The organism is Caldimonas thermodepolymerans, from assembly GCF_015476235.1.
In the GTDB taxonomy this organism is placed as follows: domain Bacteria; phylum Pseudomonadota; class Gammaproteobacteria; order Burkholderiales; family Burkholderiaceae_C; genus Caldimonas; species Caldimonas thermodepolymerans.
Window position 1 is genome coordinate 3695090 of sequence record NZ_CP064338.1, and the last position, 55341, is coordinate 3750430.

54 protein-coding genes (2 of these 54 only partly in view) are annotated in these 55341 nt (G+C 70.4%); 27 read left to right on the plus strand and 27 right to left on the minus strand.

The genetic code is table 11. The features are described from left to right. Positions 1-51: the 5' portion of an aminotransferase-like domain-containing protein gene (locus tag IS481_RS17445; RefSeq protein ID WP_104358852.1), read on the minus strand. The gene continues 1356 nt to the left of window position 1, outside the view; only the first 51 of its 1407 coding nucleotides appear in the window; its start codon is at positions 49-51; the stop codon falls past the left edge of the window. Between the two features lie 172 nt (positions 52-223). Between IS481_RS17445 and dctP the strand changes: the two genes are divergently transcribed. The 4 genes from dctP to IS481_RS17465 all read left to right on the plus strand — a co-directional run bounded on the left by dctP (position 224) and on the right by IS481_RS17465 (position 4498). Continuing rightward, positions 224-1270: a TRAP transporter substrate-binding protein DctP gene (gene dctP / locus IS481_RS17450; RefSeq protein WP_104358853.1), complete on the plus strand. Its 1047-nt coding sequence runs from the start codon at positions 224-226 to the stop codon at positions 1268-1270. A 63-nt stretch (positions 1271-1333) separates the two neighbouring features. Beyond that, positions 1334-1882: a TRAP transporter small permease subunit gene (locus IS481_RS17455; RefSeq protein WP_232529355.1), complete on the plus strand. Its 549-nt coding sequence runs from the start codon at positions 1334-1336 to the stop codon at positions 1880-1882. Next, positions 1879-3195, plus strand: coding sequence for a TRAP transporter large permease (locus tag IS481_RS17460; protein WP_104358854.1), 1317 nt, complete (start codon positions 1879-1881; stop codon positions 3193-3195). The genes IS481_RS17455 and IS481_RS17460 overlap by 4 nt, the downstream gene beginning before the upstream one ends. A 19-nt stretch (positions 3196-3214) precedes the next feature. Beyond that, entirely contained in the window at positions 3215-4498 is a 1284-nt protein-coding gene (locus tag IS481_RS17465; protein ID WP_104358855.1) for a hydroxymethylglutaryl-CoA reductase, degradative, read from the plus strand. A gap of 24 nt (positions 4499-4522) precedes the next feature. Here IS481_RS17465 and IS481_RS17470 read toward each other — a convergent pair whose 3' ends face one another. Continuing rightward, on the minus strand, positions 4523-4738 hold the full coding sequence (locus IS481_RS17470; RefSeq protein ID WP_104358856.1) for a hypothetical protein: 216 nt from the start codon (positions 4736-4738) through the stop codon (positions 4523-4525). Between the two features lie 150 nt (positions 4739-4888). Here IS481_RS17470 and IS481_RS17475 point away from each other — a divergent pair, with 150 nt between their 5' ends. Beyond that, positions 4889-5539, plus strand: coding sequence for a dihydrofolate reductase family protein (locus tag IS481_RS17475; RefSeq protein WP_104358857.1), 651 nt, complete (start codon positions 4889-4891; stop codon positions 5537-5539). A gap of 9 nt (positions 5540-5548) precedes the next feature. On the opposite strand, the gene IS481_RS17480 is transcribed toward IS481_RS17475, so the two are convergent. After that, positions 5549-6139 (minus strand): peroxidase-related enzyme, encoded by a 591-nt coding sequence (locus tag IS481_RS17480; RefSeq protein ID WP_419186843.1) that lies wholly within the window; start codon positions 6137-6139, stop codon positions 5549-5551. A 134-nt stretch (positions 6140-6273) separates the two neighbouring features. Continuing rightward, entirely contained in the window at positions 6274-7047 is a 774-nt protein-coding gene (locus IS481_RS17485) for a ferredoxin--NADP reductase (RefSeq protein ID WP_104358859.1), read from the minus strand. Between the two features lie 345 nt (positions 7048-7392). Here IS481_RS17485 and IS481_RS17490 point away from each other — a divergent pair, with 345 nt between their 5' ends. Further along, positions 7393-8424 carry an AbrB family transcriptional regulator gene (locus IS481_RS17490; RefSeq protein ID WP_232529357.1) on the plus strand — a complete coding sequence of 344 codons (1032 nt, stop codon included), beginning with the start codon at positions 7393-7395 and terminating at the stop codon, positions 8422-8424. 18 nt (positions 8425-8442) lie between these two features. Here IS481_RS17490 and IS481_RS17495 read toward each other — a convergent pair whose 3' ends face one another. Then, on the minus strand, positions 8443-9030 hold the full coding sequence (locus IS481_RS17495) for an MOSC domain-containing protein (RefSeq protein ID WP_104358860.1): 588 nt from the start codon (positions 9028-9030) through the stop codon (positions 8443-8445). Then, entirely contained in the window at positions 9027-9857 is an 831-nt protein-coding gene (locus tag IS481_RS17500) for a substrate-binding domain-containing protein (RefSeq protein WP_165908679.1), read from the minus strand. Before IS481_RS17500 ends, IS481_RS17495 begins: the two co-directional genes overlap by 4 nt. A gap of 398 nt (positions 9858-10255) precedes the next feature. Between IS481_RS17500 and IS481_RS17505 the strand changes: the two genes are divergently transcribed. Beyond that, on the plus strand, positions 10256-12115 hold the full coding sequence (locus tag IS481_RS17505; RefSeq protein WP_104358862.1) for a phosphoenolpyruvate carboxykinase (GTP): 1860 nt from the start codon (positions 10256-10258) through the stop codon (positions 12113-12115). An 81-nt stretch (positions 12116-12196) separates the two neighbouring features. Here IS481_RS17505 and IS481_RS17510 read toward each other — a convergent pair whose 3' ends face one another. Next, the gene (locus IS481_RS17510) at positions 12197-12511 is read right to left on the minus strand and encodes a hypothetical protein (RefSeq protein ID WP_132764947.1); all 315 of its coding nucleotides are present in this window, start codon (positions 12509-12511) and stop codon (positions 12197-12199) included. A gap of 19 nt (positions 12512-12530) precedes the next feature. Continuing rightward, positions 12531-12785, minus strand: coding sequence for a hypothetical protein (locus IS481_RS17515; RefSeq protein WP_104358864.1), 255 nt, complete (start codon positions 12783-12785; stop codon positions 12531-12533). 110 nt (positions 12786-12895) lie between these two features. Between IS481_RS17515 and IS481_RS17520 the strand changes: the two genes are divergently transcribed. Further along, on the plus strand, positions 12896-13843 hold the full coding sequence (locus tag IS481_RS17520) for a LysR family transcriptional regulator (RefSeq protein WP_104358865.1): 948 nt from the start codon (positions 12896-12898) through the stop codon (positions 13841-13843). A gap of 139 nt (positions 13844-13982) precedes the next feature. Further along, entirely contained in the window at positions 13983-15986 is a 2004-nt protein-coding gene (locus tag IS481_RS17525; RefSeq protein WP_104358866.1) for a methyl-accepting chemotaxis protein, read from the plus strand. Here IS481_RS17525 and IS481_RS17530 read toward each other — a convergent pair. Beyond that, complete coding sequence (locus tag IS481_RS17530; protein ID WP_232529359.1) at positions 15934-16584, minus strand: LysE/ArgO family amino acid transporter; 651 nt, start codon at positions 16582-16584, stop codon at positions 15934-15936. The two genes, IS481_RS17525 and IS481_RS17530, sit on opposite strands and share 53 nt — an antisense overlap. 73 nt (positions 16585-16657) lie before the next feature. Here IS481_RS17530 and IS481_RS17535 point away from each other — a divergent pair, with 73 nt between their 5' ends. The 4 genes from IS481_RS17535 (at position 16658) to IS481_RS17550 (ending at position 20444) form a co-directional block, all read left to right on the plus strand. Next, positions 16658-17587, plus strand: a complete 930-nt coding sequence (locus tag IS481_RS17535; RefSeq protein WP_104358868.1) for a LysR family transcriptional regulator ArgP — start codon at positions 16658-16660, stop codon at positions 17585-17587. Then, complete coding sequence (locus IS481_RS17540) at positions 17584-18546, plus strand: DMT family transporter (protein WP_232529361.1); 963 nt, start codon at positions 17584-17586, stop codon at positions 18544-18546. Before IS481_RS17535 ends, IS481_RS17540 begins: the two co-directional genes overlap by 4 nt. Next, positions 18516-20093 carry an alkaline phosphatase D family protein gene (locus IS481_RS17545; protein WP_104358869.1) on the plus strand — a complete coding sequence of 526 codons (1578 nt, stop codon included), beginning with the start codon at positions 18516-18518 and terminating at the stop codon, positions 20091-20093. Before IS481_RS17540 ends, IS481_RS17545 begins: the two co-directional genes overlap by 31 nt. Positions 20094-20246: 153 nt before the next feature. Further along, the gene (locus IS481_RS17550; RefSeq protein ID WP_104358870.1) at positions 20247-20444 is read left to right on the plus strand and encodes a hypothetical protein; all 198 of its coding nucleotides are present in this window, start codon (positions 20247-20249) and stop codon (positions 20442-20444) included. A gap of 78 nt (positions 20445-20522) precedes the next feature. Here the strand turns inward: IS481_RS17550 and IS481_RS17555 are convergent, their stop codons facing one another. Further along, positions 20523-20945, minus strand: a complete 423-nt coding sequence (locus tag IS481_RS17555; RefSeq protein ID WP_104358871.1) for a universal stress protein — start codon at positions 20943-20945, stop codon at positions 20523-20525. 598 nt (positions 20946-21543) lie between these two features. Here IS481_RS17555 and IS481_RS17560 point away from each other — a divergent pair. Next, positions 21544-23079 (plus strand): MmgE/PrpD family protein, encoded by a 1536-nt coding sequence (locus IS481_RS17560; protein WP_232529363.1) that lies wholly within the window; start codon positions 21544-21546, stop codon positions 23077-23079. A 160-nt stretch (positions 23080-23239) separates the two neighbouring features. On the opposite strand, the gene IS481_RS17565 is transcribed toward IS481_RS17560, so the two are convergent. The 10 genes from IS481_RS17565 to IS481_RS17610 all read right to left on the minus strand — a co-directional run bounded on the left by IS481_RS17565 (position 23240) and on the right by IS481_RS17610 (position 33440). Then, a complete protein-coding gene (locus IS481_RS17565) occupies positions 23240-24091 on the minus strand; it encodes a fumarylacetoacetate hydrolase family protein (protein WP_104358872.1) in 852 nt (283 codons plus the stop codon). 66 nt (positions 24092-24157) lie between these two features. Beyond that, positions 24158-25009 carry a fumarylacetoacetate hydrolase family protein gene (locus tag IS481_RS17570; RefSeq protein WP_104358873.1) on the minus strand — a complete coding sequence of 284 codons (852 nt, stop codon included), beginning with the start codon at positions 25007-25009 and terminating at the stop codon, positions 24158-24160. Positions 25010-25049: 40 nt separating this feature from the next. Beyond that, the gene (locus IS481_RS17575; RefSeq protein ID WP_104358874.1) at positions 25050-26012 is read right to left on the minus strand and encodes a PDR/VanB family oxidoreductase; all 963 of its coding nucleotides are present in this window, start codon (positions 26010-26012) and stop codon (positions 25050-25052) included. Between the two features lie 4 nt (positions 26013-26016). After that, positions 26017-26889, minus strand: coding sequence for a fumarylacetoacetate hydrolase family protein (locus IS481_RS17580; RefSeq protein ID WP_104358875.1), 873 nt, complete (start codon positions 26887-26889; stop codon positions 26017-26019). After that, on the minus strand, positions 26886-27899 hold the full coding sequence (locus IS481_RS17585; protein ID WP_104358876.1) for a cupin domain-containing protein: 1014 nt from the start codon (positions 27897-27899) through the stop codon (positions 26886-26888). Before IS481_RS17585 ends, IS481_RS17580 begins: the two co-directional genes overlap by 4 nt. Before the next feature lie 31 nt (positions 27900-27930). Then, the gene (locus tag IS481_RS17590; RefSeq protein ID WP_194963314.1) at positions 27931-28917 is read right to left on the minus strand and encodes an ABC transporter substrate-binding protein; all 987 of its coding nucleotides are present in this window, start codon (positions 28915-28917) and stop codon (positions 27931-27933) included. Continuing rightward, positions 28914-30083 (minus strand): CaiB/BaiF CoA transferase family protein, encoded by a 1170-nt coding sequence (locus IS481_RS17595; protein ID WP_104358662.1) that lies wholly within the window; start codon positions 30081-30083, stop codon positions 28914-28916. The genes IS481_RS17590 and IS481_RS17595 overlap by 4 nt, the downstream gene beginning before the upstream one ends. A 17-nt stretch (positions 30084-30100) precedes the next feature. Beyond that, positions 30101-31270 carry an acyl-CoA dehydrogenase family protein gene (locus IS481_RS17600; protein ID WP_104358663.1) on the minus strand — a complete coding sequence of 390 codons (1170 nt, stop codon included), beginning with the start codon at positions 31268-31270 and terminating at the stop codon, positions 30101-30103. A gap of 18 nt (positions 31271-31288) precedes the next feature. Next, positions 31289-32488: a Rieske 2Fe-2S domain-containing protein gene (locus IS481_RS17605; RefSeq protein ID WP_114699342.1), complete on the minus strand. Its 1200-nt coding sequence runs from the start codon at positions 32486-32488 to the stop codon at positions 31289-31291. Between the two features lie 25 nt (positions 32489-32513). Continuing rightward, positions 32514-33440 carry an SDR family NAD(P)-dependent oxidoreductase gene (locus IS481_RS17610; RefSeq protein WP_104358665.1) on the minus strand — a complete coding sequence of 309 codons (927 nt, stop codon included), beginning with the start codon at positions 33438-33440 and terminating at the stop codon, positions 32514-32516. A gap of 253 nt (positions 33441-33693) precedes the next feature. Between IS481_RS17610 and IS481_RS17615 the strand changes: the two genes are divergently transcribed. From IS481_RS17615 to IS481_RS17625, 3 genes are read left to right on the plus strand one after another with little or no spacing between them, the layout of a single operon-like run. Then, the gene (locus tag IS481_RS17615) at positions 33694-34512 is read left to right on the plus strand and encodes a VOC family protein (protein WP_104358666.1); all 819 of its coding nucleotides are present in this window, start codon (positions 33694-33696) and stop codon (positions 34510-34512) included. A gap of 10 nt (positions 34513-34522) precedes the next feature. After that, positions 34523-35287 (plus strand): IclR family transcriptional regulator, encoded by a 765-nt coding sequence (locus tag IS481_RS17620; RefSeq protein ID WP_104358667.1) that lies wholly within the window; start codon positions 34523-34525, stop codon positions 35285-35287. 17 nt (positions 35288-35304) lie between these two features. Further along, complete coding sequence (locus IS481_RS17625) at positions 35305-36903, plus strand: bifunctional 3-(3-hydroxy-phenyl)propionate/3-hydroxycinnamic acid hydroxylase (protein WP_104358668.1); 1599 nt, start codon at positions 35305-35307, stop codon at positions 36901-36903. A 69-nt stretch (positions 36904-36972) separates the two neighbouring features. On the opposite strand, the gene IS481_RS17630 is transcribed toward IS481_RS17625, so the two are convergent. From IS481_RS17630 to IS481_RS17650, 5 genes are read right to left on the minus strand one after another with little or no spacing between them, the layout of a single operon-like run. Further along, positions 36973-37869 (minus strand): LysR family transcriptional regulator, encoded by an 897-nt coding sequence (locus tag IS481_RS17630; protein WP_104358669.1) that lies wholly within the window; start codon positions 37867-37869, stop codon positions 36973-36975. Between the two features lie 8 nt (positions 37870-37877). Next, positions 37878-39080 carry a flavin reductase gene (locus tag IS481_RS17635; protein ID WP_104358670.1) on the minus strand — a complete coding sequence of 401 codons (1203 nt, stop codon included), beginning with the start codon at positions 39078-39080 and terminating at the stop codon, positions 37878-37880. A gap of 33 nt (positions 39081-39113) precedes the next feature. After that, a complete protein-coding gene (locus IS481_RS17640; RefSeq protein ID WP_104358671.1) occupies positions 39114-40283 on the minus strand; it encodes an acyl-CoA dehydrogenase family protein in 1170 nt (389 codons plus the stop codon). Positions 40284-40312: 29 nt separating this feature from the next. Beyond that, positions 40313-41230: a VOC family protein gene (locus IS481_RS17645; RefSeq protein ID WP_104358672.1), complete on the minus strand. Its 918-nt coding sequence runs from the start codon at positions 41228-41230 to the stop codon at positions 40313-40315. 11 nt (positions 41231-41241) lie between these two features. Further along, positions 41242-42081, minus strand: a complete 840-nt coding sequence (locus tag IS481_RS17650; RefSeq protein WP_104358673.1) for an alpha/beta fold hydrolase — start codon at positions 42079-42081, stop codon at positions 41242-41244. Positions 42082-42670: 589 nt separating this feature from the next. On the opposite strand from IS481_RS17650, the gene IS481_RS17655 reads away from it, so the two are divergent. The 5 genes from IS481_RS17655 (at position 42671) to IS481_RS17675 (ending at position 47512) form a co-directional block, all read left to right on the plus strand. Further along, a complete protein-coding gene (locus tag IS481_RS17655; RefSeq protein ID WP_132766220.1) occupies positions 42671-43075 on the plus strand; it encodes a hypothetical protein in 405 nt (134 codons plus the stop codon). 56 nt (positions 43076-43131) lie between these two features. Next, positions 43132-43677, plus strand: coding sequence for a DoxX family protein (locus IS481_RS17660; RefSeq protein WP_104358675.1), 546 nt, complete (start codon positions 43132-43134; stop codon positions 43675-43677). Between the two features lie 93 nt (positions 43678-43770). Then, entirely contained in the window at positions 43771-45159 is a 1389-nt protein-coding gene (locus tag IS481_RS17665; RefSeq protein ID WP_104358676.1) for an MFS transporter, read from the plus strand. A gap of 145 nt (positions 45160-45304) precedes the next feature. After that, complete coding sequence (locus IS481_RS17670; protein WP_232529365.1) at positions 45305-45958, plus strand: TetR/AcrR family transcriptional regulator; 654 nt, start codon at positions 45305-45307, stop codon at positions 45956-45958. 381 nt (positions 45959-46339) lie between these two features. After that, the gene (locus IS481_RS17675; RefSeq protein ID WP_165908747.1) at positions 46340-47512 is read left to right on the plus strand and encodes a porin; all 1173 of its coding nucleotides are present in this window, start codon (positions 46340-46342) and stop codon (positions 47510-47512) included. 100 nt (positions 47513-47612) lie between these two features. Here the strand turns inward: IS481_RS17675 and IS481_RS17680 are convergent, their stop codons facing one another. Next, entirely contained in the window at positions 47613-48647 is a 1035-nt protein-coding gene (locus tag IS481_RS17680; protein WP_170067487.1) for a DctP family TRAP transporter solute-binding subunit, read from the minus strand. Positions 48648-48849: 202 nt separating this feature from the next. On the opposite strand from IS481_RS17680, the gene IS481_RS17685 reads away from it, so the two are divergent. The 4 genes from IS481_RS17685 to dmpG are packed head-to-tail and all read left to right on the plus strand — an operon-like array spanning position 48850 to position 53239. Continuing rightward, positions 48850-50385 carry an MmgE/PrpD family protein gene (locus IS481_RS17685; protein ID WP_104358679.1) on the plus strand — a complete coding sequence of 512 codons (1536 nt, stop codon included), beginning with the start codon at positions 48850-48852 and terminating at the stop codon, positions 50383-50385. Between the two features lie 50 nt (positions 50386-50435). After that, the gene (mhpD, locus tag IS481_RS17690; RefSeq protein ID WP_194963315.1) at positions 50436-51227 is read left to right on the plus strand and encodes a 2-keto-4-pentenoate hydratase; all 792 of its coding nucleotides are present in this window, start codon (positions 50436-50438) and stop codon (positions 51225-51227) included. Between the two features lie 15 nt (positions 51228-51242). Next, the gene (locus IS481_RS17695) at positions 51243-52187 is read left to right on the plus strand and encodes an acetaldehyde dehydrogenase (acetylating) (RefSeq protein ID WP_104358680.1); all 945 of its coding nucleotides are present in this window, start codon (positions 51243-51245) and stop codon (positions 52185-52187) included. A 17-nt stretch (positions 52188-52204) separates the two neighbouring features. Further along, positions 52205-53239 carry a 4-hydroxy-2-oxovalerate aldolase gene (gene dmpG, locus IS481_RS17700; protein ID WP_104358681.1) on the plus strand — a complete coding sequence of 345 codons (1035 nt, stop codon included), beginning with the start codon at positions 52205-52207 and terminating at the stop codon, positions 53237-53239. Positions 53240-53368: 129 nt separating this feature from the next. On the opposite strand, the gene IS481_RS17705 is transcribed toward dmpG, so the two are convergent. After that, positions 53369-54310 carry a LysR family transcriptional regulator gene (locus IS481_RS17705; RefSeq protein WP_104358682.1) on the minus strand — a complete coding sequence of 314 codons (942 nt, stop codon included), beginning with the start codon at positions 54308-54310 and terminating at the stop codon, positions 53369-53371. A gap of 135 nt (positions 54311-54445) precedes the next feature. Here IS481_RS17705 and IS481_RS17710 point away from each other — a divergent pair, with 135 nt between their 5' ends. Next, on the plus strand, positions 54446-55341 hold the 5' portion of the coding sequence (locus tag IS481_RS17710; protein WP_104358683.1) for a CoA-acylating methylmalonate-semialdehyde dehydrogenase. The gene runs 622 nt beyond the window's last position; the window shows 896 of its 1518 coding nt (coding positions 1-896); its start codon is at positions 54446-54448; its stop codon lies beyond the right edge, outside the window.

Below are 55341 nucleotides of genomic sequence, written 5' to 3' on the forward strand. Positions count from 1 at the left end.
CGACCGGGCCAGCGTCGCGGCGAGCGTGGGTCGGGTTCGGGGAGCGCTCATGCGTGCAGGATGGGTGGTGCGGCCCGGAAATGCTAGGGCAGGATGGCACTGTCGCAGTCACTGGACCCCCGCTGTCCCGCAAAACTGTACCCATCATGACTGGTACAGCGACCTACAGTGGGACGTGCAGCGGTCCGTCCACTGCCTCGACAAGAACGGAAGGAGACAAACCATGAGCGACATGAACCTCCGGCGTCGCCGCCTGATCCAGTCCGCCGTGGCCGGCGCGGCTGCGGCCGCCGCGGCCGCCCCCCGCGTGGCCTCGGCCCAGTCCACCGTGACCTGGCGCATGCAGGCACTGTGGGACGGCGGCACCACCCCGCAGAAGTTCGAAGAGCTGTTCGTCAAGCGCGTGTCCGACCTCACCGGCGGGCGCTTCCGCATCAACCTGTTCGCGGCCGGCCAGATCGTGCCCGCGGCGCAGGCCTTCGACGCAGTGCGCGGCGGCGCCTTCGAGATGATGAAGACCTTCGACGGCTACGAGGCCGGCAAGATCCCGGCGCTGGCCTTCACCAGCACGGTGCCGTTCGGCTTCAACGAAAGCGACGAGTACGAGGCCTGGTTCTACGAGAAGGGCGGCCTGGAGATGGCCCGCCAGGCGTACGCACCGGCCGGGCTGCACTACATCGCGCCCACCGTGTACGGCCAGGAGCCGCTGCACTCCAAGGTGCCGATCCGCCGCATCGCCGACCTGGCCGGCAAGAAGGGCCGCTTCGTCGGGCTGGCCTCGACCGTGATGGGCGCCTTCGGCGTCGCGGTCACGCCGCTGCCCACCGGCGAGGTGTACTCCGCGCTCGACAAGGGCGTGGTCGACATGGCCGACCGCGGCGACCTGACCGCCAACTACGAGGCCGGCCTCGCGGAAGTGGCCAAATACGTGATCCTGCCCGGCTTCCACCAGCCCACCACCGCGACCTGCTACGTCGCCAACCGCGGCGCCTGGGACAAGCTGCCGGCCGAGTTCAAGGCCGCGCTGGAGGTCGCCGCGCGCGAGGTCTCCTCGGCGCTGCGCCAGCGCATCCTGGTCAACGACGCGGCCGTGCTCGCCAAGTACCAGGCCAAGGGCTGCGAGATCATCCGCTTCTCCGCCGCCGACCTGGCCGCCGCCCGGCCCAAGGCCATCGAGGCCTGGCGTGCCGCGACCAAGGGCGATGCGCTGGCGACCAGGATGCTCGACAGCCAGATCGCCTTCATGAAGGAACTGGGCCTGATGAGCTGACGGCCCTGCCGCCGCACCGCGCCCGGCGCGCGGTGCGACGCCCTGCCCTGGAGGAGCTTGCCCGTGCCTGCCTGGCTGCGCGTGCCGGTGGCCGCCATCACCGGCCTGAACCGCACGCTGTTTCGCATCACCGTGTGGCTGATGGCCGTCGTGGTGCCGGTGATGGTGTACGAAGTGGTGTGCCGCTACCTGTTCAACGCGCCCACCGTATGGGGGATGGAACTGGCGGTGCTGCTGTTCGGCCCCTACTTCCTGCTCGGGGGCCCCTACCTGCTGCACCTGCGCGGCCATGTCGCGCTGGACCTCGTCCACGCGCGGCTCAGCCCCAGGTGGCGGCGCCGCGTGGACCTGCTCAACTACCCGGTGATCGTCGCCTTCTGCGCCATCCTGCTGTACTACAGCGTGCCGCCGGCGCTCAACGCCTTCGCCTACCGCGAGACCAGCTTCTCGGCCTGGAACCCGCCGATCTGGCCGTTCAAGGCCGCGGTGCCGGTGGCCCTGCTGCTGATGCTGCTGCAGGCGCTCGCGGAGTTCGTGCGCACCTGCTTCGAGGCGCCTGAAGCCGCAAGGCAGGCCCAGCCCGTGGCCGACGCGCAGGAGGTGCGGCCATGACGCCCAACACCATCCTGCTGCTGATGTTCGGCGGCCTGACGCTGTTCATGCTCACCGGCCTGCCGATCGCCTTCGTGCTGGGCGGGCTGTCGCTGCTGTTCACCGTCACGCTGTGGGAGCCCAACGCGGTCGTCGTGCTGGTGCTGCAGATCTTCGACACGATGCGCTCGGAGGCGCTGCTGGCCATCCCGCTGTTCATCCTGATGGCCTGCATCCTGCAGCGCTCCGGCGTGATCGAGTCGCTGTACCGCGCGATGGAGCTGTGGTTCGGCCGCCTGCGCGGCGGGCTCGCGATCGGCACCGTGGTGATCTGCGTCGTGATGGCGGCGATGACCGGCGTGGTCGGCGCGGCGGTGACCGCGATGGGCATCCTCGCGCTGCCCGAGATGCTGCGCCGCGGCTACGAGCCGAAGCTGGCGCTGGGCACGATCTGCGCGTCGGGGACGCTGGGCATCCTGATCCCGCCCTCGGTGCTGACCATCGTGTACGCGGTGACGGCGCAGATCTCGATCGGCCAGATGCTGATCGCCGGCATCGTGCCGGGCCTGCTGCTCGCGTCGCTGTACGTCCTCTACATCCTGGTCGCCGGCTGGCTCAAGCCCGAGTGGGTGCCGCTCGACCCGCATGCGCAGCGCGTGCCGCTGCGCGACAAGCTGGTCGCGCTCAAGGCGCTGGTCGCGCCGGCCTTCCTGATCGTGCTGATCCTTGGCTCGATCTTCTTCGGCGTGGCCACGCCCACCGAGTCGGCCGCGGTCGGCGTGGTCGGCGCGATGGTGCCGGCGCTGCTCGCGCGCAAACTGGACCTGGCAATGCTGCGCGAGGCCGGCACCGACGCGCTGAAGGCCACCGCGATGATCCTGTGGATCACCATCGGCGCGAAGGCCTACGTGGCGATCTTCACCGGCCTGGGCGGCGCCGACACGCTGCTGGAGTTCATCCGCACGCTGGACGTCGACCGCTGGCTGATCCTGGCCGCGATGATGCTGCTGCTGGTGTTCCTCGGCACGGTGCTCGACGAGCTCGGGATCATCCTGCTGACCGTGCCGGTGTTCCTGCCGATCGTGCGCGCGCTGGGCTTCGACGAGCTGTGGTTCGGCGTGCTGTTCGCCGTGACGATCCAGATGGGCTACATCAGCCCGCCCTTCGGCTACACGCTGTTCTACGTCAAGGCGACCCTGCCGAAGCACATCGGCATGGGCGCCGTCTACCGCGGCATCGTGCCCTTCTTCGTGCTGCAGGCGGCGGGCCTGCTGATCTGCGCCGCCTTCCCCGACCTGGTCACCTTCCTGCCGCGCCTGATGATCAACCGTTGACGCCTTCGGAGCCTGCCCCATGAACCACCCCGGGACCACCAGCCGCATCGCCGGCTTCCACAAGCTCGACCGCACCGGCCGCATCGACGCCGTCGCGCGCTTTGCCGGGCTCGACGTGCAGGAGCGCTCGCACCTGGAGAACACCGGCAACCTGCCCGCCGACGTGGCCGACCACATGATCGAGAACGTGATCGGCACGATGAACATCCCGATCGGCATCGCGACCAACATGCGCATCGACGGCCGCGACCGGCTGATCCCGATGGCCACCGAGGAGTCCTCGGTGGTGGCGGCGGTCTGCAACGCCGCGCGCCAGTGCTACGACAACGGCGGCTTCACGACCTCGATGTCGGGCACCGAGATGATCGCGCAGGTGCAGCTGACCGACCTGCCCGACCCGCACCACGCGCGGCTGCGCATCCTCGAGCGCGAGGCCGAGGTCCGCGACCTGTGCAACGCCTGCGATCCCGTGCTGGTGCGCCTGGGCGGGGGCTTCCGCGAGCTGCAGGCGCGCGTGCTCGACACCCCGGGCGGGGCGATGGTGATCGTGCACCTGATCGTCGACACGCGCGACGCGATGGGCGCCAACGCGGTCAACACGATGGCCGAGACGCTGGCGCCGCACCTCGCGCAGTGGACCGGCGCGACGAGCCGGCTGCGCATCCTGTCCAACCTGGCCGACCGGCGCGTGGCACGCGCGCGCTGCGTCTGGAAGGTGGATGCGATCGGCGGCCCCGAGGTGCGCGACGGCATCCTCGCGGCCTACCACTTCGCCGCGGCCGACCCGTACCGCGCCGCCACGCACAACAAGGGCATCATGAACGGCGTGAGCGCGGTGGTGCTGGCCACCGGCAACGACACCCGCGCGGTGGAGGCGGGCGCGCACGCCTACGCGGCGCGCCACGGCCACTACGGCAGCCTCAGCATGTGGGAGGCCACGCCCGAAGGCGACCTGGCCGGCTCGCTGGAGCTGCCGCTCGCGGTGGGCCTGGTCGGCGGGGCCACGCGCGTGCACCCGACCGCTCAGCTGGCGCTGAAGATCCTCGGCGTCGGCACGGCCGAGGAGCTGGCGCGCGTGATCGCCGCGGTGGGACTGGCGCAGAACTTCTCGGCGCTCAAGGCACTCGCGACCACCGGCATCCAGAAGGGCCACATGGCACTGCACGCGCGCAACATCGCGATCATGGCCGGGGCGACCGGCGAGGAGGTCGAGGCGGTGGCGCGCGCGCTGGTGGCGCAGGGCCGCGTGCGCATGGACGTGGCCGAGGCGGAGCTGCAGGCGCTCAGGCGCGGCCGCGGCTGAAGCCGACTGCGCCGCGGCGGCCCGTCAGCCGAACCAGAGGGTCCACAAGGCGGCCAGCACGTGGCCCCAGATCAGCACGTTGACGCCGAGCAGCGCGAAGGTGCGCGTGAATCCCCACAGCCGGCTCGCGCGCCGCGCGTGGTCATCGTCGCCCGTGACGGCATACATCACCAGCGACAGCGCCGACGGCACGAAGGTGCCGACGATCAGCACTCCCATCACCCAGTAGAAGATCCGCATCGCGCGATTATTGCCAGCCGCCGCCCGGCCCGGAAGGGGCTACGCCCGCTCGGGGGAGCGCCCGGTCGTGTCGAAACGCCGCCCGCTGCTTCGTCGTGTCGGTGACGGGCCCCTGCCCGTCATGGCGAAGACTTCCCGAGGAGCACCGACATGACCCGACTGCGCGTTGCCTGTTTCGCGATCTCCCTGGACGGCTACGGCGCCGGCCCCCGGCAGAGCCTGGCGCATCCGCTCGGCGAGCACGGCGAGGAACTGCACCGCTGGGCGTTCGCCACGCGCAGCTTCGCGCTGCGGCTCGGGCTCGGCACGGAGGGCACGACCGGCATCGACGACACCTTCATGCAGCGCGGCTTCGAGGGCGTGGGCGCCTGGATCCTCGGGCGCAACATGTTCGGCCCGGTGCGCGGGCCCTGGCCGGACGAGCGCTGGCGCGGCTGGTGGGGCGAGGAGCCGCCCTACCACACCCCCGTGTTCGTGCTGACCCACCACCCCCGGCCACCGCTGGAGATGGCCGGCGGCACCACGTTCCACTTCGTCACCGACGGGATCGAGGCGGCGCTGGCGCGGGCGCGCGCCGCCGCCGGCGGGCTGGACGTGCGCCTGGGCGGCGGGGTCGCGACACTGCGCCAGTACCTGGCCGCGCGCCTGGTCGACGAGATGCACCTGGTGCTCTCCCCGGTGCTGCTGGGCGAGGGCGAGTCGCTGTTCGCCGGGCTGAACCTGCGCGCGCTGGGCTACGCCTGCACCGAGCAGGTGGTGGGCGAACAGGCCACGCACCTGGTGTTCACGCGGCGCGACTGAGGCCGGGGCTCAGGCCGGCTTCTTCTCGCGCGGCACGCGGCCGAGCAGGTAGAACTCGTCGTTGGGCCGCAGGCTGATCAGGTTGGCCATGCGGTTGCTCAGGCCGAACAGCGCCGTGATCGCGCCGATGTCCCAGATGTCCTCGTCGCTGAAGCCGTGCGCGCGCAGCGCCTCGAAGTCGGCGTCGGTGATGCTGGCCGAGTCCTTGCAGACCTTGAGCGCGAACGCGAGCATGGCCTTCTGGCGCGGGGTGATGTCGGCCTTGAGGTAGTTGGTCGCGATCTGGTCGGCCAGCAGCGGCTGCTTCTCGTACACGCGCAGGATGGCCCCGTGCGCGACCACGCAGTACAGGCACTGGTTGGCCGCCGAGGTCGCGACGATGATCATCTCGCGCTCGCCCTTGGTCAGCCCGCCTTCCTTGAGCAGCAGCGCGTCGTGGTAGGCGAAGAAGGCACGCGCCTCGTCCGGCCGGTGCGCCAGCGCGAGGAACACGTTGGGCACGAAGCCGGCCTTGGCCTGCACTTCCAGGATGCGCTCGCGCAGGTCGTCCGGCAGGTCGGCGAGCTCGGGCACGGGGTAACGGCTGATGGGCGGGGACACGCGGGGCACTCCTTGCGGGCAGCCGACAATGGCTGCGGACACGAACGACGACGGGCTCCCGTGGGAGCCCGTCGATCTTAGGAGGCCGTGCCCGCCCCGCGTCCCGGGGCCAACCCGGTTGACGCCGCCGCGCCTTACTGGTCGGCGAAGGCGCGCTCGATCACGTAGTCGCCCGGCGTCGTGGTGTTGCCCTCGTTGAAGCCGCGGTCGTCCAGCATCTTCTTGAGGTCGCGCAGCATCTGCGGGCTGCCGCAGATCATCACGCGGTCGTGCTCGCGGTCCAGCTCGGGCAGGTGCAGGTCCTTGAACAGCTTGCCGTCCTCGATCAGCGTCGTGATGCGGCCCTGGTGGTGGTAGGGCTCGCGCGTGACGGTCGGGTAGTACATCAGCTTGCCGGCGGCCAGCTCGCCCAGGAACTCGTGTTCGGGCAGTTCCTTGGTGATCAGGTCCTGGTAGGCCAGCTCGGCGACCTGGCGGGTGCCGTGCACCAGGACCACCTTCTCGAAGCGCTCGTAGGTTTCCGGGTCGCGGATGATGGACAGGAACGGCGCCAGGCCGGTGCCGGTGGCCAGCAGGTACAGGCGCTTGCCGGGCAGCAGGTAGTCCAGCAGCAGCGTGCCGGTGGGCTTGCGGCCGACCAGGATGGTGTCCCCCACCTTCAGGTGCTGCAGGCGCGAGGTCAGCGGGCCGTCAGGCACCTTGATGCTGAAGAACTCGAGGTGCTCCTCGTAGTTGGGGCTGGCCACGCTGTAGGCCCGCAGCAACGGCTTGCCATCCACCTTCAGGCCGATCATGGTGAAGTGCCCGTTCTTGAAGCGGAAAGCCTGGTCCCGGGTGGTGGTGAAGCTGAACAGGCGATCGGTCCAGTGACGCACGCTCAGCACGCGTTCTTCATTGAAGGCACTCATGACGGATGACTAGGGTGGTTGGAACGACGAGGCCGGCAGCCCACGCCCGAGGAAGCTCCGGGAAAACCCGGGGACAAGGACTCGATCATACAGACAGCCTGGGAATGAATCACCCCTATTCAAATAGCCCAGACGCATAACGAGTGGATTTCTTGACGCAGCTCAGCGCCCGGCCGGCCCCGCCGTGGCAACCGCGCAGGTACGCAGGGCGCGCGGATCGCCGGTGACAGGGCAGGGACAGCCGGGGGCTGCTAGCATCGGGCCCCCTCCGGGATCTCCCCGGGGGCTGCGCCCTCTCCCCGCTGTCCCGTGCTGGTTTCCATTTCCTGGCCGCGCCTGCGTCGCGTGGCCCTCACCCTCGTCGTCGCGGCGCTGGCCGCCTTGCTGTGCCAGGCGGCGGGCGCCCCGCTGCCATGGATGATCGGCCCGCTGCTGGCCACCGCCGTCGGCTGCATGGCCGGTGCCCCGCTGGCCGGCTCCACCGCGCTGCGCAACGCCGGGCAATGGGCCATCGGCACCGCGCTGGGCCTGTACTTCACGCCGCAGGTGGTGGGCACGGTGGCCAGCCACTGGGCCGCGATCCTGGCCGGCATCGCCTGGGCGCTGGCCAGCGGCACGGCGTTCGGCGCCTTCCTGGCGCGCGCCAACCGCGACATCCCGGGGCTCGACAGAGCAACCACTTACTTCGCCAGCGCGATCGGCGGTGCCTCCGAGATGGCCGTGCTGGCCGAGCGCCACGGCGGGCGCATCGACCTGGTCGCCTCGGCCCACAGCGTGCGCGTGCTGATGGTGGTGGTGCTGATCCCGCTCGCGTTCCAGTTCGCCGGCATCCATGGCGCCGACCCGTTCGTGCCCGGCCCGCGCGAGGTGCGGCCCGCGGGCCTGTTGCTGCTGATCGTGCTGACCTCGGCCGCCTCGCTGCTGCTGCGCCGGCTGAACAAGCCCAACCCCTGGGTGCTGGGTTCGCTGGCGGTCGCCGCCGGGCTGACCGCCAGCGGCATCGAGCTGTCGGCGCTGCCGCAGTGGATGACCAACCTCGGCCAGCTGTTCATCGGCGTGGCGCTGGGCAGCCGCTTCACGCCGGACTTCCTGCACACCGCGCCGCGCTGGCTGTTCAGCGTCGCCGCCGGCACCCTGGTGATGATCGTCGCCAGCGCCGGCTTCGCGCTGCTGCTGTCGCGATGGAGCGACGTGCACGCCGCGACGCTGATGCTGGGCACCTCGCCCGGCGGCATCGCCGAGATGTGCATCACCGCCAAGGTGCTGCAGCTGGGCGTGCCGATCGTGACCGCCTTCCACGTCACGCGCATGGCGGCGGTGGTGCTGCTGGCCGGGCCGCTGTTCCGCCTCGGTGAGCGGCGCCGCGCCGGCGCCTGAATCGGCCCGTCGCGTCCTTCAGCGGCGCGCGCGGGCCTCGAACAGCTCGCGGATCGACACCTCGCGCGGCCCGGGCACCACCTCGAAGGGCTCGCCGGCGGCGATCCAGCCCGGCTCGCGCACCGAGAGGTAGAAGCCGCAGTAGCCGGACTGCACCATCAGCCGGCTGGCCTGTCGGAAGCCCATCGCCGCCTCGAACTTGAAGCAGGGCAGGCGCGGCGCGCTGACCGCCAGCACGCAGCGCGGGAATCGCAGCAGGTCGCCGACCCAGGCCTGCGCCTCCAGCAGGCCCTGCAGCACGAGGTTCTCGCCCAGGCTGCCCGGCGGCAGCGCGCCGGCGTCCCCGGGGCCCGGCCAGGGCTGCAGCCCGGCCTGCGCGCGCACCGTGGCCCAGAAGGCGTAGTGCTCCGACGGGTAGGCATAGACCGCCTTGTCCAGCCCGCCGTGCACCTCGAGGTCGGCCTGCTCGTCGCCGGCCAGGCCCAGCGGCCGGACCGCCACCGGCCCGTCCACCGTCTGCTTGCCGTAGGCGGTCGCGACCGGACGCCCCTGGATCTCGCGCGCCTGCACCGTGCCGACGCAGACCGCGCGCACGCTGCCGTTCATGCGCCGCGGCTCGCGCTGTAGCCGCCCGGGGCGCGCGCCACGACGCGCCGGCCGGTCGGGCCGGTGAGCCAGTCGACGAACATGCGGGCGGCCGGATGGTGGCTGCGGAACGAGCGCATCGCATGGAAGCGGTCCGCCAGGCGCGGGTCGTCCTGCACCAGCACGCCCAGGCCGGCGCGCTGCTTCGAGGCCAGCCAGGTGCCGCGGTCGACCAGCACGTAGGCGCCCTGCGCCGCGGCCTGCGCCAGCGTCTCGCCGGCGCCACCGGCGGACTTCAGCAGCCAGGGGCCCTGCGGCACGACGCCGGCGGTGCGGAACAGCGCGGCTTCCTTCAGCTGCGCGCCCGAGCCGTCCACCGCCGAGACGAAGCGGGCCTGCCCCTGCGCCCCGGCTTCGGCGATGCGCGCCAGCGCCGCGGCGGCGTCGGTGCCGCCGGCCAGGCCCAGCGGGTCCTTGCCGCGTTCCTTGCCTTGCGTCGCCACCGGCCCGGCCAGCACGAAGCGGTTGGCCGCGATGAAGCGCCGGTCGTGGATCAGTCCTTCCTTTTCCAGCCCCGCCTCGATCTCGGGCGCGTGGGTGATCGCCACGTCCAGCTCGCCACGCTCGAGCAGGTCCAGCAACTTGCCGCTGGCCCCCGGGGTCATCGTCACGGCCAGCCCCGTGTCGCGCGCCAGCGCGGCGCGCACGTGCCGGGCAAAGCCGCTGTCGGACAGCGCGGTCGCGACACCCACCAGCAGCGGCACCGTCTGGGGCCGGCGCTGCTGGGCTTGGGCAGGCAGGACGGCCGCGAGCGAGGCGGCCAGCAACAGTCGGCGGTGCACGGTCATCGGTGACGACGGGAATCTGGACGGACGGGACAAGGCGAGCGCCATCTTACTGAAGCCCGGCCGCCCGGCGGCACCCGCGGGACGGGCTTGCCTGCGTCGCATGGCGCCATTCGTGATCTGCATAACAGCCTGGCGCAGCCCGGGTACAACGCGATTACACTGGCCCCCTGCCCCGGCGCCAGCCCGTGCCCATCCGCACGCGGAGCGCCCGGCCGCGCGACGCTGCGCACGACGCTTGCTCGCCCGGTTCACCGGCCCGGCGCCCCGACTCCGGGGGCTGCGGGCCCTCTCCCGCTCCACAGCGCGGCATCCGGAAAGCCCCGAGCTGCTCGACGCCGTTTCGAGCCTCCCCGGCAGCCGGCTTCCCGGATCCCGTGTTTCAACGTTTGGAGAGTCTGATGAACCAGCCTGTCATGCAGGGGCTGCAGCTGAATGCGCCCGCCTACGTGAAGAACGCCAAGCTGCTGTCCTGGGTGGCCGAGATCGCCGCGCTGACCCAGCCCGCGCGCATCCACTGGTGCGACGGCAGCCAGGAGGAGTACGACCGGCTGTGCCAGCAGCTGGTCGAGGCCGGCACCTTCCGCCGCCTGAACCCCGAGAAGCGCCCGAACAGCTACCTGGCGTGGAGCGACCCGAGCGACGTCGCCCGCGTCGAGGACCGCACCTTCATCTGCAGCCAGCGCCAGGAAGACGCCGGCCCGACCAACAACTGGGTCGCCCCGGCCGAGATGCGCGCCATCCTGCAGACCGGCGAGAACGCCCTGTTCAAGGGCTGCATGCGCGGGCGCACGATGTACGTGGTGCCGTTCTCGATGGGCCCGCTGGGCTCGCCGATCGCGCACATCGGCGTGGAGCTCTCCGACAGCGCCTACGTGGCGGTCAACATGCGCATCATGACCCGCATGGGCCGCGCGGTGTACGACGTGCTGGGCACCGACGGCGAGTTCGTGCCCTGCGTGCACTCGGTGGGCGCCCCGCTCGCGCCGGGCCAGCGCGACGTGCCCTGGCCCTGCAACCCGACCAAGTACATCGTCCACTACCCCGAGACCCGCGAGATCTGGAGCTACGGCTCGGGCTACGGCGGCAACGCGCTGCTGGGCAAGAAGTGCTTCGCGCTGCGCATCGCCTCGACCATGGGCCGCGACCAGGGCTGGCTGGCCGAGCACATGCTGATCCTCGGCGTGACCTCGCCCGAGGGCCGCAAGTACCACGTCGCCGCGGCCTTCCCGAGCGCCTGCGGCAAGACCAACTTCGCGATGCTGATCCCGCCCCGGGGCTTCGAGGGCTGGAAAGTCACCACCATCGGCGACGACATCGCCTGGATCAAGCCGGGCCCGGACGGGCGCCTGTACGCGATCAACCCCGAGGCCGGCTACTTCGGCGTCGCGCCTGGCACCAACACCGAGACCAACCCCAACTGCATGGCCTCGCTGCAGCGCGACGTGATCTTCACCAACGTCGCGCTGACCGATGACGGCGACGTCTGGTGGGAAGGCATGGGCGAGCCGCCGGCGCACTGCCTGGACTGGCAGGGGCAGGACTGGACGCCGCAGCTCGGCAAGGAGACCGGCCGCAAGGCGGCGCACCCGAATGCCCGCTTCACCGTGGCCGCGACCAACAACCCGGCGCTGGACGAGGCCTGGGACGACCCGCGCGGCGTGCCGATCGACGCCTTCGTGTTCGGCGGGCGCCGCTCCACCACCGTGCCGCTGGTGACCGAGGCACGCAACTGGACCGAGGGCGTCTACATGGCCGCGACCATGGGCTCGGAGACCACCGCCGCCGCCGCGGGCGCGCAGGGCGTGGTGCGGCGCGACCCGTTCGCGATGCTGCCGTTTGCCGGCTACCACATGGCCGACTACTTCCGGCACTGGCTGGAGCTGGGCCGCCAGCTGGAGGCCAGCGGCGCCAAGCTGCCGAAGATCTACTGCGTCAACTGGTTCCGCAAGGGCGAGGACGGCAAGTTCGTCTGGCCCGGCTACGGCGAGAACATGCGCGTGCTCAAGTGGATGCTGGACCGCGTCGAGGGGCGCGGCGCCGGCAGCGAGCACGTGTTCGGCATCTCGCCGCGCTACGAGGACCTGCAATGGCAGGGCCTCGCCTTCGGCCCGCAGCAGTACCAGCAGGTCATCGGCATCGACACCTCGGCCTGGCAGGCCGAGCTGCGCCTGCACGAGGAACTGTTCCGCCAGCTCGGCGAGCGGGTGCCGGCCGCGCTGCTGGACGTCAAGCGCCGCTTCGAGGCCGTGATCGGCTGAGCGCCGGCGCCTCCCGGAACGAAAAAACCCGCCGGGGCCCGGCGGGTTTTTCTTCATGGGCGGCGGCGCGCGCTGCGGGAATCAGCGATCCAGTTCCGGATCGTAGCGGCAGGCGGCGGCACGCAGGTCGGCGGCAAAGCCCGGCTGGGTGCGCTCGTAGTAGCGCGCCATGCGCAGCACGTACTCGACCGACTCGGGGCCGGACGGCTCGCGCTTGATCAGGCGGCCGATGCGGTCGCCCAGGTTCCAGGCGCCGACCCAGGCCTTGACGAACAGGGGGCCGACGGCAGCCAGCAGGGCGTAGGCCTTGGCGAACAGGGTGCCCAGGAATTGCGCTGCCGAGGGCTTGATCTCGCGGGCAGCGACTTGCAGTTCCACAGTGGTAGCAGCAGTCATGGTCGTTCTCCTTGCGAGGTCAGCGGGACATGGCAGCGGCGAGATAGGCTCGCGCGGCCTGGCGCAACTCAGCCGCCTCGCGCGGCTGGGTGGCCTGGTAACGGTTGGCCAGCAGGTTCAGTTCATGCGCCACGCGGGTCGCCTGCGGACGTCCCGAGAGGAACAGTCGCGCAACGACCCCGAGGCGGCGAGCCACGGCGGCGCCGAGGATGGTGGCGCCACGAGGGGCACGGTCACGGGTGGCGACCTGCACTTCAACGGTGGTGGCGTTCATCGTGGTGGTCCTTGTGGGATCAGGTGTAACCATTATGGGGTTTACCCTAGGTATGTCGCAAATGAATTTTGTGAATCATCGCCATTCATGATGGTGATGACTGCCGCCCGATGAACTTCCGCACCCTGGACCTGAACCTGCTGCGCGTCTTCGACCAGGTGATGGCCGAACAGAACCTCACGCGCGCCGCCGAACGCCTGGCGATGACCCAGCCGGCGGTGAGCAACGCGCTCAAGCGCCTGCGCGAGGCGCTGGGCGACGAGCTCGTGGTGCGCACCGCCTTCGGGGTCAAGCCCACGCCCAAGGCCGAGGCGCTGTGGCCGCAGGTGCGCGCCGCGCTGGACCGGTTGCGCGAGGCGATCGACCCGCCGGAGTTCGACCCGCAGCACACCCAGGCGGGCTTCCGCCTGGCGATGGCCGACGCCACCGCCGCCACGCTGCTGCCGCTGCTGACCTCGGACCTGGAGCGCCGCGGTGCCCAAGTGAGCATTCGCATCCTCCCGCTGACCACGCGCGATCCGCGCCGGCTGCTCGAGCACGGCGAGGTGGACTTCGCGCTGGGCTACTTCCCGGTGGCGGTGGCGGCGCTGTCCTCGCAGGGGGACACCGCCCGGCTGCGCCACCACCGGCTGTGGGACGACGAATACGTCTGCGTGATGCGCCGCAACCACCCCCTGGCCCAAGCCGAGCTGACCCTGGACGCGTTCTGCACGGCGCACCACCTGCTGGTCAGCTTCTCGGGCCGGCCGCACGGCTTCGTCGACGAGGCGCTGGCCGCGCTCAACCGCAGCCGCCGCATCGTGCTGACGGTCAACCAGTTCTTCACCGCCGGGCGCGTGGTCACCCAGGCCGACCTGCTGACCGTGCTGCCGCGGCGTTTCGTGCCGGCCACCGGGATGGCCGACGCGCTGGTGATCAAGCCGCTGCCGATCGCGCTGCAAGGCATCCACGTGGAAGTGCTGTGGCACCAGCGGCACGACCACGACCCGGCGCACCGCTGGATGCGCGAGCGCATCCTGGACGCCGCGGCCCAGCGCGCGCGGGAACCGGTCGCCTGATGCGAGCACCGGGCGCTGATCGCACCGCGCGGCCTGCGGCTTGAGCCAGCGCAAGCCGGGACGCCCGGGCGGTCAAGCGGGGCCATGACGCACCGATATCCGTGCGTCACGCAACCGGCGCCTTGCGCCCGAGGATCGAATGAACTGGCTCGCCAACCTCCGTTTTTCACGCAAGTTCGCGCTGCTGGGCCTGCTGGCCGGCATCGCGACCGCCCTGCCCTTCCTGCTCTACCTGCGCGCCGCGCAGCGCGACCTGGACTTCGCCGCCGACCAGCAGGCCGGCATCCCGGTGATGACCGCGCTCTACGAGGTGCTGCGCACGACGCAGGAGCATCGCGGCCTGTCCAACACCGCGCTGGCCGGCAACGAAAAAGCCGCGGCGGCACGCCACGCCAAGGAAGCCGAGGTCCAGGCCAGCCTGGATGCTGCCGGGCAGCTGATGAGCGGCGCGCTGCGGCCGGCCTGGCAGCCGCTGACGGCACAGTGGCAGGCGCTGGCCGGCGAGGTGCGCCAGGCCCGCGTCGACGCCGGCACGGCGTTCGCGCGCCACACCGCGCTGATCGACGGCCTCCTGCAGCTGCTGGCGCAGGCGCGTGACGCGTACCGCTGGACGCTCGACCCCGAGCCGCACACCTTCAACACGATGACGGCCACCGCGATCGACGGCGTGCGCTTCACCGAGTACCTCGGCCAGCTGCGCGGCATGGGGGCACGCCTGCTGACCCAGGGCCAGGCCAGCACGCAGGAGCGGCTGCAGATGCATGCGCTGCTGGTGCACGCGCGCGACAGCCATGCCCGCACGGTCGAAGGGCTCGAACGCGCGATGGCCGCCCATCCGGACTACCGGCAGGCGCTCGCCCCGCAGCTGCAGGCGCTGAAGACCGAGGTCGGCGCCGCCCTCGCCCTGGCGTTGAACGAGATCGTCGAGGCGCCGGCGCTCGGCTACGACGCCAACGCCTACTTCGACGCCGGCACGCGCGCGATCCGCCGGCAGTTCGAGCTGAACCGGCACGCCACGGAGCTGCTCGGCGCCTCGCTCGGCGAGCGCCGCCGGGCGCTGCGCCGCGACGCGGCCCTGCTGGCCGGCACCGTGCTCGCCTTTGCGCTGGCCTGCGGCGGCTTCGCGTTCGTCTTCGCCCGCAGCACGGTCGGCCGGCTGCACCAGGCGCGCCTGGCCGCCGACGCCGTCGCGCAGGGCGACCTGCGCAGCCGCATCGAGCCGGCCGGCAAGGACGAGCTGGGCCAGCTGATGGGGGCGCTGCGCGCGATGCAGGACAACCTGGTGCACATGGTCGCGCAGGTGCGCGCGAACGCCGACAGCCTCGCCACTGCGAGCCAGCAGATCGCCGCCGGCGCGCACGACCTCAGCACGCGCACCGAACAGCAGGCCAGCTCGCTGGAGGAAACCGCCGCCAGCATGGAGCAGCTGACCGGCACCGTCGCGCAGAACGCCAACCACGCGGGGCAGGCCGACCGGCTGGCGCAGGACACCGCGACGCTGGCGCAGCAAAGCGGCGAGACGGTGGGCCGCATGGTGCAGACCATGCAGGACATCCAGCGCGGCAGCCACCAGATGGCCGACATCATCGGCGCGATCGACGACATCGCCTTCCAGACCAACCTGCTGGCGCTCAACGCCGCGGTGGAAGCCGCGCGCGCCGGCGAACAGGGCCGCGGCTTCGGCGTCGTGGCCGGCGAGGTGCGTCGCCTGGCGCAGCGCAGCGCCAGCGCCGCCCAGGAGATCAAGGCCCTGATCGCCGACAGCAGCCGGCGCATCGAGGCCGGCACCTCGCTGGCCGAGCAGGCCGGCACCACCATGCAGGACATGGTCGGCGCGATCCAGCGCGTCTCGCAGATCGTCGAACAGATCTCGATCGCCTGTCGCGAGCAGAGCGCCGGCATCGCCCAGGTCAACCAGGCGGTGGCGCACATGGACGAGAACACGCAGCAGAACGCCGCGCTGGTGGAGGAGTCGGCCGCCGCGGCGGAGAGCCTGCGCACGCAGGCCGCCCAGCTGGCCGCCGCCGTCGGCACCTTCCGGCTCCCCGACGACGCCGCGGCGGTTCAGGCCGGCGCCGACCGCGCCGCGCTCATGGCGCGCCCAGCGGCCGCCATGCCAGCTGCACGGCCATCCATAGCATGACCACCGCGATGCCGGCGTCGATCGCCCGCCACACGCCCGGCTGGCGCAGCCAGCGCGAGGCCCACGCGGCGCCGAAGCCGAGCAAGGCGAACCACAGTGCCGAGGCCGCACCGGCACCGACGACGAAGGCCACCCGGGCCGCACCGGGGTGGCCCGCGCCGAGCGAGCCCATCAGCACCACGGTGTCGAGGTAGACGTGCGGGTTCAGCCAGGTCATCGCCGCGGTGGCGACCAGCGTCGGTGCAAGGCGCTGCCCCGCCCCCTCGGCCACCAGCGCCTGTGCCGGGCCGCGCCACGCACGCCAGGCGGCGCGCAGCCCGTACAGCAGCAGGAACGCGGCGCCGCCCAGGCGACACGCCTCCAGCCAGCGCGGCGAGGCGGCGATCAGCGCGCCCAGCCCGAACACGCCCAGCACGGTAAGCACCCAGTCGGACACGGTGCAGAACGCCACCACCGGCGCGACATGCGAGCGCGTCAGCCCCTGGCGCAGCACCAGCGCGTTCTGCGCGCCGATCGCGACGATCAGCCCGCCCATGGTCAGCAGCCCCTGCAAGGCGGCGGAAGCCAGCGGCTGCATCGAGGTCGTTTCGTGAAGCATCCGGCGATTGTCCGGGGCAAGGTAGGATGGATGAAGCGAGTTGAATATTTCTCGCGCCTCATTAGCGCCTCTGATGAAGAACCTCGATCCTTCCGCCCTCGAGTGCCTGGCCGCGCTGGTCGACGAGGGCAGCTTCGAGCGCGCTGCCGTGCGGCTGGCGATCACGCAGTCGGCCGTCTCGCAGCGGCTGCGCGCGCTGGAGTCCTCGGTGGGCCAGCTGCTGGTGGTGCGCTCGCGCCCGCTGCGCCTGACCGAGCCGGGGCGGGTGCTGCTGCGCTACGCCCGCCAGTGGCAGGCCCTGCGTGCCGACGCCGAACGCGAGCTGGACGCCACGGTGCGCCCGGACGAGCGGCTGCCGATCGCGGTCAACGCCGACAGCCTGGCGACCTGGGTGCTGCCCGCGCTGGACCCGCTGGTGCAGGACGGCCTGCTGCTGGAGCTGATCGTCGACGACCAGGACTTCACCCATGAGCGGCTGCGCCAGGGCGCGGTGCTCGGCTGCGTCTCCACCGTCAGCCAGGCGCTGCGCGGCTGCAGCCTCGACCCGCTGGGCGCGATGGAGTACGTCGCGGTGGCCAGCCCGGCGTTCGTCGCGCGCGAACTGCCGCGGGGATTGCACCGCTGCAACTTCGCCGAGGTGCCGTTCCTCGTGTTCGACCGCAAGGACGACATGACCCAGCTGTGGGTCGAGCAGGCCTTCGGCGTGCGCGGGCCGCGCCTGCGCGAGCGCTTCGTGCCCTCCTCCGAGGCCTACGTGCAGGCCGCGCGCATGGGCTGGGGGGTGGGCATCGTGCCGCTGCCCCAGGTGCCGTCCGAACTGGCGCGCGGCGAGCTGGTGCTGCTGCACCCGCAGGTGCGCGTGCACGTGCCGCTGTACTGGCACTGCTGGAAGCTGGGGGACCAGCACCGCCCGGGCAGCACGCTCGGGCGCATCGGCGACGCGCTGGTCGCCGGCGCGCGCGCGGTGCTGCAGCCGCTGCCGGCCACCGGGAGCGGCGCATGAGCCCGCAGGGCAACCGCATCCCGGCCGGCATCGCCGCGGGACTGGCCGCCGGCGCGCTGTGGGGGCTGGTGTTCGTGCTGCCACGGCTGGTGCCGGCCTACAGCAGCATCGAGGTGACGCTGGGCCGCTACGGCGCCTACGCGGCGGTCTCGGCGCTGGCGCTGGCCTGGACCTGGCGGCGCGCGCGTCCCCACCTGCGCCCGCAGGTGCTGGTCGCCGCCCTGCTGCTCGGCTGGCTGGGCAACAGCCTGTACTACCTGATGGTGGTGTTCGCGGTGCGCTGGGCCGGCACGGCGCTGACCGGCCTCATCATCGGCACGATCCCGCTGTGGCTGCTGCTGATCGGCCGCCCGCCGGGGCTCAGGCTCGCGCGGCTGGCACCGGGGGCGCTGTGCACCGCCACCGGCCTGGCCCTGATGCACTGGAGCGCCAGCCGCATCCACGCCGGCCCGATGTTCGGCTGGGGCATCGCCTGCGCGACCGGGGCGCTGGTGGCCTGGTCCAGCTACGCGGTGCTCAACGCGCGCTGGATGAAGCGTCACACCGCGCTGCCCAACGACGTCTGGACCAACCTGCTGGGCCTGGCCACCCTGCTCGGCCTGCTGCCGCTGTTCGCGCTGGCGCAGCCGGGCGCGGCGCTGCCTGCGGAACGCGACGCGCAATGGGCGCTCTATGTGGGAATCTCGCTCGCGATGGGGCTGGGGGCATCGTGGCTGGCGACCTGGCTGTGGAACCTGGCCAGCCAGCGGCTGCCGACCTCGCTCGCGGGCCAGCTGATCGTCAGCGAGACGCTGTTCGCGCTGGCCTACGGCTTCGCCTACGAGCAGCGCTGGCCCTCGGCGCTGGAATGGGCCGCGGCGGTGCTGTTCGCCGCGGGCATCGTCTGGGCGATCCGGCACCATCGCCAGCCCGACGACCGCATCCTCCCATGCAACGACGCGACCTCCTCACCCTGCTGAGCCGCAGCGCCGCGCTGCTCGCGCTGGGCAGCCTGTTCGACGCCGACGGCCCGCAGGCGCGGGCGCCGGCCTTCGCGCGACCGCGCTTCACCGGCTACCCGTTCACGCTGGGCGTGGCCAGCGGCATGCCGCGCCCGCACTCGGTGGTGCTGTGGACGCGGCTGGCGCCCGATCCGTACGCCGAGGGAGGCGGCCTGCCCGGGCAGCCGCTCGCGGTGCGCTGGGAACTGGCCGAGGACGCGCACTTCCGCCACCGGGTGCGGGCAGGCGAGGCGGTCGCGCAGCCGGCGCACGCGCACAGCGTGCATGTCGAGGTGCAGGGACTGGACAGCGGCCGCACCTACTACTACCGCTTCATGAGCGGCGATGCGGTGAGCCCGATCGGCCGCACCCGCACCGCGCCAGCGGAGCACGAGCCGGTGCGGCGGCTGCGGCTGGCGCTGGCCTCCTGCCAGCACTACGAGCAGGGCCACTACGCGGTGCACCGGGAGATCGCCGCGCGCGACCTGGACTTCGTGCTGTTCGTCGGCGACTACATCTACGAGACCAGCCACCCCGACCACATGGTGCGGGCACACGAAGGGCCGACGCCGACGCGGCTGGACACCTACCGCCGCCGGCACGCCACCTACAAGCTGGACCCGCACCTGCGCGCGGCACACGCGGCCCACCCCTGGGTGCTGACCTGGGACGACCACGAGGTGGAAAACGACTACGCCGGCGAGCACTCCTGGTTCGACCTGGACACCGCCTCGTTCCTGCGCCGGCGCGCGGCCGCCTACAAGGCCTACTTCGAGCACATGCCCGTGTCGCCGGCGATGGCACCGCAAGGGCCGGCGATGCGCATCCACGACCGCTACACCTGGGGCCAGCTGGCCGAGCTGTGGACGCTGGACACCCGCCAGTACCGCAGCATCCCGGCCTGCAGCCCCCACCCGCGGCTGTCGGGCGGACGCCTGCTGCACCGCTGCGCCGAGCTGGTCGACGACCGCCGCAGCCTGCTCGGCGCCGAGCAGGAACGGTGGCTCGCGGCCGGCCTGCACCGCAGCACGCGCGCCTGGAAGCTGCTCGCCCAGTCGACCCAGATCAGCCCCTGGGGCGTGGACACGCCGGTGGGCCGCAGCGTCTACAGCGACAGCTGGGACGGCTACCCGCGTGCCCGCGAACGGCTGCTGGCCGGCATCGCCGAAGCCGGCGTGCGCGACGTCGTCACGCTGGGCGGCGACGTGCACCGCCACGTCGCCGCCCAGCTGCGCCTGCGTCCCAACGACCCGCGCTCGCCCGTCGTGGCCAGCGAGTTCGTCACCACCTCGGTGACCTCGCGCGGCCTGCCCGAAAGCGTGATGGGCGTGATCCGCTACGCCAACCCCGACCTGGTCCACGCACGCAGCGACGAGCGCGGCTATGCGCTGGTCGAGTTCACGCCGGCGTCGGCACGCTGCGAGTTCCGCGCCACCGCCCATCCCGTCGCGCAGGATGCGCGCCTGCACACGCAGGCGGCGTACGCGGTCGAGCGCGGCCGCGCCGGCGTGCAGCGCGACCGCTGAGACCACGGGCAGTGGCGCTCGCGCCACACTTCCCGTGAACCGGGGGGAACAAAACGGGCTTGTCCCTCCTTCTCGGGATACCGCGAACGCGACCGCTGGCGCACACTGGACCGCAAGCTCTTCCCCGTCTTCGCCGCACCCCGAGAGGCCGCCATGGGCAGTTTCGTTTTCCCGACCTGGATGCAATCCCTGCTGCACCCGGACCAGCCGTCCCGGGAGCCGGACCCGGCCGACCTGGGCACCGTGCTGGGCCTGGAAGCGCGCCTCTCGTCCGAACCGTCGCCCGCCGCGCCGCGCCACCGCAAGCCGCACGAGACCGCGACCGACTTCGGCGACCTGCCGCGCTACTGAGTCCTGCAGAAAACAGCGAGCCGGCCGGGCGCCCGAAGGGCACCTCGACCGGCTCGATCCGCAAGACGTCGCGTCGCTTCAGCGCACCAGCAGCACCGGCACCTTGCAGTTGGCCAGCACCTTGACGGCCACCGACCCCAGCACCAGGCTGCCCAGCGCCGAGTGGCCGTGCGAGCCCATCACCACCATGTCGAACTTGCCGGCCGTCGCCGTCTTGGGGATCACGTCGCCCGGCGAGCCGACCTTGTAGGTGGCCTTGACCTTCAGGCCCTGCTTCTCCAGGAAGGTGCGCACCGGCTTGAGCACCTTCTCGGCCTCGTCGGCGTAGTAGTCGGTCAGGGTCTGCTTGTCGATCGCGGCCGCCGCGCGCGGGGGCACCGCCGGCACCACGGTCAGCACGGTGTACTCCTGCGCCGGGCCGAACAGTTCGTCGTGGGCCGTCACGTAGCCGATCATGCGCTTGGTGTAGGCACTGCCGTCCACGGCGATCAGAATCTTCATGGTGAGCTCCTTGTCGTTGGAAGAAAGCGGCAAGCGGTCTGCACCCGGGACTGCCCTGACGAGCGACCACCTCACCCAGCATCGCACCGTCGTCGCGGCCGCACGTTGACCTTGCTCAAGCCATGATAGCCGGCCGCGGCGCGCGCCGTGCGAGCCGGCCGGCCCCGCGCCGCCGCGACCGCGCCGTAACCTCCGTTTGCAGATCACGGTGCACGCCGTGCGGCGCGGACGCCACGGTACCCTCATATGAGGGATGTCACGTGCGATGCGCAAGATTACAGTTTGCTCATCTGCTGTCACACGGATTCGGGCCGACGCCCCGCACCCCGCCTGCGGCGCGGCGCCCACCGACTCCCAACGACGTCCTTCTAACCGAGGACTTCCGAGCCCGTCCGGGCGATTCCGGACGGGCTGTTTTTTTACCCCGGCCCCTCCTCCGCGCCCGCTGCGCGCAGCTATGGCGCTGCCGCATAGCAGCCTTGGCCCGTCTCGCATTGCTCCTGCCCAAGCCGCTCGGCAGACTGCGCCGCGTCGGGAGGCCGTGGCCGCCGACCCAGGTCATGCAGGGACGACCCGACACAACGATTCAGGAGACAAGATGACCGCAATGAACCGCCGGGCGTTCGCCCAGACCTCCCTCATGGCTGCCGGTGCGCTGGCGTTGTCGCCCGCGCTCGCCTCGACCGCGGCGGCCCCCGCCAAGCCCGCCGTGGGCATCGGCTCGGGCGCCCCGGACGCCATCCTGACTCTGGTGGACTACTGCCTGCAGACCACCTACGAGAAGCTGCCGGCCGACGTCGTCGCCGTCACGAAGAACCAGATCGTCGACACGCTGGGCATCGCGCTGGCCGGCGCCCGCGAGCCGGGCGCGCTGGAGCTGCGCGAGTTCGCGATGGAGATGGGCGGCAAGCCCGAGGCGCGCATCTGGGGCACCGACGTGCGCGTGCCGGCCCAGGACGCCGCGCGCGTCAACGCCACCGCCTCGCACGCGCTGGACTTCGACGACACCTACGAACGCTCGGTGGTGCACCCGGCGGTCATCACGGTGCCGGCCGCCTTCGCGACCGCCGACCTGCTCGGCAAGGTCAGCGGCAAGGACCTGATCACCGCGATCGCGCTGGGCACGGACGTCGCCTGCCGCCTGGCCAACTCGTCGCAGCCGGGCGTGGACGGCTTCAAGCTCGGCTGGCACAACACCAGCATCTACGGCTACTTCGCCTCGGCCATCGTCGCCGGCAAGCTGATGGGCCTGGACCGCGACCAGCTGGTCTCGGCGCTGGGCATCGTGCTGCACCAGGTGGCCGGCAACGCACAGGCCCACGTCGACGGCGCGCTGACCAAGCGCATGGGCCCGGGCTTCGGCTCCTATGCCGGCGTGATGGCCGCGCGCCTGGCGCAGCGCGGCGTGCGCGGCGCCAAGGGCGTGCTCGAAGGCATCCGCGGCTTCTACCACCAGTACCACAACCGCAACTACTCGCGCGAGATCCTGTTCGAGGGCCTGGGCACCACCTACGCGGCGCAGGGCCTGTCGTTCAAGCCCTGGCCGTCGTGCCGCGGCAGCCACACCGCGGCCGACGCGGCGCTGCAACTGGTCAACGAACACAAGCTCAAGGCCACGGACGTCGAGGCCATCACGATCTACAACGGCCCGGGCGAGTACCCGCTGCTGGACACCCCGATCGAGAAGAAGCGCGTGCCGACCACCGTGGTCGAGGCGCAGTTCAGCAACCCGTGGGTGGTCGCCACCGCGCTGGTCGACGGCAAGGTGGGCCTGGAGCACTTCGCGCCGGCCGCGTTCAAGCGCGCCGACCTGCTGGCCGTCACGCAGCGCGTCACCGCGGTCGAGGACGCCGGCCTGGCACGTCCGGGTGGCGGCCCCGGCGGCACCCGCATCGAGATGCGCCTGAAGGACGGCCGCACGGTGAGCAAGACGGTCAGCCACGCCAAGGGCGAGCCGAACAACCCGATGAGCCGCGCCGAGTTCCAGCAGAAGTTCATGGACTGCACCGCCTACGCCGGCATGGGTGCGGCGCAGGCCACCTCGCTGCTGCAGCAGATCGAGCGCCTGGACACGCTGGCCGATGCCGGCGCGCTGACGGCCGCGGCCGTCATCCCCGGCGCCAAGCAGGCCTGATCCCGGCCTGCGCCCCGGCCAGCGCGGCCGGGGCGCGCCTTGTGGCAGCCCACCTCGTCCGCAGGACCGGCCGCCGCGTCCCGGCGGCCCACAAAAAAGCCCTCCGCGAGGGAGGGCTCCAAATGCTCTCGTGAGAGAGGAATCACAGGGCAGCTTCTCTTCAGACCTGCGAAGGCAACACGCGCTGGCACTGTTCGCCCAGGCCCTGGATGCCGGCACGCATGACCTGGCCATCCTTCAGGTAGACCGGCTCGGGCTTGATGCCCATGCCCACGCCCGGCGGGGTGCCGGTGGCGATCACGTCGCCCGGCTCCAGCGTCATGAACTGGCTGATGTAGGACACGACCTTGGCGACGCTGAACACCATCGTGCGGGTGTTGCCGTTCTGGCGCACCACGTCGTCGACCTTCAGCCACATGTCGAGCTCGTTGGGCTGGGTGATCTCGTCGGTGGTCACCAGCCACGGGCCGATCGGCGCGAAGTTGTCGTAGCTCTTGCCCTTCATCCACTGGCCGCCGCGGTCCAGCTGGTAGGTGCGCTCGGACACGTCGTTGATGACGCAGTAGCCGGCCACGTGCTTCAGCGCGTCGGCTTCGCGGACGTGCTTGGCGCGCGAGCCGATCACGATGGCCAGCTCGACTTCCCAGTCCAGCTTCTCGGCGCCGGGCGGGCGGGTCACGTCGTCGTAGGGGCCGCAGATGGCCGAGGTGGCCTTCATGAACAGCAGCGGCTCGGTGGGCAGCGGCATGTTCGATTCGGCGGCGTGGTCGGCGTAGTTCAGGCCGGTGCAGATCAGCTTGCCGACGTTGCCGACGCAGGCGCCGACGCGGTGCTCGCCTTCGATCACGGGCAGCGAGGCCGGATCCAGCGCGCGCAGGCGGGCCAGCGACTCGGGGCCGATGGTGGCGCCGGTGACGTCGGGGATGTGGGCGGACAGGTCGCGCAGGCGGCCTTCGCCGTCCAGCAGCGCCGGACGTTCCTGGCCTTTCGCACCGATGCGGAGGAGTTTCATGGCTTCAATCTCGCGGGATGGGGGCATGGCAGGCCGCCGGGCCGTGACCGGCCCGGCATGCGGCCTTCAGGCTTCTTTCTTGACGACGTTGCGCAGCAGGCCGACCGAGGAAATCTCGACTTCGACGACCTCGCCGTCCTTCATGAAGCGCTGCGGATTGCGCTTGTCGCCGACGCCGCCCGGCGTGCCGGTGACGATCACGTCGCCGGGGCGCAGCGTCGCCCAGGTCGAGATGTAGGCGATCAGGCGCGGGATCGGGAAGATCAGCTGGTCGGTCTTGGCATTCTGCATCACCTCGCCGTTGAGGCGGGTGGTCAGCTCGACCACGCGGTCGGCCGGCAGCTCGTCCAGCGTGACCAGCGCCGGGCCGAACGAACCCGTCAGCGGGAAGTTCTTGCCCGGGATGAACTGGGCGGTGTGGCGCTGGTAGTCGCGCACGCTGCCGTCGTTGAAGCAGGACACGCCGAACACGTGGTCCCAGGCCTCGGCCTCGGGGATGCGGCGGCCGCCCTTGCCGATCACGATGGCCAGCTCGCCTTCGTAGTCGAAGCGGTCGGACTCGCGCGGCATCAGCAGCGGCTGGTCGGCGCCCTGCAGCGAATCGGGGATGCGCAGGAACACCGAGGGGTTGCCGACCACCTCGCGGCCGGTCTCGATGCGGTGGGCCTCGTAGTTGTGGCCGATGCAGGCGATCAGCGACGGGTCGGGGATCACCGGCAGCAGCTCGACCTGGCCGAGCTGGTGGTCGGCCGCGGCCTGGGCGTGCGGGGCGACCAGTTCGGCGGCGCGGCCGGTCTCGATCAGCGCGCGCAGCGTGGGGGCCTGGGCGCCGAGGCGGCTGGCCAGGTCGACGATGTCGGTGCCGCGCAGCAGGCCGTAGCTGGCCTGGCCGTTGGCACGGTAGGTGACGAAACGCATGGTGTCGTGGTTTTCCTAGGGGTTGTCTCTCGTGATGCGTTCAGAGGTCCAGCACCAGCCGCGCACTGCGCGAGCCCGAGCAGCAGACCATCATCGTGCGGTTGGAGGCCTTCTCGGCGTCGGTCAGCACCGAGTCGCGGTGGTCGACCTCGCCCTCGAGCACGACCACCTCGCAGGTGCCGCACAGTCCTTCGCGGCAGGAGGCGCCCACGCAGATGCCGTTGGCTTCCAGGGCCTCGAGCAGCGTGGTGCCGGCCGTGATCTGGATCTCCTTGCCGCTGCGCGCCAGCTGCACGACGTAGTTGCCGTCGGTGGCCGCGGCCTGCACCGGGGTGAAGCGCTCCAGGTGCACGTTGTCCGCCGGCAGGCCGGCCGCCTTGGCGGCCGCCTCGTAGGCGTCCAGCATGGGCGTGGGACCGCAGCAGTACAGGTGCGCGCCGACCGGCACCGCCTTCATGATCGCGGCCATGTCCATCACGCCGCCCGCCTCGTCGTCGAAGTGCAGGTGCGCGGCGTCGCCCAGCGCCTGCGCTTCCTCGAGGAAGGCCATGTCGGCGCGCGAGCGGGCCGAGTAGTACAGCGTGAACGGCTTGCCCAGCGCCTTCAGGCGCTGCGCCATGCACCAGATCGGCGTGATGCCGATGCCGCCGGCCACCAGCACGGTGTGGCTGGCGTCCTCGAGCAGCGGGAAGTGGTTGCGCGGGCCGGAGACGTGCAGCTCCATGCCGACGCGCGCCTGCTCGTGCAGCCAGCGCGAGCCGCCGCGGCTGTTGGGGTCGCGCTTGACGCCGACCACCAGACTGCGGCGCTGCTCGCCGGACTCGACCAGCGAGTACGCACGCGTGATGCCGTTGGGCAGGTGCACGTCGATGTGCGCGCCCGGGGTGCACGACGGGAACGGCTGGCCGTCCAGGCGCACGAACTCGTACAGGTGCGTGTCGCGCGCGGCGTAGCGCACCGACTGCAGGCGCACCGGGACGCGGTCGAGGCTTTGTTCGCTCATGGTGTCAGGCTCCTGCCGCAACGACGTCCACGTCCATCTCGCCGATGCCCTCTACGCGGGCATGGATGCGGTCGCCCGGCACCACGGGGCCGACGCCTTCGCAGGTGCCGGTCATGATGATGTCGCCCGGCATCAGCGTGTAGAAAGTCGAGGCCCACGCAATCTGCTGCGCGATGTACATGATCATCTTCGCGGTGTTGGAACGCTGGCGCGGCTGGCCGTTGACGGTCAGCTCCAGGTCCAGCGCCTGCGGGTCGGCGATCTCGTCGGCGGTGACCAGCCACGGGCCCAGCACCGAGTAGGTGTCGACCGACTTGCGCATCGAGCGGTCCTCGCCGCCGCGCACGGTCATGTCCAGCGCGATCGCGTAGCCGGCCACGTAGGACAGCGCGTCCTCGGCCTTGACGTTCTTGGCGCTCTTGCCGATCACCAGGCCCAGCTCGATCTCGTGGTGGGTCAGGCGGTTGGGCAGGTGCACCTGCACCGGCTCGCTGCAGCCGATCAGCGAGCTGGTGGCCTTCAGGAACAGGCCCTGCTCCTCGATCGAGCCGGTGAAGCGGGTCGTGAAGGTGGCCGCGTCGGCCTTGGCCTCGGCGACGTGGTCGGCGTAGTTCACCGGCACGCCGATGATCTTGCCGGGCTGCGCCACCGGGCACAGCAGCTTCGCGCCGGCCAGCGGGCGCGCGGCGGCCTGCGGCAGCACGCGCTCGATCTCGGCGCGCACGGCGTCGAGGTTGGCAATCAGCAGGTCACCCTGGGCCTTGCAGCCGGCGGGGTACTGCGGGGCCGGCAGCACGCGCAGCGCGGCCGTGACGTCGAAAATTTGATCGCCCTGGACGACGCCCAGGCGGTCGTCGTCGTACCAGCAGATCTTCATGCAGCGTTCTCCTGAATTTCTTCCTGCAGCAGGCCCAGGCGGCGCAGCATGTCGGCATCCGACACGATGTAGATGCGCGCGCCGGCGCCGAAGGCGGTGTGCGACGCCCAGGCACGCTGCGGGATCGTGAACACGTCGCGCTGTTTCCAGCGCAGGGTCTGGTCGCCGATGCGGGATTCGCCCTCGCCTTCGACCACCGCGCAGACCAGGCTGGCGTTGGTGCGCATCGGCTTGGTGGTGACGCCGCCGTCGATCTGCATCATCGTCGACTCGAGCACCGCCATCGCGCTGGCCCCGTTGAGCGGGTTGACGTAGCGGATGCGGCGGGCGCCATCGGGCGACTCGGGCGCGGCCTGCAGCGCGCGCACCGCGTCGGCATAGGGGTAGCGGAACACCGGCGAGTGGTCGGCGCGGCCGTAGGTGACGGCCGGCAGGATGTTGGGCGACGCGAAGCAGGCGTCGGGCATCGTCACCGGGTTGTCGTGGATCGGGCCCGGCTCGAACATTGCCGTGCCGATCTTCAGGTGCAGCGGCACGTCCAGCACGTCCAGCCACACGACCGGCACCTTGCCGTCGTGGCGGTGTTCGTGCCAGGTCATGCCGGGCGTGAGCACCAGGTCGCCGAACTCCATCGGGCATTCCTTGCGGTCCACCAGCGTGATGACGCCGCTGCCCTCGAGCATGAAGCGCAGCGCGTTCATCGGATGGCGGTGCGGCCGCGCGGTCTCGCCGGGCAGCAGACATTGGTAGGCCGCCAGCACGTTGCCGCAGGTGAACTCGTCGGCCAGCGACTGCGATGCGGGGCTCCACATCTGCAGCACGCGGCGCTGCACGGCCGCGGGGGACTGCTCCTGGAAGGCCAGCTCGATGAGCGGGCGCATCTCTTCCCAGCGCCAGATGTGCGCAGGGATCGGCGGGGCAGCCTCCTTGTGGGCGTTGGGGCTCTCCCACAGCGGGGCCAGGCGCGCCTCGTGCCAGCGGCGCAGGACGTCTTCGTTCGTCAGCGACATGGTGGGGTCTCCTTTTTTCTTGCGGTTCCCGTCAGAGGCGGAAACTCTCGAACGTGCCGGGATGGAACAGGTCTTCCGGGGTCACCAGTCGCGAGGACAGGCCCTGGCTGTGGTGGGTGCGGAAGAAGGTCTCCAGCACGTGGCGGTTGGCGTCGATGCCGTAGGACCAGTAGTCCTCGCCCATGAGCGCACGCGCCTCGGCCATGCGCACCTCGAAGAACGGCAGCAGCACCTTGGTGGCCGAGGTGTCGGCCAGGTGCTCGTAGGCCTGCTGCTTGGCACGCTCGAACGCCTTGCAGATCGCCCCGGGCAGCCACGGGTGCTGCTCGGCCAGCTCGCGGCGCACCCCCAGGATGTGCATGATCGGGAAGATGCGCGTGCGCCGGTAGTACGCCATCGACTCGGCCACCGGGTCCGGGAACAGCCAGCCGATGTTGGGCGTGCCCGGCGGCACGTCGGGCGGGCGCGGCGCGACGAACGCGTCGATCTCGCCCTTGGCCAGCAGGCTGGAGATGGTCTCGCCCTCGGGGGCGTCTTCCAGGCGCACGTCCGCGGGCAGGTTCAGCTTGATCTTCTCGGGACGCCCGGCGTGCGAGATGCCCCCGCGCACCCAGGTCACGTCCGAGGGCTTGATGCCGTAGTCGTCCTCGAGGAACTGGCGCACCCAGACGTTGGCGGTGAGCTGGTACTCGGGCAGGCCGATGCGCTTGCCGCGCAGGTCCTCGGGGGACTTGATGCGGTCGGTGCGCACGTACACGGCCGTCTGGCGGAACGCGCGCGACAGGAAGATCGGCAGCCCGACGTAGGGGAAGTTGCCGTTGGCGGTCTGCACGGTGGAGCTCGACAGCGACAGCTCGCAGATGTCGAACTCGCGGCCGCGGAAGGCGCGGAAGAAGATCTCCTCCGGCGGCAGCGTCATGAACACGGGGTTCACCCCGTCGATCTGCACGTCGCCGTCGAGCAGCGGACGGCAACGGTCGTAGTTGCCGATGGCAACGGAAAGGGTCAGCTTGCTCATGCGGATGGGGTCTGGGTCTTGACGGGTGCAGGGTTGAGGCCGAACTCGCGGCGCAGGGCCTCGCCGTGCTCGCCGAGCATCGGCGGCGGACGGTCGTCGGGGCCGCGCTCGCCGTCGATGCGCACCGGACGGTGCATCAGCGTCAGCTTGCCCACCTGCGGGTGGGTGGTCTCGTGGAAGATCTGCAGGTGCCTGACCTGCGGGTCTTCCATCACCTCGGGCACGGTGTTGACCGGCGCGAACGGCACGTCGCTGGCTTCCAGGCGCTCGAACCATTCGGCGCGCGTGCGGGTGCGCACGATCGCGGCCACTTCGGCGCGCAGCTCCTGGTAGTGCTTGGTGCGCGACTGCGGGGTCGCGAAGCGCGGGTCCTGCAGCAGGTCGGGACGCTCCAGCACGCCGGCAAAGGCCTGCCAGAACTTGTCGACCGACGACAGGTGCACCGAGAACAGCTTGCCGTCGGCGCAGGTGAAGGCGTACGACTGCGAGATCGCGACGCGGGTCTGCGAGTTGGGCACCATGCCCAGGCGCGTGTACTGCGCGAAGCCTTCCGGCGAGAACGCGATCGAGGTCTCCAGCATGTTGACCTCCACACGCGCGCCCTTGCCGGTGACGTTGCGGCGCACCAGCGCGCCCAGCACGCCGTAGGCGGCGTACATGCCGGTGATGTTGTCGGCGATCGTCGGGCCGTAGACCTGCGGCTCGTTCGGGTCCAGCATCTGGCTGGCCAGGCCGCCCAGCGCCACCGCCACCGCGTCGTAGCAGGGACGGTTCGCGTACGGGCCGTCGGCGCCGAAGCCGGTGATCGAGCAGCGCACCAGGCGCGGGTTCAGCTCCTGCAGCACGTCGTCGCCGAAGCCCAGGCGCTTGAGCACGCCGGGACGGTAGTTCTCGATCAGCACGTCGGCCTTCTCGAGCAGCTTGCGCAGGTCGGCCTTGCCCTCGGCGCTCTGCAGGTCCAGCTGGATGCTTTCCTTGCCGCGGTTGTAGGCGGTGAAGTGCGGGCTGTACAGCGAGCCGGCGTGACGGCGGAACGGGTCGCCGCCTTCCGGGTGCTCGACCTTGATGACGCGCGCGCCCAGGTCGGCGAGCATCATCCCGCACAGCGGGGCGGTCAGCACCGTGCCGAGCTCGATCACCAGCACGCCTTGCAGTGCATCTTTCATGCGGTGTCCCTCCCGGCTCAGAAGTTCTTCAGGATCTGCATCGCCAGCGTGGTGCGCAGCACCTCGGTCGGGCCTTCGGTGATGCGGTAGCTGCGCAGGTCGCGCCAGAAGCGCTCGATCGGCAGGTCCTGCGTCAGGCCGGCGCCGCCGTGCAGCTGCATGCAGGTGTCGATGACGCGGAAGCCCATCTCGACGACGGACGTCTTGATCATGAAGGTCTCGAGCGTCGGCTTCTCGCCGGCGTCCACCTTGCGCGCCGCGTCATAGACGCGCAGGCGTGCGCCGTAGACGTCGGTGAAGGCGTCGGCCAGCAGCCACTGCACGCCCTGGCGGTCGGCCAGCAGCTGGCCGAAGGTGCGGCGCTGCTTGGCGTAGGTGGCGGTCATGGCCAGGCAGCGCTCGGCCGCGCCGATCACGTGCGCGCCCTGGCGCACGCGGCCGTGGTTGATGTAGCCTTGCGCCAGCGCGAAGCCCTTGCCTTCCTCGCCGACCAGGTGGCTGGCCGGGATCTCGACGTCGTCGAAGGTGATCTCGCCCGGCATGTCGCCCATCATGGTCGGCTCGGAGCTCGCGAGCTTCATGCCCGGGGTGTCCATGTCGACGATGAAGCACGAGATGCCGCCGCGCGCGCCCTTCTCGGGGGCGGTCACCGCCATCACGATGGCGAAGTCGGCCTTGGCCGCGCGCGTGATGTAGCGCTTGACGCCGTTGATCTTCCAGCCCTTGTCGGTGCGCACGGCACGCGTGCGCATCATCGACGGGTCGGAACCGGCATCGGGCTCGGTCTGCGCGAAGCAGAAGCGGCGCTTGCCTTCCACGACGGGCAGCAGGTAGCGCTCGCGCAGCTCGCCCTGCAGGCCCATCAGGATGGGGCCGACCATCGGGCCGAACAGGCCGTGGTCGCGCACCCAGGACGCCACCGTGGTGCGGCCGGTCTCTTCCCAGAACAGCGCCAGCGGCAGCAGCGACAGGCCGAGGCCGCCGAGTTCCTCGGGCACCTCGGGCAGCCACAGGCCGGCCTCGCGGACGCGTTCGCGCACCGCTTCGGCACGGGCCTCGTCCAGCAGGCCGTTCGGGCCCAGCTCGTGTTCCAGCGGGATCAGCTCGCGTTCGACGAAGCGCCGGACGGCGTCCCGGAACATCACCAGTTCTTCGGGGAGTGCGTCGTGAGGGATCAGATCAAGCATGGTCGGGCGCGTCTCGCGTCAGGCCTGGTTGGTCACGGCGGCGGCGCCGGGCTGGGTGGGCAGCACTTCGGGCTGCTCCAGCGACTTCCACTGCTTGGTTTCCTTGCCCTCGCGGATCAGGTCCAGCTCGCGCCAGAAGATCTTGCGCAGCGTGACGATGCCCAGGTCCGAGCGGCCCAGGATCTCGTCCTCGCGCTTGGTCAGGCGTTCCTGCCCGCGGATCGACAGGTAGTCCTGCGCGGCGGTCAGGCCCACGAAGATGTCCTCGGGGTTGTTCCACACGCGCGAGCTGAACAGCTCGTCGTGGTGCGCGGCCGGGTCGTACTTGCCGTACTTGGCGAAGTACTGGCGGAAGCGCATGCGCGAGGCCTCGCTGGCGCCCGGGGGCTGCGAGTAGATCATGAAGCGGGTGGTGTTCAGGTCGTCGTTCGGCACCATCCACACGAACACGTCGATCCACGGGTCTTCCGGCGTCAGGCCCGGCACCGTGATGTGGTTGTTGTTCGGGAAGGTCCAGTCGCTCTTGCGGACGTTGTTCTCGCCGCGGCGCGCGGTCTGGCGGATGCCGGCGCTGGTTTCCTCGTACGACAGCTCGGGGATCGCGGCGGTCACGGCCTGGCCGAACGGGCCGACGGTCAGCGCCATGTGCACGAAGCTCACGTGCACGGCGTCCATCGAGTTCTCGACCTGCTGGAACCAGTTGTTGTCCCAGCGCTCCATGCCGTTGGCGATCAGCGCGCCTTCGCGCTCGGTCAGCAGCTTGCGCGGCAGGTCGAACTCGGGGGCCTCGCCTTCACCCAGGTAGGCGAACACCAGGCCCTGGTACTCGCGCACCGGGTAGCCGACGATGGCCGTGCGGGGCATGCCGGTGTCGGCCTCGGCGGGACGCTTGACGCACTCGCCCTTGCCGTTGAACTGCCAGCCGTGGTAGATGCAGCGGATCTCCTCGCCGTCGACCCAGCCGGTGTGCAGCAGCGTGCGGCGGTGGGTGCAGCGGCCGCCGACCAGGTAGACCTTGCCGCTCGCGCCGCGGTAGAGGGTCAGCTCCTCGCCCATGATCTTCAGCGGGATGGCGCTGCGCACTTCGACGCTCTCGGACAGCGCCACCGGCTGCCAGAACTTGCGCAGCAGGGTACCCATTTCGGTGCCCTTGGCGCACTGCGTCAGCCGCAGGAACTGCTGCGCACGTTCCTGGCGCCGTTGTTCGATGATGTCCATGTTCTTCTCCTGTGGGGGGTCGAGGTCAGGCGGCGGGCTTGGGTTCGCCGAGCCACTCGGTCAGCGAGCCCTGTTCTTCGCCGTAACGCGTCCACTGGACGCTGCGGGCGTAGTCGCGGATGTCCAGCGGGTAGTGACGACCCGGGGTCCACGTGGGGTACTTGTGACGCAGGCCGCCGTCGACCGCGATGTCGGCGCCGGTCATGCAGATCGATTCGTCGGAGGCGAGGAACACCGCGGCCCAGGCCAGGTCGGCCGCGCGCGGGAAGCGGCGCAGCGGCATCTGGTCGAGGTATTCCTGGCGCGAGTAGAAGCCGGTGCGCTTCGGTTCCTGCCAGTTGGGGTCGAACATCTCGTCGCGCATCGTGGTCCACAGCTGGTGTTCCATCGAGCACGGCGTGATGGTGTTGACGCGGATGCCCAGCGGCCCCAGGTCCATCGCGGCCGAGCGCGCGAAGTTCAGCAGCGCGGCCTTGGCGGCGCAGTAGCAGGCGCCGTCGGCCTCGCCGAAGTGCGCGGCGGTCGACATGATGTGGATGATGCTGCCGTTGGCGCCGCAGGCACGCATCGCGCGCGCGCCGTGCTGGGTGGTCAGCAGGCCGGCCGTGGCGAAGCTGCCGACCGCGTCGTTCCAGTCGTCGAGCTTCATGTCGAGGACATGGCTCCAGTGCACGCGACCGGCCATGTTCACGACCACGTCGAGGCGGCCGTAGCGGGCCACGGTCTGCTCGACGATGCGGCGCACGTCGGCGTCGTCACGGGCGTTGCCTTGCAGGCCGAAGGCTTCGTAGCCCTTGCCACGAATGAACTCGGCGGTTTCCTCGGCCGAATCGACGTTGATGTCGCTGACGGCGACCTTGGCACCTTCGCGGGCCAGGAAGTGCGCGATCGTGCCGCCGATGTTCGGGCCGGCGCCGAACACGATGGCGACTTTGTTCTGGAGTCGGTCCATGGGGGCTGGTGAATCTGCGATGGGTGAAAAAACAAGCCCGAGGCGGACGCCTCGGGGATGCCGTGCATTGTCCGGACCGACTCCCGCGGAACAAGCCAAGCAGCGCCAATGCTGCTATTCATTCACGGCATAGGAGCGTGGCGGAATCGAAGAATCTGCAATTCGCAGGAACTGCGAAACTCCCTTGACGCGTCGAGGCCGGCACACCAATGATGGAAAAAGGACTAGGACGCAACAAACCGCTGGAACCCACATGCCTTTGGACGCCCATCTCGCCCGCCTCGAGCTTTCCACCCCCGACGTCAACGCGCTGGCCGACTTCTACCGCCGCAGCTACGGCATGCAGGTCGAGCAGACCGGCGCCGTGGTGCGCCTGACCGCCCCGGGCCGCGAACTGCGCCTGCACGAAGGCCCGGCCAACCAGTTCGTCAGCGCGAGCTTTCGCATGGCGCGCGCCGAGCTGCTCGCGCAGCACCGCGACCACCTGGGCGCCCAGGGCGTGGAATTCCAGCTGCTCGAATGCGGTGGCCACGTCGTGAAGGACCCGGAAGGCCGCGAGCTGCGCTTCCTCAATCCCAAGCCCGCGACGGCCGCGGCGACGCCGGCAGGCGTGCTGCCCGGGCGCCTGCAGCACTACGCGGTGCGCACGCCCGACCCGCAGCGGCTGGTCGACTTCTACGTCGAGCGCCTGGGCTTCACGCTGTCGGACCGCGTGGTCGACGACCAGGGCGGCCTGGGCGCGGCCTTCCTGCGCACCGACCACGAGCACCACACGCTGGCGATCTTCCGCGCGCCGGTGGTGCGCTTCGACCACTTCTCGTGCGAGACCGACGACTGGGAGACGTTGCGCGACTGGGCCGACCACATGGCCGAGGTCGACATCATGCTGGCCTGGGGCGTCGGCCGCCACGGCCCGGGCAACGACAACTTCTTCATGGTCGCCGACCCGGACGGCAACCTGGCCGAGATCTCGTGCGACCTCGAGGTCTGCGCTCCCGACCGCCCGGTCGGCCTGTGGAAGCACCGCCCCCAGACGCTGAACCGCTGGGGCGTGGCCATCATGCGCAGCTGAGCCCGCCGCCGTGTCTCCCCTGCCGAAGGCCACGACGCGCACGCACCGTGCGCTGGCCGTGCTGTCGCTGTTCACGACGCACGGGCCGCAGCTGCGCGCCGCGCGCATCGCCGAGCTGCTGGACGTCTCGCTCGCCACCGCCTACCGCTGCCTGTCCGACCTGACCGCGGTGGGCCTGGTCGAGGACGCCGGCGGGGGCGACTACGTGCCCGGTCCGGCCATCGTCGAGCTGGACCGCCAGATCCGCCTGCACGATCCGCTGATCGCCGCCGCGCGCGAGCCGATGGCCACGCTGGCCGAGCGCACCGGCGGCACCGTGCTGCTGTGCCGGCTGCACGGGCTGAAGGTCATGTGCGTGCACCAGCACCCGGGGCGGCTGGGCCCCTCGTCGGTGAGCTACGAGCGCGGCCGCGCGATGCCGCTGCTGCAGGGCGCGACCTCCAAGGCCATCCTCGCGCACCTGGACGACGCCTCCGTGCGCGAGCTGATCGAGCATGACCCGGCGGCGTTCCGCCGCGCCGGGCTGGAGCCCGAGCTGGAGGCCGTGAGGCAGCGCCTGTCGCAGTGGCGTCGCCAGCCGGTGCTGCGCACCGCGCGCGAGGTGGACCCCGACGCGATGGGCTGGGCCGTGCCGCTGATCGTCAACGAGCGCGTGATCGGCAGCCTGAGCGTGGTGCTGTCGCGCGCGGCCGAGCCGACCAGCGACGATGAACTGGTCGAGCAACTCGACGCGCTGGCCCACCACATCGAGGCGCGCTACGCGCCCCACCCTTGAATTCCCCTATCCTGTCCATGAGCAACTCTTCTTCTACGCTGCGCGCCGACGTGCTGATCGTCGGCGCCGGCCCGGTCGGCCTGACGCTGGCCAACCTGCTGGGCACCTATGGCGTGCGCACCGTCATCATCGAGCGCCACGACGCGACCGTGCACGAGCCGCGCGCGGTGTCGATCGACGACGAGAGCCTGCGCACCATGCAGGCCGCGGGCCTGGTCGACGACGTCGTCAAGGACGTCGTGATGGGCTACGGCGTGCGCTACTTCTCGTGGCGCGGCAACCCGTTCGCCGCGATCCAGCCGACGCGCCAGGAATACGGCTACCCGAAGCGCAATGCGTTCCGCCAGCCGCTGCTGGAAGCCACGCTGGCGCAGGGCACGCGGCGCTTCGGGCACGTGTCGCTGCTGTTCCGCCACGAGCTGCTGTCGTTCGAGCAGTCGGCCACCGGCGTGACCGCGCAGGTGCGCCACGACGGCGGCGAGCTGACCATCGAGGCGCCGTGGATGGTGGCCTGCGACGGCGGCCGCAGCCCGGTGCGCGAGATGCTGGGCATCCCGCTGGAAGGCGAGACCTATCCCGAGCGCTGGCTGATCGTCGACCTGGCGCAGCGCACGGTGCCGCTGCGGCATACCAGCACCTTCTGCGACCCGCGCCGCCCGGCGATCCGCCTGCCCGGCCCGCACGGCACGCTGCGCTACGAGTTCATGCTGCGCCCGGGCGACCGCGACGAGGAGGTGCTCGACGAGAAGAACTTCCGCGCCTGGATCGCCAACCGCGAGCCGCAGGACACCGAGCTGCCGCTGGTGCGCAAGGTGATCTACACCTTCCACGCGCGTGTCGCGCAGCGCTGGCGCGAAGGCCGCGTGTTCCTCGCCGGTGACGCGGCCCACCTGACGCCGCCCTTTGCCGGCCAGGGCCTCAACAGCGGCATCCGCGACGCGACCAACCTGTCGTGGAAGCTGGCCGCCGTGGTACGCGGCCAGGCCCCGGAATCCATCCTGGACACCTACGAGAGCGAGCGTCGCCCGCACGCCTCGGCGCTGATCCGGATGGCGCTGCGCATCGGCCACTTCATGCAGCCCAAGTCGGTGTTCGGCGCCGCGGTGTCGCAGGCCGCGCTGCGCGTGGCCTGCCTGCTGCCGCCGGTGCGCGACTACATCCTGCAGCTCAAGTTCAAGCCCAAGCCGGTACTGGAGCGCGGCTGGTACCAGCCCTCGCCGGTGGCACCGAAGGCCGAGCTGCTGACGCAGCCGCGCGTGGAGCTGCCCGACGGCCGCCACGTGCTGATGGACACGGTGCTGGGCGGCGACTACGCGGTGCTGGGCTGGGACTCGCCGGCCTTCCGCGCCGCAGCGGCGCGCCTGCTGCCGCCCGGGGCGCCGGGCCGCGTGGTCGGCGTGCTGCGCCAGGAGCTGGACTTCATCGGCACGCTGCCACAGGACATGGCGCTGGTGCGCGACGTCACCGGCGAGCTCGCCCAGTGGCTGGATGCGCGCGGCGCGGTCGCCGTGGTGATCCGCCCCGACCGCTACTGGTACGCGCTGGTGGCGCCCCAGGCGCTCGGCGCCTCGCAGGCCCAAAGCCTGCCCCTGCCGGTGCAGGCACGCGCCGCATGAATGCGCGACGGCCCGGCAAGGCCGGGCCGCCTGCAAAGGAAAGAAGGAATCCGTGCGCGCCCCGTGCGGTCAGTCCGCCCCGAGCACCTCGGTGAGGGTGTCGCGCACCAGCTGCGCCGCCTCGGTGACCAGCGCGCTCGGCAGCACGCGCACCGGCGAGATCAGCGACAGCACCACGTCCAGGTTGGTGCCGGAGATCTTCTGCCAGGCCATCGGCGGCAGGCGCGAGATCTTGCGCAGGCTGTTGGGCATGATGGAGTAGCCGATGCCCTGCGCGACCAGCTCCATCACCGCCGGCGTGGAGTCGATCTCGAGCACGATGTTCAGGTTCAGCCCCAGGCGCGTCGCCGCGGCCTCGAGCATCGGGCGCACCCACTGGTTGCCGTGCGGCAGGATCAGCGGCAGGCGCGTGACGTCTTCCAGCGAGACTTCCGACTCGGCCGAGCCAACCGGCTCGGGACCGATCAGGCACAGCGGGTCGGCCACCAGCGGCACCACGCGCAGGCTGCTGGAGTGCAGCGGGTTGAGCACCAGCGCGAAGTCCAGCTGCCCGAGCAGCACGCGCTCGTACAGCAGGCCGGACAGCCCCTCGACCACGCTGATCTGGGCACGCGGGAAGCGCTCGACCATGCGCGGCATCAGCGTGGGCACGATCAGCCGGCCCATGCTGGGCGTCAGGCCGATGCCCAGCCGCCCGGTGAGCATGGACTCGGTGTCGCGGATCGCCGCGATGCCCTGGTCCACCGTGTGCAGCACCGAGCGCGCGTACTCGAGGAACTTCTTGCCGGCCTCGGTGGGCAGCACGCCCCGGCCGTGGCGGTGGAACAGGCTGGCCCGCAGCTCGACCTCCAGCGCCCGGATCTGGCGGCTGAGCGTGGGCTGGGGCACGTCGAGCAGGTCGGCGGCCCGGATGTAGCTGCCCGCCTCCGCGACGGCCACGAAATTGCGTAACTGCGCGATGTCCATGGCGGGGATTATCCGCCTGCCGCCTTGCGCCTCAACGGGGTGATGCGCCGGCCGATGGCCGCCGCGGTTTCCTGCAGGCGCTTGGCGCAGTCGCGGATCAGGCGGCCGTCCATGCCGCGCGGCAGCTCGCTCAGGCGCACCACCAGGGCCACCTGGCCGTCGGCGTCGTGGACGGGGGCGGAGATGTGCAGCACGTCGTAGCGCTGGTCGTCCAGGATCTCGGCCGGCTCGTGCAGCGCCGAGGTGGCCTGCACCAGCGCCAGCAGGCGGCGCTCCTGCTCCGGCGTGCGGTGCGGGTTGGTGTAGAGCTCGATGCCTTCTTCCAGGTCGGCCTTCTCGTGCCCGTTGCACAGGCAGATCGACCAGCCGCGCTCGCGCACGCGCGCCAGGCGCTCGCGCGCAGCCTCGCGCACCGACTCGTCGCAGCGGCCCAGGCGCGACAGCCAGGTCTCGTCGTCGGGCGAGCCGGGCTGGCCGACGAACAGCGCGCCCATCGGGGGCACGATCGGCACGTGGAAGCCCAGGCGGCTCGAGCCGCGGCGGTTCAGCGAATAGTTGGCCACCGCGACGTAGACGCTGTCGCGGCCGGTGGAGGCCAGCAGCGCGCATTCGGCCGACAGGCGGGCCGCCAGCGTCTCGATCTCCTCGCGCGCCGCCTCGGCCAGGCCCACGGCCTGCAGGGTGTCGCGCTCGGCGGCAGCCACCAGCGGCCCGGTCGAGAAGCCACCGTAGCCGCGCTGGAAGAACAGCAGCGGCGTGGTGTTGCGCTCGAGGTTCATGTCGAGCACGGCGCCCAGCACGATGTAGTGGTCGCCGGCTTCGATGATGTTGTCATAGGTGCAGTCGATCCAGGAGACCACCCCGTCGATGACGGGGTTGCCGGCCGGGCTGGCATGCCAGGGGATGGAAGCGAACTTGTTCTCCCCCGGCGCGGCCAGCTTGCGGCAGATCGGCTCCTGGTCGGCCGCCAGCACGTTGATGCAGAAGCTCGGCGACTTGCGCATCAGGTCGAAAGTGCGCGAGCTCTTCATCGGCAGGAACGCCACCAGGGGCGGTTCCAGCGACACCGAGGTGAAGGTGCCGACCACCATGCCGATCGGCGCCCCTTGCGCATCCATCGCGGTCACGACGGCCACGCCGGTGGGATAACTCCCCAGCACTTCACGGAAGCGGTTGGGATCGATCGCGCGAGGAGCGGTTGCGTTGTCCATGGGCGCCTCTCGGTTCTGGTGGTCCGGCGACCGTCAGATGATGACGCCCGGCGCGACCGGCAGGTCGTACAGCGTGCCGGCGTACGCCGCGTAGACCATGTCGTCCTGGTTGCAGGCGTGGCCCAGGGCCACCGACAGGTCACGCCACTGGCGCTGGATCGGGCTGGACAGGCGACTGGCGTTGCCGCCGGCGTGGCGGAACACCTGGAAGCCGATCTCGGCCGCACGGCGCACCGCGCGCACCTGGCGCACGCGGGCACGGCGCTGCACCGAGATGTCCACCTTCTCGCCGCGCTTGGCGATCTCGAAGGCCTCGCGCACGCCGGCCAGCACCGCCTCCTTGGAGGCTTCGATGTCGGCGATCGCGGCGCCCAGGGCCGCCATCTGGTACGGGTTGTTGGTGGACTTCAGGCCCCGCGTGGTGCGCGACGCCGCATAGTCGGCGAAGTGGCGCACCAGGCCGTCGGCGATGCCCACCGTCGCGGCGGCGATCGCCCCCGGGAAGATCAGGTCGAACGGCACCTGGTACAGCGGGATGCCCGGGCGGTTGGCCGACGCGTACTCCTGGTTGTTGAGCTTGTCGACGTCGATGGTGCGGTAGTCCGGCACGAAGGCGTCCTTGACCAGGATGTCCTTCGAGCCCGTGCCCTGCAGGCCCATCACCTGCCACGAATCCTGCAGGATCTCGTAGTCCGAGCGCGGCAGGATGAAGTGGAACTTGCGGGTGAAGGCGTCCTTCGGGCCGTTTTCATCTTCGGCCAGCACGCCCAGCACCGCCCAGGTGCAGTGGTCGCTGCCCGACGAGAACGGCCAGCGGCCGTTCAGGATGTAGCCACCTTCGACGCGCTTGGCGCGGCCGAAGAAGGCGTACGGCGACGAGGTCCAGGTGTCGTGGTCCTTGCCCCACACCTCTTCCTGCATGCGCGGGTCGCCCTGGCCGAACTCGAACGGGTGGATGCCCACCACGCCGGCCACCCAGCCGATCGACGGCGCCAGCGCGGTGGTTTCCATCACGACCTTCAGGAAGTCGCAGGGATCGGATTCGAAGCCGCCGTACTGCTTGGGCTGCAGCATGCGCACCACGCCGCTTTCCAGCAGGATCTTGGCCGCGGCGTCGCTGACGCGGCCCAGCTTATCGCTGGGTTCGACCTCGGCCTTGATGCGTTCGGCGTTGGCCTTGATGAATTCGAGGACGGAACTCATGTAGTGTCTCCTTCTGGCGGTCGCCCGGCTCAGGCCGCGGCGCCGTTGTCGTTGTCGTCGTACACGTAGAGGAACGGCGACAGTTCGCGGTGCTGGTTCACGTGGCCCCACAGGGTCGCGCTGTCGTAGTGGCGCGGCACCCACAGGTCCTGGTCCACGGTCATGCCGCCCCAGCCGTACTCGATGCGGAAGTTCGACGGGGTGTGCATGTAGAACGACACCACATGGTCGTTGGCATGACGGCCCAGCGTGCGGGTGATCGGCACGCCGCGCTCGTGGCACAGGTCGTAGGCGAAGCCGACGTCGTCCAGCGCGTTGACTTCCAGCATCAGGTGCAGGAAGGCCGGCTTCTTGATCGGCGGCTGCGCGATGGCCAGCGAGTGGTGGCGGCCGTTGACATGGAAGAAGTGGGCCTTGATCGGGCCCTCCTGCACCGTGTCGGACTGGTGGAAGCCCATCACGTCCATGTAGAAGCGGCGCGCCGCTTCCAGCTCCGGTACGCCCAGCACCACGTGGCCCAGGCCCTGGTCGCCGGTGCGGAAGCCGGTCAGCGCGCGGCCCGGCCGGAACGGCGCGGTCGCGTGCATCAGGCCCCAGGCCAGCTCGTGGCGGAAGCCGACCGGGTCGCGGAAGGCGTAGAAGCCTTCCACCGAGCGCTCCGCGGCCTGCTCGGCCGTGGCACGCTCGATCTGGATGCCGGTCGCCGCGACGCGGTCGGCCAGCGCCCGCGCCGCCGCCTCGTCCTTCATCGACCAGCCGATGTAGGCCACGCCGTCATGCGTGCCCGGGTGGATGACCAGGCGGTAGGCCACGTCGTCGATGCGCAGGCGCACCGCGCCGTCCGGGCCGTTGCCCACGAACTCGGCGCCCAGCACTTCGGGGCCGAAGGTCTCCCACTCCTTGTAGGCCGGCGACTTGACGCCGAAATACGCAAGGGACTGGATCATGATGCCCCTCCTCAGGGGTTGGGGTTGCCCTGGATGAAGGCGTCGACGCTGCGGTTGAACTCGTCGGAGTGCTCCAGCTGCACCCAGTGGCCGCACTTGCTGATGACCAGCATGCGCGAGTTCGGGATGGCGCGGGCCAGGTGCGCGGCGGCGGTGAACGGCACCGTGCGGTCGTCGCGGCCGTGCATCAGCAGGGTCGGGCACTTGATGGTCGGCAGCTTGGTCTGGTCGATCGGCACCATCGGCTTGCCGTGGCCGCTCTTCCAGCCTTCGATGTGGTCCGGGCGGGCCAGCAGGGCAGCCACGCGCTCCTTCACGAACTCGTCGGTGACGATGCTCTGGTCATAGGCCATCACCGAGATGAAGCGGCGCATCGTCTCGGGGCCGGGCTCGAAGTAGGCGGCTTCCAGCGCCTTGACGCCTTCGCTCAGGCCCAGCGGCTCCAGGAAGGAAGGCACGCCGCAGGACGAGCCCATCGTGATCAGGTGCGAGACCAGGTCGGGACGCTCGTAGGCCAGGCGGATGCACGAGGAGCCGCCCATCGAGTTGCCGACGACGGCCGCGCGCTTGATGCCCAGCTCGTCCAGGAACTCGGCCAGCACGCCGCTGTTGTTGCGCTTGTCGTACGTGACGGACTGCGACTTGCCCCAGCCCGGCAGGTCGATCGCGAACACACGGTACTTCTTGGCCAGCGTTTCGAAGTTGGGGTGGTAGTTGCTCCAACCGGAGGCGCCGGGGCCGCCGCCGTGCACCAGCACCAGCGGATGCCCTTCACCAGCTTCGTGATAGTGGATGTCCCAGTTCTTGGTACGGATGCGCTTGCTGGTGTTCTGCTCGGTCAGGGTGGACATGTCTCTTCCTTCTCAGAGTCGCGCTTGGGGCGCTCAGGGGTTGCTTGCAAATGCAGGCCGCTCGGCCCGCCGGTACGGGTGTTTGCCGCTGTCTGCGGGCCGACGACCGTGGTCGGCCCCGAGTTTTTAGCTGAACACGCGCTCTAGAACAATGCAATTTCAAGCATGCAAGCTATGCGCATCCGCCATAGCAGTCATGGTGCACAGCTACGTTGCGCCAACTCAACAGGGTCAAAGAGAATTTATGAGCTTAGATTCCAGAATCTAGAACTGGAGTCTGGCGAGGAAGAGGAGACGACCGCCCACCAAGGCGAGGAAAGAAGGTAGACCCGCAAGCCTTGCGCTGGCGGGGTGCGTCGTCACTTCGAGTTCGACGACCTAGGAGACAGCATGGAGAACTGCGGCACCCGAACCGGCTCGCACGTGCCCTGAACGGGGCCCGCACCAGCGATCCGACCGCACGCACCACGCGTTAAGAACGAATCATAGCAAAAGATTAGGGTTAACCCTTATGCAAATCAAAAAAACCACATTCAACGCCCTCGCCGTTGTCGCAGGCATCGTGTTCACGGGCCTGATCTGGCATCACATGGCCACCAACCCCCGGTGGGAAGGAGACAAGGGTCCTGGCGTCGGCAAGCTGCCGCGCCAGATCGTCAACGGTTTCATCACCAAGGCCTATGACGAAGGCAAGGGTGCCGAAGCCGTCGAGCTGTACATGGAGAAGCGCACCGTCGACCATGCGCCCGACGCGCTGGACCGCCAGAACGGCGAGCCGCTCAAGCGCGTGGTCCATCGCGTCGTCGCCGAAGGCCTCAACGTCGTGATCTGGCACTGCATCGAGCCCGCCCGCGGCGAGCCGGCCACCGAGGTCGTCGATTTCTTCAAGACCCGTGGCGGCCGGATCATCGAGCGCCATCGCGTCAAGTCCGTCCCGCTGGACACGCCGAACTGCCCGGCCTCGAAGGAATCGCAATTCACCGGCCTGAAGTGATCGGCATCACGCCCGATCCCGGTCCCGACCGATCCACATACAAGATTGCCTGAAAAATGACGACAACCACTGCCAACAACTCCGAGTACATCAAAGTCGACGGATGGTTCGCCGGCACGCTGCTGATCACCTTCTTCCGCACCTTCCTGGGCGGCTGGATGATCGTCGGCGGCCTCAACACCGTGCTGCCCTGGTTCGGCTTCTCGCACATCTTCCCGCAGCCGCTGGGCACGCTGCACCTGTCCAACGTCATGCTGGTGTCGATGCTCGAGACCGGCCTGATGAACTACGTGAAGGTGTTCGAGGTCATCGTGGGCGTGTGCCTGGTGTTCAACCGCTTCGTCCCGCTGGCCCTGCTGATCGGCCTGCCCATCGGCCTGGTGGTGTTCTACAACTCCATCGCGCTGAACTACCGCTATGAGCGCCTGTTCAGCTTCTACATGTCGGTGTGGTGCGTGTACATGAACATCATCCTGTGCTTCGCGTACATCAAGTACTACATCCCCATGCTGCGCTTCAAGACCCCGGTGGGCAAGCTTGAAGACCTGAAGCTCCTGGGCACGATCTTCAAGTCGGAAGAAGAGGCTTCCTCCTCTCGCTGACGCTTGGTCGCGCCACGCTGATCACTGACAATCCGCTTTCCCGTAACGGCCACGCGATCAGCGTGGCTTTCACGTTTCCAAGCGTCCCTCCCCATGACTGACTCCACCACCCGCAACGCCGACGACGCGAAGTCGCGTCGCCGCGCCATCATTGCCAGCTACCTGGGCACCACGCTCGAGTACTACGACTTCCTGCTCTACGGTGTTGCCTCGGCGCTGGTGTTCCCGAAGATCTTCTTCGTCTCGATGGACCCGCTGCTGGCGACGCTGTCGGCATTCGCGACGTTTGCCGTGGGCTACTTCGCGCGGCCGGCCGGCGCCATCGTGTTCGGGCACTTCGGCGACATCATCGGTCGGCGTGCGGTGCTGGTGATCACCATGCTGATGATGGGCATCTCGAGCGTGCTCATCGGCCTGCTGCCCGGCTACGACCAGTGGGGCCTCGCCGCGCCGATCGCGCTGGTGGTGCTGCGCCTGGTGCAGGGCTTCGCGATCGGCGGCGAATGGGGCGGCGCGACGCTCATGTCGATGGAGCACGCCAAGCCCAAGGGCCGCGGCTTCGCGGTCAGCGTGGTGGCTTCCGGCGGCCCCAGCGGCGCCGTGCTCGGCACGCTGGTGATGACGCCGTTCTCGATGCTGCCCACCGAGGCCTTCCTGAGCTGGGGCTGGCGCATCCCGTTCCTGCTCAGCGCGCTGCTGGTCGTCATCGGCCTGGTCGTGCGCAGCCAGGTCAGCGAATCCCCCGAATACGAAGCGGCGCGCAAGGCGCGTGCCGCCAAGCCGCGCAGCGCCAGCGAGGTGCTGCCGGTGGTGAAGGTGTTCCGCCACGCCTGGAAGGAAGTGCTGTCCGGCTTCATCGGCGGCCTGGCCCCGCTGGGCTTCGCCACCTTCGCCGCGGCCTTCCTGCTCAATTACGCGGTCTCCGCCGGTCACGCGCGGCCCAACGCGCTGATCGCGATGACGATCGCCAACTTCGTCCACATCTTCACGACCCCGCTGTTCGGCGCGATGTCCGACCGCCTGGGCCGCCGCCCGCTGATGATCTCCGGCGCCGTGCTCGGCATGCTGCTGATCTGGCCGATCTTCCTGCTCGTGGAGCACGGCGGCTTCTTCACGCTGGTGCTGGCGCTGCTGCTGGCCCTGCCGCTGGTGCAGGCGATGATGGGCGGCACCTACAACACCTGGATCAGCGAGAAGTTCGCCGCCGACATCCGCTACAGCGGCGTCGCGCTGACCTTCCAGCTCGCCTCCACGCTCGGTGCCGGCCTGGCGCCGCTGGTGGCGACCAGCCTGCTGGCGGCCAGCGGCGGCCAGGACCCGCGCTGGGTGGCGCTATTCTTCGGCGGCCTGTGCCTGGTCAGCTGCATCACCTACGTCTACAGCCGCGACAACGCGAACCGCACGCTGGCGGTGGTGACCGGCGAAGCCGCCCCTGCCGAGGCGCCGCCACCCGCGGGCGTGCCGGGCCAGGCGCGTTCCTGATGCACCATAATCTGGGCCGCGCCGCCACCCGCGGTGCCGGCCCCGATCGTTCATTCCCCCTTCCGTTTCCGCAGATGCGAGGTAGTTCGTGACCGTCACCAGGAATGCCCCCCGCCGCGCCGGAGAGCACCGGACCAGTCCCGCCGTGCGTGAACGCATCCTCGCTGCTGCGTTCGAAGTGGTGTCCAAGTACGGCTACAACGGCACGACGGTCGCCAAGGTGGCGGCCAAGGCCGGCCTGCCCGTGGGCAGCGTGTACTGGCACTACGAGAACAAGGACCAGCTGCTGGTGGCGCTGATCGAGGACAGCTACGAGCGCTGGCACAGCCAGATCGGCCAGTACCAGCAGCCGCTGCCCGGCGAGACCTTCGAGCAGCATGTCTACCGCGTCTTCTGCAGCCCGGCCTCGCGCCCCTACTTCGCCGCCGACTTCTGGCGCCTGGGCGTGATCCTCAGCGTCGAGAAGTCGGTGCCCGAGCAGGCCGCGCGCAAGCGCTTCCTGAAGATCCGCGAGCTGCAGCGCGAGGAACTGACCTCCTGGTGGCAACGCACGCTGCCGCCCGAGACGCTGGAAAAGGATCCCGAGCTGCCCAACCGCCTGAGCCGCTTCACGCTGGCGCTGCAGGACGGCAACGCGATCGCCGGGTCCTCGGGCGAATCGGTGGATGACTTCCACCGCATGCTGGCCGCCAGCCTCCTGCACCTGGCGCGCAACCCCTTGCTGGGCGACACGCCCCCCGCGCCGGACACGGCCTCGCGTCCGCGCACGGCGTCGCGCAGCCGCGCCTCGGCCGCCTGACCACGCGCGCCCCCGAGGGGGCGCCACGCACGACCACCGCGCCTTGCGGCTTCGGGCCTGGCCCGTTGGCCCGGGGCGCGGTTTCCTTTTGCCCATTGGCAGCGGCATCGCGATGCGTGCACGCCACGAGGCATCGTGCGACCGGTCACGCGTGATCGCGGCGCCGCGTGACACGCTGCGAGATATGCGGGGCCCGAATACTAGAAATCGCCCTTCTCGCCTTGCTGCACCTCAAGGCAGTCCACACACTCACGCTGCAACTGCGACGTGCCCCGTCGCAGTTGCGCCTACGAGCGACCCACACGATCGGCACGCACCGATCGGGACCGTGAGCCGGTTCGCACGGACCGCAGCTCAGACAAATACGACACGGAGACCGATTTGAAGTTCAAGAGTTTCAAGATCCTGGCCATTGCTGCGGCCTGCGCGGCGCCCGCCCTGGCTTCCGCCCAGTTCCAACTGGGCAGCGGGGTCGAGATGCGCATCTATGGTGTGGCCGACATCATGATGCAGCACTACCGCGCCGACGGCGACGGCGGCACGCACACCCGCTCGGTGGTGGACGCCGGTGGCCTGGGCAGCAGCCGTCTGGGCTTCCTGTTCACGAAGGAACTGGCCAACGGCATGAAGGCCGGGGTCCGCCTGGAAAGCGGCTTCAACACCGACAGCGGCCGCCTGGGCTCGACCGGTGGCTCCGCCGACCGTGTCTACAGCCGCCAGGCCTACGTCTCGCTGGCCGGCAGCTTCGGTGAAGTGCGCATGGGTCGCGTGCAGGGCCCGAGCTACCTGTACTCGCTGGACTTCGATCCGGCGCAGCTGGGCCCCTACGGCACGCAAGGCGCGCTGCTGATCCAGGGCTCCGGCACGCCCGGCACGCCGTCGCGCGCGCTCGACCCCAACGTCCCCGCGGGTTCGGTCGGCTTCATGATCAACCCGATCTCGCGCACCGACAACACCATCCACTACCTGTCGCCCAAGTTCGGCGGGTTCTCGCTCCAGGCCTCGCATTCGCCGTCGGAATCGGTGGCGGGTGCCAGCAGCATGACCAACGCCTACCTGCGCTACGAGACGGGTGACTGGGCGTTCGGCTACGCGATCCACCACCTGGGCAACAACCGCCGCGGCGGCGCCGTCAAGACCACCGACGTGCTGGAGCACTCGATCGGCGTGTTCACCAAGGTGATCAAGGGCACCGACCTGGGCCTGACCTTCAGCTACAAGGACAAGACCAACCAGGCGGTGGACGCCAACGGCGACGTCGCCATCTCCAAGGCCGAGAAGGCGCTGATCCTGAGCGGCGTGACCCGACTGACCGAGGTCGACCACCTGCTGTACACCATCGGCCAGTACTTCAGCCCGCTGGACGACGCCGATGCACGCAGCGCGGCGCTGTACTACCGCCACTACATCGACCCGACGTTCGCGGTGTTCGCCGGCATCAGCTACCTGACCCAGGACGACAACTCGCAGATCCGTCCGAGCCCGAGCGCTCCCCGGGTGCGCGCCGGTGGCGACGTCACGACGTTCTCGGTGGGCGTGAACTTCCGCTTCTGATCGCCCCGCAGCCCGGCGGCCCCGCCGCCGGGTGTTCCCCAAAAGCAGAAGAGCCGGCCGCTTGCGCGGACCGGCTCTTCGTCGTTCGGGCCTTGCGCTTTCAGCGGGCCTTCTGCTGGATGGCGTTGAGCTCCTGCTCGTACAGCGCCATCAGGCGCGCGTCGAACTTCGCTGCGTAGCGCTCGCGCACCGGGCGGGTCAGCGCCTCGAGCTTCTGGCGCTCGGCCTCGGGCAGTTCGGCGACCTTCATGCCCAGCTCCTGCAGCTTCGCGCGCACGCGCAGCGTGTCCTCGTGCACCCAGCGGCGCTGCAGCTGGCCCGCGTGCTGCGCGGCCTGGCGCAGCAGGTCCTGGTCGTCGGCGCTCAGCGACTGCCAGAACGGTGCACGCGCCACCAGCACGATCGCGGCATAGGCGTGGTTGGTGAGGGTCAGCCACTGCTGCACTTCATGGAACTTGCCGGCGATGATCTGCGCCTCGGTGTTGTCCTGGGCGTCGGCGCGGCCGGTCTTGAGCGCCTCGTAGACCGGCTTGAACAGCATCGGCACCGGCGTCGCGCCCAGCGCGCCGTAGACGTCCGAGAAGAACGGCTCGGGAATCACGCGGAACTTCAGGCCCTGGAAGGCCGCGGCGCTGTCCAGCGGCGCCTTCGACGAGGTCATCTGGCGCATGCCGCTTTCCCACCAGGCGGTGCCGACCAGGCCGTGCTCGGGCAGGCGGTTCAGCAGCGCGGTGCCGAAGCGGCCGTCCAGCAGCGCGTGCGCCTGGGCTTCATCCTTGAGCGTGAACGGGAAATCCAGCACGCCGAAGGCCGGCTCCAGCGGCGCCAGCCCCGTGACCGACACCAGCATCAGGTCGGGCACGCCCTCGCCACCACTGCGCAGCGCGGCCATCTGCTGGCCCGGCCCGCCGGGGATCGTGTCGGTGCGCACCTTCGCGCGCAGCCGCCCGCCGCTGAGCCGGGCCACGCGGTCCGCGAAGGCCTGCAGGCCGCGGCGCACCGGGTGCTCGGCCGGCAGGTAGGAGCGAAAATCCGCCACCTCGAACTCGCGCACGGCTGCCGGGCCGGCGGCCAGCGCCGGGCCGCCCGCCATCGCCAGCGCCACGGCCGCGAGCATCTTTCTTCTTTTGAGCATGCACATCTCCTTTGGTCTTGGGGCCGGCCATTCTGGGTGAGTGCCGCCCCCGCCACAACGCGCGTGCACACATGCCTGCTATGTGCTGCGCGAATAGCAGAAATGAGGCGCCTTGTCTTGTCCTGCCTTGCCGGGCTGTCCATAGTCTGCGGGCCCATCGGCACACCGCACGTCACACAGCAAAGACAACAGGAGTTCCCCCATGAAACTCGACCGGAGACAATTCACCCGCCTCGGCGCCTGCATGGCTGGCAGCTTCGCCCTCGGCCCGGGCTGGGTGCGCGCGCAAGCCGGTGCGGCCGCTCCTGCTCCCGCGCCTGCGGCCTCCGCGGCAGCGGCCGCGGCCATCGTGCGTGACGGCATGGCCGACCTGTCGGACTTCTGCGCCAACGTGAAGTTCGAGCACCTGCCCGCGCCCGTCGTCGCCGCGGCCAAGAACCAGATCCTCGACACGCTGGCCATCGCGGTGGCCGCGCGCCACGACCCCGCCATGAAGATCCTGCGCGAGTGGACGCAGGAAAGCGGCGGCCGCGCCGAAAGCCAGGTCTGGGGCAGCACGCTGCGCGTGCCGGCCGAGGCCGCCGCGCGCATCAACGCCTCGATGGGACATGCGCTCGAGTTCGACGACACCTACGAACCCTCGTTCATGCACGCCGCGGTCGTCACCGTGCCGGCGGTGCTGGCCGTGGCCGAACTGGTCGGTGGCGTCAGCGGCAAGGAACTGATCGCCGCCACCGCGGTGGGCACCGACATCGTGTGCCGCATGTCTCGTGCGGGCTCGCCCGGGGCCGACGGCTTCGTCGTCGGCTGGGACCCGACGCCGATGTACGGCTTCATCGGCTCGGCGATGGTCGCCGCGCGCCTGCTGGGCCTGCCGGCCGAACAGATCAACTCCGCCGCGGGCCTGGCGCTGCACCAGATCGCCGGCAACTCGCAGGGCAACCTGGACGGCGCGCACTCCAAGCGCCTGGGCCCCGGCTTCGCCAGCTACGGCGGCATCATCTCCGCGCGCCTGGTGCAGCGCGGCGTGGTCGGCGCCAAGCGCGTGCTGGAAGGTCCCAAGGGCCTGTACAAGCAGTACCATGGCGGCAACTACTCGCGCGAGCTGCTGCTCAATGGCCTGGGCGAGAAGTTCGCCAGCCCGGACATCGCGTTCAAGCCCTATCCCTCGTGCCGCGGCGGCCACGTCGCGGTCGATGCGGCGCTGGCGCTCAGGGCCGAGTACAAGCTGCGCGCGCAGGATGTCGAGCGCATCGAGATCCACTGCGGCCCGGGCGAGTACGGCCTGCTGAACGCCCCGCTGGAGCGCAAGCAGCGCCCCGGCTCGGTGGTGGACGCGCAGTTCAGCAACCCGTGGGTGGTCGCCGCCGCGCTGCTGGACGGCGACGTGAAGCTGGAACACTTCACGCCCGAGGCGCTCAAGCGCGCCGACCTGCTGGCCATCACGGCCCGCACCACCACCCACCTCGACCCGACGCTGGGCCGCCCGGGCGGTGGCCCCGGCGCCGCGCGCGTGGTGATGCAGCTGCGTGACGGCCGCCGCGTCGAGAAGCTCGTGCGCGTGGCCAAGGGCGACCCGAGCAACCCGATGTCGGCCGCCGAGTTCCAGAAAAAGTTCCAGGAATGCACCCAGGCCGCCGGCATGCAGGCCGCGCAGGCCGAGCGCCTGTACCAGCAGGTGCTGAACCTCGAGCAATTGAGTGACGCGAGGACGCTGGCCGCAACGCTGAGCTTCTGAGCGTCCGTGACCGCGGCCCCTTCGGGGGCCTGTGATTTCCGGAGACCTTGATGTTGACCCCCGAGCAACGCGAGCAGGCCGCCAGCCTGCTGCGCCAGGCCGCCCAGAGCGGCCAGCCCGTCGCGCCGCTGCGCGAACAGTTCCCCGCCCTCGACGCGGACGACGCCTACGCCATCCAGCGCATCAACCACGAGCGCCAGCAGGCCGCCGGCGCGCGCGTGGTCGGCGCCAAGATCGGCCTGACCTCGCCCGCCGTGCAGAAGCAGCTGGGCGTGGACCAGCCGGACTTCGGTCTGCTGTTCGAGGACATGGAGCGTCACGAAGGGCTGCCGATCCCGATGCAGGGCCTGCTGCAGCCCAAGATCGAGGCGGAAGTGGCCTTCGTGCTCGGCCGGGACATCACCACGGAACAGCCCACGCTGGTGGACGTGATGCGCGCCGTCGAGTTCGTGCTGCCGGCGCTGGAGATCGTCGACAGCCGCATCGCCGACTGGAACATCCGCTTCGTCGACACGGTGGCCGACAACGCCTCCTCGGCGGCCTACGTCATCGGCGGCACGCCGGTGAGCCTGACCGGCCTGAACCTGCGCGAGTGCAAGATGCGCCTGACCGCCGGCGACGAGGAAGCCTCGCGCGGCGCGGGCAGCGCCTGCCTGGGCCACCCGCTCAACGCGGTGGTGTGGCTGGCGCGCACGCTGGCGCAGAAGGGCACGCCGCTGCGTGCCGGCCAGCTGGTGCTGTCGGGCGCGCTGGGCCCGATGGTCAAGGTCACGCCCGGGACCACCTACCGGGCCGACATCGAAGGGCTGGGCTCGGTCAGCGCCAGCTTTGCCGATCAATAACTGGAAATCTGCTTCATGACCCGCAAACTCAAGGCTGCCATCGTCGGCAGCGGCAACATCGGCACGGATCTGATGATCAAGATCCTGCGCCACGGCAAGCACATCGAGTGCGCCGCCATGGTGGGCATCGACCCCAACTCCGACGGCCTGGCGCGCGCCGCGCGCCTGGGCGTGGCGACCACGCATGAAAGCGTCGAGGGCCTGACGCGCCTGCCGGTGTTCGGCGACATCGACATCGTGTTCGACGCCACCTCCGCGGGTGCGCACGTCAAGAACGACGCCTTCCTGCGCAGCAAGAAGCCGGGCATCCGCATGATCGACCTGACCCCGGCGGCCATCGGCCCGTACTGCATCCCGGTGGTCAACGGCGAGCAGCACCTGGACGCCGGCAACGTCAACATGGTCACCTGCGGCGGCCAGGCCACCATCCCGATGGTCGCGGCCGTCTCGCGCGTGGCCAAGGTGCACTACGCCGAGATCGTCGCCTCGATCTCCAGCAAGAGCGCCGGCCCGGGCACGCGCGCCAACATCGACGAGTTCACCGAGACCACCTCGCGCGCGATCGAGGTGGTGGGCGGCGCCACCAAGGGCAAGGCCATCATCATCCTGAACCCGGCCGAGCCGCCGCTGATCATGCGCGACACGGTCTACACGCTCAGCGACCTGGCCTCCGAGGAGGCGATTGCCGAGTCGGTCGAGAAGATGGTCGCGGCCGTGCAGGCCTATGTGCCCGGCTACCGCATGAAGCAGGCAGTGCAGTTCGACCGCGTCGAGGGCGTGCGCATCCCCGGCGTGGGCGACCGCATGTCCGGCCTGAAGACCTCCATCTTCCTGGAAGTCGAAGGCGCGGCGCACTACCTGCCCGCCTATGCCGGCAACCTCGACATCATGACCAGCGCGGCGCTGGCCACGGCCGAGCGCATGGCCGCCAAGATGCTGCAAGACGCCGTGGCGGCGTGATCCCCAGGAGCCCCGTGATGACCTTCTCCCCGGCCAAGAAAATCTACATCTCGGACGTGACGCTGCGCGACGGCAGCCACGCCATCCGCCACCAGTACAGCGTCGAGCAGGCCAAGCAGATCGCCCAGGCCCTGGACGAAGCCCGCGTGGACTCCATCGAGGTCGCGCACGGCGACGGCCTGCAGGGCTCGAGCTTCAACTACGGCTTCGGCGCGCACACCGACCTGGAATGGATCGAGGCGGTGGCCAGCGTCGTCAAGCACGCCAAGATCGCCACGCTGCTGCTGCCCGGCATCGGCACCGTGCACGACCTGAAGGCGGCCTACGAGGCCGGCGCGCGCGTCGTGCGCGTGGCCACGCACTGCACCGAGGCCGACATCTCGAAGCAGCACATCGAGTACGCCCGCGAGCTCGGCATGGAGGCCGTCGGCTTCCTGATGATGAGCCACATGACCACGCCGCAGGCGCTGGCCCAGCAGGCCAAGCTGATGGAAAGCTACGGCGCGACCTGCGTGTACGTGGTCGACTCCGGCGGCGCGCTGAACATGAACGACGTGCGCGACCGCTTCCGCGCGTTCAAGGACGTGCTCAAGCCCGAGACCCAGACCGGCATCCACGCGCACCACAACCTGAGCCTGGGCGTGGCCAACTCCATCGTCGCGGTGGAGGAAGGCTGCGACCGCGTCGACGCCAGCCTGGCGGGCATGGGCGCCGGTGCGGGCAACGCGCCGCTGGAGGTGTTCATCGCCGCGGCCGAGCGCATGGGCTGGAACCACGGCTGCGACCTGTACAAGCTGATGGACGCGGCCGACGACATCGTGCGCCCGCTGCAGGACCGTCCGGTGCGCGTGGACCGCGAGACCCTGGCGCTGGGCTATGCCGGCGTGTACTCGAGCTTCCTGCGCCACTCGGAAGTGGCCGCGAAGAAGTACGGCCTCAAGACCGTCGACATCCTGGTCGAACTGGGCAAGCGCCGCATGGTCGGCGGCCAGGAAGACATGATCGTCGACGTGGCCCTGGACCTGCTCAAGCGCAGCCAGCAGGCCGCCTGACGTTCCTTCCTTACCGGGCGCGTCCCGCGCGCCCGCGTCGAGGCCACGGCCGCCCCTGCGGCGGCGGTGGCCGCCTCCCTGCCCCGGGCCGGACGGCCCGCGCGCCCGCCTTCCGCTCCCCGGCCCGCCTCAGGGCGCAAACCCTGCCGCCAGCACCTCGCGCAGGTAGGCCACCAGCGCCTGCACCGCGCGCGGCACCACCGGGCTGTAGGGCCGGATCGCGTAGATGCGCTCGCCGAACGCGCCCACCGGCCGCCAGCCGGGCAGCACCGCCTGCAGCCGCCCGGCCCGCAACGCCGACTGGGCCGAGAAGTCCGGCAGCACCGCCAGCCCCAGCCCGTCGAGCACCGCCTCGCGCAGCACCTCGCTGTTGTTGGCCGAAAACGGCCCGCGCACCGGCACCGTCACGCGCCGGGCCTCGCCGCGCCGCGCGCCCTCGGCGACGAACGACCAGCTCGGCGCCTCGCCCGGGCGCAGGTAGGTCAGGCATTCGTGCTCGGCCAGCGCCTCGGGCGTCTGCGGCGCGCCGCGCCGGCGCAGGTAGGCGCGGCTGGCCACCAGCCACGAGCGGGTCTCGCACAGCACCCAGGCCACGTGCGTCTCGGGCGCGGCCGCGGTGTGGCGGATCGCCAGGTCGAAGCCCTCCTGCGCCAGCGGCACCAGGCGGTCGGCCAGGTCCAGCTCGACGCGCACCTCGGGATGGCGGCGCAGGAACTCGCCCAGCCGCGGCACGATCTGCTGCCGCCCCAGCGCCACCGGTGCGGTCACGCGCACCAGGCCGCGCGGCGCGCCGGCCATGTCCTTGACCCCGGCGAAGCTGCGCTCGATCTGCTCGTAGGCCTCGCGCGTGGCGTCGACCAGCTGCTGGCCCGCCTCGGTCAGCCGCACCGAGCGCGTCGTGCGCAGCACCAGCGGCACGCCCGCGGCGCGCTCCAGCTCGGCGATGCGCTGGCTCATCGCTGCCTTGGAAATGCCCAGGCGCTGCGCGGCGGCGGTGTAGCTGCCCTGGCGCGCCAGCACGCCCAGCGCGTGCACGTGCGCCCACAGGGCCTGGATGCGGGCATCCTGCATGGTTGTCTCCCGAAGACTGGCCTCATTGTTCATCAATCCAAACAATGAAGTCAGCATTGCGGGCTTGGAGCAGGGCCGGGGGCGGCCTAGACTGGACGGCGTTGCCTACCGAACCCGAGGACCAAGGAGACCGCCATGGGTGCACCCGAACCGAAGTTTTCCGCCACCGTGCAGCACTGGATCGCAGGACAGGCCACCGCCGGCACCGGCGGGCGCAGCCAGGACGTCTACAACCCCGCCACCGGCGCGGTGGCGCGCCAGGTGCTGCTGGGCTCGGTCGAGGACGTGCAGGCCGCCGTCGCCGCCGCCAAGGCCGCGCTGCCCGGATGGTCGAACACCCCGCCGATCCGCCGCGCGCGCGTGCTGAACAAGTTCCTCGAGCTGCTGAACACCCACCGCGACACGCTGGCCGCGATGATCACTGCCGAGCACGGCAAGGTGTTCACCGACGCGCAGGGCGAGGTCACCCGCGGCATCGAGATCGTCGAGTTCGCCTGCGGCATCCCGCAGCTGCTCAAGGGCGACTACACCGACCAGGTCTCCACCGGCATCGACAACTGGACCATGCGCCAGCCGCTCGGCGTGGTGGCCGGCATCACGCCGTTCAACTTTCCCTGCATGGTGCCGTGCTGGATGTTCCCGGTGGCGCTGGCCTGCGGCAACACCTTCGTGCTCAAGCCCAGCGAGCGCGACCCGAGCCCCTCGCTGTTCATGGCCGAGCTGCTCAAGCAGGCCGGCCTGCCTGACGGCGTGTTCAACGTCGTGCAGGGCGACAAGGTCGCGGTCGACGCGCTGCTGGAGCACCCGGACGTCAAGGCCGTCAGCTTCGTCGGCTCGACCCCGATCGCGCAGTACATCTACGAGCGCGGTGCCCACTTCGGCAAGCGCGTGCAGGCGCTGGGCGGCGCGAAGAACCACATGGTCGTGATGCCCGACGCCGACCTGGACCAGGCGGTCGACGCCCTGGTCGGCGCGGCCTACGGCTCGGCCGGCGAGCGCTGCATGGCGATCTCGGTGGCGGTGCTGGTCGG

Coding starts and splice junctions, on each gene's coding strand:
- IS481_RS17655 (WP_132766220.1), top strand. CDS start 42,671: ATGGCCACCAACCCCCGGTGGGAAGGAGACAAGGGTCCTGGCGTCGGC.
- IS481_RS17610 (WP_104358665.1), bottom strand. CDS start 33,440: ATGGACCGACTCCAGAACAAAGTCGCCATCGTGTTCGGCGCCGGCCCG.
- IS481_RS17640 (WP_104358671.1), bottom strand. CDS start 40,283: ATGAGTTCCGTCCTCGAATTCATCAAGGCCAACGCCGAACGCATCAAG.
- IS481_RS17465 (WP_104358855.1), top strand. CDS start 3,215: ATGAACCACCCCGGGACCACCAGCCGCATCGCCGGCTTCCACAAGCTC.
- IS481_RS17600 (WP_104358663.1), bottom strand. CDS start 31,270: ATGCTTGATCTGATCCCTCACGACGCACTCCCCGAAGAACTGGTGATG.
- IS481_RS17565 (WP_104358872.1), bottom strand. CDS start 24,091: ATGAAACTCCTCCGCATCGGTGCGAAAGGCCAGGAACGTCCGGCGCTG.
- IS481_RS17485 (WP_104358859.1), bottom strand. CDS start 7,047: ATGAGTGCCTTCAATGAAGAACGCGTGCTGAGCGTGCGTCACTGGACC.
- mhpD (WP_194963315.1), top strand. CDS start 50,436: ATGTTGACCCCCGAGCAACGCGAGCAGGCCGCCAGCCTGCTGCGCCAG.
- IS481_RS17535 (WP_104358868.1), top strand. CDS start 16,658: ATGAAGAACCTCGATCCTTCCGCCCTCGAGTGCCTGGCCGCGCTGGTC.
- IS481_RS17645 (WP_104358672.1), bottom strand. CDS start 41,230: ATGATCCAGTCCCTTGCGTATTTCGGCGTCAAGTCGCCGGCCTACAAG.
- IS481_RS17560 (WP_232529363.1), top strand. CDS start 21,544: ATGACCGCAATGAACCGCCGGGCGTTCGCCCAGACCTCCCTCATGGCT.
- IS481_RS17580 (WP_104358875.1), bottom strand. CDS start 26,889: ATGAAGATCTGCTGGTACGACGACGACCGCCTGGGCGTCGTCCAGGGC.
- IS481_RS17695 (WP_104358680.1), top strand. CDS start 51,243: ATGACCCGCAAACTCAAGGCTGCCATCGTCGGCAGCGGCAACATCGGC.
- IS481_RS17605 (WP_114699342.1), bottom strand. CDS start 32,488: ATGGACATCATCGAACAACGGCGCCAGGAACGTGCGCAGCAGTTCCTG.
- IS481_RS17475 (WP_104358857.1), top strand. CDS start 4,889: ATGACCCGACTGCGCGTTGCCTGTTTCGCGATCTCCCTGGACGGCTAC.
- IS481_RS17705 (WP_104358682.1), bottom strand. CDS start 54,310: ATGCAGGATGCCCGCATCCAGGCCCTGTGGGCGCACGTGCACGCGCTG.
- IS481_RS17515 (WP_104358864.1), bottom strand. CDS start 12,785: ATGAACGCCACCACCGTTGAAGTGCAGGTCGCCACCCGTGACCGTGCC.
- IS481_RS17665 (WP_104358676.1), top strand. CDS start 43,771: ATGACTGACTCCACCACCCGCAACGCCGACGACGCGAAGTCGCGTCGC.
- IS481_RS17650 (WP_104358673.1), bottom strand. CDS start 42,081: ATGTCCACCCTGACCGAGCAGAACACCAGCAAGCGCATCCGTACCAAG.
- IS481_RS17510 (WP_132764947.1), bottom strand. CDS start 12,511: ATGACTGCTGCTACCACTGTGGAACTGCAAGTCGCTGCCCGCGAGATC.
- IS481_RS17630 (WP_104358669.1), bottom strand. CDS start 37,869: ATGGACATCGCGCAGTTACGCAATTTCGTGGCCGTCGCGGAGGCGGGC.
- dctP (WP_104358853.1), top strand. CDS start 224: ATGAGCGACATGAACCTCCGGCGTCGCCGCCTGATCCAGTCCGCCGTG.
- IS481_RS17570 (WP_104358873.1), bottom strand. CDS start 25,009: ATGCGTTTCGTCACCTACCGTGCCAACGGCCAGGCCAGCTACGGCCTG.
- IS481_RS17460 (WP_104358854.1), top strand. CDS start 1,879: ATGACGCCCAACACCATCCTGCTGCTGATGTTCGGCGGCCTGACGCTG.
- IS481_RS17540 (WP_232529361.1), top strand. CDS start 17,584: ATGAGCCCGCAGGGCAACCGCATCCCGGCCGGCATCGCCGCGGGACTG.
- IS481_RS17590 (WP_194963314.1), bottom strand. CDS start 28,917: ATGAGCAAGCTGACCCTTTCCGTTGCCATCGGCAACTACGACCGTTGC.
- IS481_RS17585 (WP_104358876.1), bottom strand. CDS start 27,899: ATGTCGCTGACGAACGAAGACGTCCTGCGCCGCTGGCACGAGGCGCGC.
- IS481_RS17615 (WP_104358666.1), top strand. CDS start 33,694: ATGCCTTTGGACGCCCATCTCGCCCGCCTCGAGCTTTCCACCCCCGAC.
- IS481_RS17525 (WP_104358866.1), top strand. CDS start 13,983: ATGAACTGGCTCGCCAACCTCCGTTTTTCACGCAAGTTCGCGCTGCTG.
- IS481_RS17520 (WP_104358865.1), top strand. CDS start 12,896: ATGAACTTCCGCACCCTGGACCTGAACCTGCTGCGCGTCTTCGACCAG.
- IS481_RS17530 (WP_232529359.1), bottom strand. CDS start 16,584: ATGCTTCACGAAACGACCTCGATGCAGCCGCTGGCTTCCGCCGCCTTG.
- dmpG (WP_104358681.1), top strand. CDS start 52,205: ATGACCTTCTCCCCGGCCAAGAAAATCTACATCTCGGACGTGACGCTG.
- IS481_RS17545 (WP_104358869.1), top strand. CDS start 18,516: ATGCAACGACGCGACCTCCTCACCCTGCTGAGCCGCAGCGCCGCGCTG.
- IS481_RS17660 (WP_104358675.1), top strand. CDS start 43,132: ATGACGACAACCACTGCCAACAACTCCGAGTACATCAAAGTCGACGGA.
- IS481_RS17550 (WP_104358870.1), top strand. CDS start 20,247: ATGGGCAGTTTCGTTTTCCCGACCTGGATGCAATCCCTGCTGCACCCG.
- IS481_RS17505 (WP_104358862.1), top strand. CDS start 10,256: ATGAACCAGCCTGTCATGCAGGGGCTGCAGCTGAATGCGCCCGCCTAC.
- IS481_RS17680 (WP_170067487.1), bottom strand. CDS start 48,647: ATGCTCAAAAGAAGAAAGATGCTCGCGGCCGTGGCGCTGGCGATGGCG.
- IS481_RS17625 (WP_104358668.1), top strand. CDS start 35,305: ATGAGCAACTCTTCTTCTACGCTGCGCGCCGACGTGCTGATCGTCGGC.
- IS481_RS17595 (WP_104358662.1), bottom strand. CDS start 30,083: ATGAAAGATGCACTGCAAGGCGTGCTGGTGATCGAGCTCGGCACGGTG.
- IS481_RS17635 (WP_104358670.1), bottom strand. CDS start 39,080: ATGGACAACGCAACCGCTCCTCGCGCGATCGATCCCAACCGCTTCCGT.
- IS481_RS17500 (WP_165908679.1), bottom strand. CDS start 9,857: ATGACCGTGCACCGCCGACTGTTGCTGGCCGCCTCGCTCGCGGCCGTC.
- IS481_RS17555 (WP_104358871.1), bottom strand. CDS start 20,945: ATGAAGATTCTGATCGCCGTGGACGGCAGTGCCTACACCAAGCGCATG.
- IS481_RS17575 (WP_104358874.1), bottom strand. CDS start 26,012: ATGAGCGAACAAAGCCTCGACCGCGTCCCGGTGCGCCTGCAGTCGGTG.
- IS481_RS17685 (WP_104358679.1), top strand. CDS start 48,850: ATGAAACTCGACCGGAGACAATTCACCCGCCTCGGCGCCTGCATGGCT.
- IS481_RS17470 (WP_104358856.1), bottom strand. CDS start 4,738: ATGCGGATCTTCTACTGGGTGATGGGAGTGCTGATCGTCGGCACCTTC.
- IS481_RS17495 (WP_104358860.1), bottom strand. CDS start 9,030: ATGAACGGCAGCGTGCGCGCGGTCTGCGTCGGCACGGTGCAGGCGCGC.